The organism is Trinickia sp., assembly GCF_051961175.1.
Taxonomy (GTDB): domain Bacteria; phylum Pseudomonadota; class Gammaproteobacteria; order Burkholderiales; family Burkholderiaceae; genus Trinickia.
In genome coordinates this window covers 1-56,528 of record NZ_JBQCDN010000027.1, presented here as the reverse complement: position 1 = coordinate 56,528, position 56,528 = coordinate 1, and the positions used below count along the sequence as shown (strand labels likewise).

At 63.9% G+C, this 56,528-nt stretch carries 52 protein-coding genes (1 of these 52 running past the window's edge); 28 read left to right on the top strand and 24 right to left on the bottom strand.

The window, feature by feature from the left end:
* The 5 genes from ACTHL0_RS01860 to ACTHL0_RS01840 form a co-directional block, all read right to left on the bottom strand.
* A protein-coding gene (locus tag ACTHL0_RS01860) for a sulfotransferase family protein (RefSeq protein WP_440564877.1) crosses the window boundary here: on the bottom strand, window positions 1-1,099 show its 5' portion. It extends 29 nt beyond the left edge of the window; only the first 1,099 of its 1,128 coding nucleotides appear in the window; it begins with the start codon at window positions 1,097-1,099; its stop codon lies off the left edge, out of view.
* Between the two features lie 49 nt (window positions 1,100-1,148).
* A complete protein-coding gene (locus tag ACTHL0_RS01855) occupies window positions 1,149-2,174 on the bottom strand; it encodes a hypothetical protein (RefSeq protein ID WP_440564885.1) in 1,026 nt (341 codons plus the stop codon).
* 16 nt (window positions 2,175-2,190) lie between these two features.
* Window positions 2,191-2,901 (bottom strand): adenylyl-sulfate kinase, encoded by a 711-nt coding sequence (gene cysC, locus ACTHL0_RS01850; protein ID WP_440564876.1) that lies wholly within the window; start codon window positions 2,899-2,901, stop codon window positions 2,191-2,193.
* 181 nt (window positions 2,902-3,082) lie between these two features.
* Window positions 3,083-4,765 carry a methyl-accepting chemotaxis protein gene (locus tag ACTHL0_RS01845; RefSeq protein WP_440564875.1) on the bottom strand — a complete coding sequence of 561 codons (1,683 nt, stop codon included), beginning with the start codon at window positions 4,763-4,765 and terminating at the stop codon, window positions 3,083-3,085.
* 317 nt (window positions 4,766-5,082) lie between these two features.
* Window positions 5,083-5,250: a hypothetical protein gene (locus tag ACTHL0_RS01840; protein WP_440564873.1), complete on the bottom strand. Its 168-nt coding sequence runs from the start codon at window positions 5,248-5,250 to the stop codon at window positions 5,083-5,085.
* Window positions 5,251-5,787: 537 nt separating this feature from the next.
* Here ACTHL0_RS01840 and sap1 point away from each other — a divergent pair.
* Entirely contained in the window at window positions 5,788-6,132 is a 345-nt protein-coding gene (gene sap1 / locus ACTHL0_RS01835; protein WP_440564872.1) for a surface attachment protein Sap1, read from the top strand.
* Window positions 6,133-6,424: 292 nt separating this feature from the next.
* Window positions 6,425-6,979, top strand: a complete 555-nt coding sequence (locus tag ACTHL0_RS01830; RefSeq protein ID WP_440564871.1) for a YaeQ family protein — start codon at window positions 6,425-6,427, stop codon at window positions 6,977-6,979.
* 176 nt (window positions 6,980-7,155) lie between these two features.
* Here the strand turns inward: ACTHL0_RS01830 and ACTHL0_RS01825 are convergent, their stop codons facing one another.
* Window positions 7,156-7,581: a VOC family protein gene (locus ACTHL0_RS01825; protein WP_440564870.1), complete on the bottom strand. Its 426-nt coding sequence runs from the start codon at window positions 7,579-7,581 to the stop codon at window positions 7,156-7,158.
* Between the two features lie 513 nt (window positions 7,582-8,094).
* On the opposite strand from ACTHL0_RS01825, the gene ada reads away from it, so the two are divergent.
* From ada to ACTHL0_RS01805, 4 genes are all read left to right on the top strand, one after another.
* On the top strand, window positions 8,095-9,219 hold the full coding sequence (ada, locus tag ACTHL0_RS01820) for a bifunctional DNA-binding transcriptional regulator/O6-methylguanine-DNA methyltransferase Ada (RefSeq protein WP_440564868.1): 1,125 nt from the start codon (window positions 8,095-8,097) through the stop codon (window positions 9,217-9,219).
* Entirely contained in the window at window positions 9,216-10,148 is a 933-nt protein-coding gene (locus ACTHL0_RS01815) for a DNA-3-methyladenine glycosylase family protein (protein ID WP_440564867.1), read from the top strand. The genes ada and ACTHL0_RS01815 overlap by 4 nt, the downstream gene beginning before the upstream one ends.
* A gap of 307 nt (window positions 10,149-10,455) precedes the next feature.
* Window positions 10,456-12,072 carry a glutamate--cysteine ligase gene (gshA, locus tag ACTHL0_RS01810; RefSeq protein WP_440564865.1) on the top strand — a complete coding sequence of 539 codons (1,617 nt, stop codon included), beginning with the start codon at window positions 10,456-10,458 and terminating at the stop codon, window positions 12,070-12,072.
* Between the two features lie 104 nt (window positions 12,073-12,176).
* Window positions 12,177-12,626, top strand: a complete 450-nt coding sequence (locus tag ACTHL0_RS01805) for a hypothetical protein (protein ID WP_440564864.1) — start codon at window positions 12,177-12,179, stop codon at window positions 12,624-12,626.
* 35 nt (window positions 12,627-12,661) lie between these two features.
* Here the strand turns inward: ACTHL0_RS01805 and ACTHL0_RS01800 are convergent, their stop codons facing one another.
* A complete protein-coding gene (locus ACTHL0_RS01800; protein ID WP_440564863.1) occupies window positions 12,662-14,224 on the bottom strand; it encodes a DHA2 family efflux MFS transporter permease subunit in 1,563 nt (520 codons plus the stop codon).
* Between the two features lie 261 nt (window positions 14,225-14,485).
* Between ACTHL0_RS01800 and ACTHL0_RS01795 the strand changes: the two genes are divergently transcribed.
* Window positions 14,486-16,033 (top strand): efflux transporter outer membrane subunit, encoded by a 1,548-nt coding sequence (locus tag ACTHL0_RS01795; RefSeq protein ID WP_440564862.1) that lies wholly within the window; start codon window positions 14,486-14,488, stop codon window positions 16,031-16,033.
* Between the two features lie 70 nt (window positions 16,034-16,103).
* Here the strand turns inward: ACTHL0_RS01795 and ACTHL0_RS01790 are convergent, their stop codons facing one another.
* From ACTHL0_RS01790 to gspG, 8 genes are all read right to left on the bottom strand, one after another.
* A complete protein-coding gene (locus ACTHL0_RS01790; RefSeq protein WP_440564860.1) occupies window positions 16,104-16,883 on the bottom strand; it encodes a type II secretion system protein N in 780 nt (259 codons plus the stop codon).
* Between the two features lie 103 nt (window positions 16,884-16,986).
* Window positions 16,987-17,508, bottom strand: coding sequence for a type II secretion system protein GspM (gene gspM / locus ACTHL0_RS01785; protein WP_440564859.1), 522 nt, complete (start codon window positions 17,506-17,508; stop codon window positions 16,987-16,989).
* On the bottom strand, window positions 17,505-18,923 hold the full coding sequence (gspL, locus tag ACTHL0_RS01780) for a type II secretion system protein GspL (RefSeq protein WP_440564858.1): 1,419 nt from the start codon (window positions 18,921-18,923) through the stop codon (window positions 17,505-17,507). The genes gspM and gspL overlap by 4 nt, the downstream gene beginning before the upstream one ends.
* A gap of 30 nt (window positions 18,924-18,953) precedes the next feature.
* Window positions 18,954-20,096 (bottom strand): type II secretion system minor pseudopilin GspK, encoded by a 1,143-nt coding sequence (gspK, locus tag ACTHL0_RS01775; RefSeq protein WP_440564857.1) that lies wholly within the window; start codon window positions 20,094-20,096, stop codon window positions 18,954-18,956.
* A 2-nt stretch (window positions 20,097-20,098) separates the two neighbouring features.
* On the bottom strand, window positions 20,099-20,809 hold the full coding sequence (locus ACTHL0_RS01770) for a PulJ/GspJ family protein (protein ID WP_440564856.1): 711 nt from the start codon (window positions 20,807-20,809) through the stop codon (window positions 20,099-20,101).
* Window positions 20,787-21,182 carry a type II secretion system minor pseudopilin GspI gene (gspI, locus tag ACTHL0_RS01765; RefSeq protein WP_440564855.1) on the bottom strand — a complete coding sequence of 132 codons (396 nt, stop codon included), beginning with the start codon at window positions 21,180-21,182 and terminating at the stop codon, window positions 20,787-20,789. Before gspI ends, ACTHL0_RS01770 begins: the two co-directional genes overlap by 23 nt.
* 1 nt (window position 21,183) lies before the next feature.
* Window positions 21,184-21,687, bottom strand: a complete 504-nt coding sequence (locus ACTHL0_RS01760) for a GspH/FimT family pseudopilin (protein ID WP_440564854.1) — start codon at window positions 21,685-21,687, stop codon at window positions 21,184-21,186.
* Window positions 21,688-21,747: 60 nt separating this feature from the next.
* On the bottom strand, window positions 21,748-22,212 hold the full coding sequence (gspG, locus tag ACTHL0_RS01755) for a type II secretion system major pseudopilin GspG (protein ID WP_440564883.1): 465 nt from the start codon (window positions 22,210-22,212) through the stop codon (window positions 21,748-21,750).
* A gap of 136 nt (window positions 22,213-22,348) precedes the next feature.
* On the opposite strand from gspG, the gene ACTHL0_RS01750 reads away from it, so the two are divergent.
* On the top strand, window positions 22,349-22,762 hold the full coding sequence (locus ACTHL0_RS01750; protein WP_440564853.1) for a hypothetical protein: 414 nt from the start codon (window positions 22,349-22,351) through the stop codon (window positions 22,760-22,762).
* 78 nt (window positions 22,763-22,840) lie between these two features.
* Here ACTHL0_RS01750 and gspF read toward each other — a convergent pair whose 3' ends face one another.
* From gspF to gspD, 3 genes are read right to left on the bottom strand one after another with little or no spacing between them, the layout of a single operon-like run.
* Window positions 22,841-24,058: a type II secretion system inner membrane protein GspF gene (gene gspF / locus ACTHL0_RS01745; RefSeq protein WP_440564852.1), complete on the bottom strand. Its 1,218-nt coding sequence runs from the start codon at window positions 24,056-24,058 to the stop codon at window positions 22,841-22,843.
* Between the two features lie 3 nt (window positions 24,059-24,061).
* The gene (gene gspE, locus ACTHL0_RS01740; RefSeq protein WP_440564882.1) at window positions 24,062-25,525 is read right to left on the bottom strand and encodes a type II secretion system ATPase GspE; all 1,464 of its coding nucleotides are present in this window, start codon (window positions 25,523-25,525) and stop codon (window positions 24,062-24,064) included.
* Between the two features lie 29 nt (window positions 25,526-25,554).
* Entirely contained in the window at window positions 25,555-27,933 is a 2,379-nt protein-coding gene (gene gspD / locus ACTHL0_RS01735; RefSeq protein WP_440564851.1) for a type II secretion system secretin GspD, read from the bottom strand.
* A gap of 451 nt (window positions 27,934-28,384) precedes the next feature.
* On the opposite strand from gspD, the gene ACTHL0_RS01730 reads away from it, so the two are divergent.
* Both ACTHL0_RS01730 and ACTHL0_RS01725 read left to right on the top strand, forming a co-directional pair.
* Complete coding sequence (locus ACTHL0_RS01730) at window positions 28,385-28,831, top strand: lytic transglycosylase domain-containing protein (protein ID WP_440564850.1); 447 nt, start codon at window positions 28,385-28,387, stop codon at window positions 28,829-28,831.
* 136 nt (window positions 28,832-28,967) lie between these two features.
* Window positions 28,968-30,260: a GTP-binding protein gene (locus ACTHL0_RS01725; protein ID WP_440564849.1), complete on the top strand. Its 1,293-nt coding sequence runs from the start codon at window positions 28,968-28,970 to the stop codon at window positions 30,258-30,260.
* 228 nt (window positions 30,261-30,488) lie between these two features.
* On the opposite strand, the gene ACTHL0_RS01720 is transcribed toward ACTHL0_RS01725, so the two are convergent.
* Window positions 30,489-30,767 carry an HU family DNA-binding protein gene (locus tag ACTHL0_RS01720; RefSeq protein WP_074262967.1) on the bottom strand — a complete coding sequence of 93 codons (279 nt, stop codon included), beginning with the start codon at window positions 30,765-30,767 and terminating at the stop codon, window positions 30,489-30,491.
* A gap of 423 nt (window positions 30,768-31,190) precedes the next feature.
* Between ACTHL0_RS01720 and mnmC the strand changes: the two genes are divergently transcribed.
* From mnmC to ACTHL0_RS01695, 5 genes are all read left to right on the top strand, one after another.
* A complete protein-coding gene (gene mnmC / locus ACTHL0_RS01715) occupies window positions 31,191-33,158 on the top strand; it encodes a bifunctional tRNA (5-methylaminomethyl-2-thiouridine)(34)-methyltransferase MnmD/FAD-dependent 5-carboxymethylaminomethyl-2-thiouridine(34) oxidoreductase MnmC (protein ID WP_440564848.1) in 1,968 nt (655 codons plus the stop codon).
* A gap of 953 nt (window positions 33,159-34,111) precedes the next feature.
* On the top strand, window positions 34,112-35,314 hold the full coding sequence (locus ACTHL0_RS01710; RefSeq protein ID WP_440564847.1) for a cation:proton antiporter: 1,203 nt from the start codon (window positions 34,112-34,114) through the stop codon (window positions 35,312-35,314).
* Between the two features lie 41 nt (window positions 35,315-35,355).
* The gene (locus ACTHL0_RS01705; protein WP_440564846.1) at window positions 35,356-36,474 is read left to right on the top strand and encodes a YbdK family carboxylate-amine ligase; all 1,119 of its coding nucleotides are present in this window, start codon (window positions 35,356-35,358) and stop codon (window positions 36,472-36,474) included.
* A 553-nt stretch (window positions 36,475-37,027) separates the two neighbouring features.
* Complete coding sequence (locus tag ACTHL0_RS01700; protein WP_440564845.1) at window positions 37,028-37,675, top strand: MarR family winged helix-turn-helix transcriptional regulator; 648 nt, start codon at window positions 37,028-37,030, stop codon at window positions 37,673-37,675.
* Window positions 37,676-37,965: 290 nt separating this feature from the next.
* Window positions 37,966-38,433 carry an SET domain-containing protein gene (locus ACTHL0_RS01695; protein WP_440564844.1) on the top strand — a complete coding sequence of 156 codons (468 nt, stop codon included), beginning with the start codon at window positions 37,966-37,968 and terminating at the stop codon, window positions 38,431-38,433.
* Between the two features lie 2 nt (window positions 38,434-38,435).
* Here the strand turns inward: ACTHL0_RS01695 and ACTHL0_RS01690 are convergent, their stop codons facing one another.
* Together ACTHL0_RS01690 and ACTHL0_RS01685 are read right to left on the bottom strand one after the other, a co-directional pair.
* Window positions 38,436-39,938 carry a sensor histidine kinase gene (locus ACTHL0_RS01690; protein ID WP_440564843.1) on the bottom strand — a complete coding sequence of 501 codons (1,503 nt, stop codon included), beginning with the start codon at window positions 39,936-39,938 and terminating at the stop codon, window positions 38,436-38,438.
* A gap of 91 nt (window positions 39,939-40,029) precedes the next feature.
* Window positions 40,030-40,716 (bottom strand): response regulator transcription factor, encoded by a 687-nt coding sequence (locus tag ACTHL0_RS01685; protein WP_440564842.1) that lies wholly within the window; start codon window positions 40,714-40,716, stop codon window positions 40,030-40,032.
* Window positions 40,717-40,838: 122 nt separating this feature from the next.
* On the opposite strand from ACTHL0_RS01685, the gene ACTHL0_RS01680 reads away from it, so the two are divergent.
* Window positions 40,839-41,060, top strand: coding sequence for a DUF3717 domain-containing protein (locus ACTHL0_RS01680; RefSeq protein ID WP_440564841.1), 222 nt, complete (start codon window positions 40,839-40,841; stop codon window positions 41,058-41,060).
* Between the two features lie 55 nt (window positions 41,061-41,115).
* Here ACTHL0_RS01680 and ACTHL0_RS01675 read toward each other — a convergent pair whose 3' ends face one another.
* Complete coding sequence (locus ACTHL0_RS01675; RefSeq protein ID WP_440564840.1) at window positions 41,116-41,418, bottom strand: 4a-hydroxytetrahydrobiopterin dehydratase; 303 nt, start codon at window positions 41,416-41,418, stop codon at window positions 41,116-41,118.
* Window positions 41,419-41,597: 179 nt separating this feature from the next.
* Complete coding sequence (gene phhA / locus ACTHL0_RS01670) at window positions 41,598-42,485, bottom strand: phenylalanine 4-monooxygenase (protein ID WP_440564839.1); 888 nt, start codon at window positions 42,483-42,485, stop codon at window positions 41,598-41,600.
* A gap of 137 nt (window positions 42,486-42,622) precedes the next feature.
* Here phhA and ACTHL0_RS01665 point away from each other — a divergent pair, with 137 nt between their 5' ends.
* Window positions 42,623-43,114, top strand: a complete 492-nt coding sequence (locus tag ACTHL0_RS01665) for an Lrp/AsnC family transcriptional regulator (protein WP_440564837.1) — start codon at window positions 42,623-42,625, stop codon at window positions 43,112-43,114.
* Window positions 43,115-43,144: 30 nt separating this feature from the next.
* Here the strand turns inward: ACTHL0_RS01665 and ACTHL0_RS01660 are convergent, their stop codons facing one another.
* Entirely contained in the window at window positions 43,145-43,678 is a 534-nt protein-coding gene (locus ACTHL0_RS01660; protein WP_440564836.1) for a class IV adenylate cyclase, read from the bottom strand.
* A gap of 373 nt (window positions 43,679-44,051) precedes the next feature.
* Between ACTHL0_RS01660 and ACTHL0_RS01655 the strand changes: the two genes are divergently transcribed.
* The 11 genes from ACTHL0_RS01655 (at window position 44,052) to ACTHL0_RS01605 (ending at window position 56,363) form a co-directional block, all read left to right on the top strand.
* On the top strand, window positions 44,052-45,749 hold the full coding sequence (locus ACTHL0_RS01655) for a GMC family oxidoreductase (protein WP_440564835.1): 1,698 nt from the start codon (window positions 44,052-44,054) through the stop codon (window positions 45,747-45,749).
* A 288-nt stretch (window positions 45,750-46,037) separates the two neighbouring features.
* Window positions 46,038-46,817, top strand: a complete 780-nt coding sequence (locus ACTHL0_RS01650; protein WP_440564834.1) for an ABC transporter ATP-binding protein — start codon at window positions 46,038-46,040, stop codon at window positions 46,815-46,817.
* Window positions 46,814-47,581: an ABC transporter ATP-binding protein gene (locus tag ACTHL0_RS01645; protein ID WP_440564833.1), complete on the top strand. Its 768-nt coding sequence runs from the start codon at window positions 46,814-46,816 to the stop codon at window positions 47,579-47,581. Before ACTHL0_RS01650 ends, ACTHL0_RS01645 begins: the two co-directional genes overlap by 4 nt.
* 113 nt (window positions 47,582-47,694) lie before the next feature.
* Window positions 47,695-48,915, top strand: a complete 1,221-nt coding sequence (locus ACTHL0_RS01640) for an ABC transporter substrate-binding protein (RefSeq protein ID WP_440564832.1) — start codon at window positions 47,695-47,697, stop codon at window positions 48,913-48,915.
* An 89-nt stretch (window positions 48,916-49,004) separates the two neighbouring features.
* On the top strand, window positions 49,005-49,889 hold the full coding sequence (locus ACTHL0_RS01635; protein ID WP_440564831.1) for a branched-chain amino acid ABC transporter permease: 885 nt from the start codon (window positions 49,005-49,007) through the stop codon (window positions 49,887-49,889).
* Window positions 49,889-50,860, top strand: a complete 972-nt coding sequence (locus tag ACTHL0_RS01630; protein ID WP_440564830.1) for a branched-chain amino acid ABC transporter permease — start codon at window positions 49,889-49,891, stop codon at window positions 50,858-50,860. The genes ACTHL0_RS01635 and ACTHL0_RS01630 overlap by 1 nt, the downstream gene beginning before the upstream one ends.
* Before the next feature lie 77 nt (window positions 50,861-50,937).
* Window positions 50,938-51,462: a hypothetical protein gene (locus tag ACTHL0_RS01625; protein ID WP_440564829.1), complete on the top strand. Its 525-nt coding sequence runs from the start codon at window positions 50,938-50,940 to the stop codon at window positions 51,460-51,462.
* A gap of 95 nt (window positions 51,463-51,557) precedes the next feature.
* Complete coding sequence (locus ACTHL0_RS01620) at window positions 51,558-52,715, top strand: ABC transporter substrate-binding protein (RefSeq protein WP_440564828.1); 1,158 nt, start codon at window positions 51,558-51,560, stop codon at window positions 52,713-52,715.
* Between the two features lie 43 nt (window positions 52,716-52,758).
* Window positions 52,759-53,814: a branched-chain amino acid ABC transporter permease gene (locus ACTHL0_RS01615; protein WP_440564827.1), complete on the top strand. Its 1,056-nt coding sequence runs from the start codon at window positions 52,759-52,761 to the stop codon at window positions 53,812-53,814.
* 3 nt (window positions 53,815-53,817) lie between these two features.
* On the top strand, window positions 53,818-55,608 hold the full coding sequence (locus tag ACTHL0_RS01610) for a branched-chain amino acid ABC transporter ATP-binding protein/permease (RefSeq protein WP_440564826.1): 1,791 nt from the start codon (window positions 53,818-53,820) through the stop codon (window positions 55,606-55,608).
* Window positions 55,602-56,363, top strand: a complete 762-nt coding sequence (locus tag ACTHL0_RS01605) for an ABC transporter ATP-binding protein (protein ID WP_440564880.1) — start codon at window positions 55,602-55,604, stop codon at window positions 56,361-56,363. The genes ACTHL0_RS01610 and ACTHL0_RS01605 overlap by 7 nt, the downstream gene beginning before the upstream one ends.
* Window positions 56,364-56,528: the final 165 nt, after the last annotated feature.

The window sequence follows — 56,528 nt, the reverse complement described above, 5'->3', positions numbered from 1 at the left end:
GTTCGTCGAGCTTGACGGGCGCTTCGTCGCCTCGCTGCGCTCGCGTGTGCGCACATTGCTCCATGCGCGCGCGCACCGAGGCCAAATATTCGGCGCGATGGCGCCGCAGCGCGAAGTCGCGGAAGTTGGTGCGCTCGAGCGTTTGCCAAGCGTGCGTCCGCGCCTCGTCGGACGTCTGGCGTGCCGCATCGAATGCGGATGCGTCGATCCGCGCCGCCGCGCCGGTCATGCGCTCATAGCCGTAGCGCTGCATATATTCGCTCGTCAACGTCTCGATCACCGAGATCTCGTCCAGCGGCAAAACCTTCTTGTATTTATCGACGTTGGCTGCAATCGGCGCGAAACAGTTCGACGACCACAACGCCGAGCGGCGCGCGATCTGCTGCGCTTCGTCCGAGTGAGAAATGTCGACCATGCCCGGCAAAAACGCGATGCCGAGGAATGCGCACACCGCTTTCAGGACGGACTGCTCATCCGCGACGAAATCTTCATAGCGAATCGTCAGTGTCCGGTCCGGATACTCGGCCAGCACCGCATCGGCCGCGCGATGCGCCTCGAGCCAGGTGTGCGTGTTGAGCAGCGTATCGAACTCGTGAATGATCGCCTTGTTCATCGATGCGATCTGCGCGCGCGGGTCGCGCACGACATTCAGGAACAGCATGTCCGGAAATTGCCGCATGAGCTCGTCGGCGTAATGGACGCTATCGAGCGACTTATCCATGACCACGCGGGCGCCGCGCTGCTCGCCGGCGCGCAGCAGCAATTCCCACACGACGCGATGCACACTGCGCGGCCGATGACGAATCGCTTCGAAAATCTCCACCGGATCGAAGACGATACCCGGCCACTTCACCATGCTGGCCGCCTGCAGTCCGACGATGTCACTCACCAGCCGAAGATACGCGCGATCGTCCTCGAGGTTGCCGTAGAGCGGCAGGATCGGCATGAAGTCCACCACATGCAGGGGATACGGCGAATAGAAGTGGGGATTGAAATTCAATCGCAATCGCAATGCGTGACTGCCGCAGCGCCGCAGGGGAATCATCAACACGGGATGGGGACGGCTGCCTTCCGGCAAGGAAACGGGTTTGACGCTCATGGGGTGACCCTCTCTTCTTACTGCTTTATTAAGGCGTAACGCTGGCTTGTTACTTTTCGCTTCGCGTGAATTCCGATTTCGCACCGGCGACGTGCTCGGCGTCCGGACCATCCGTTTTCACGAAATACGCTGAAAATGCTTCGATGAACTCATCGATCCGCGCCGCCGGCAACGCGTTGATTCCAGCCGCGCCGCGCCGTCCTCCGCCGCTCTCGAAGCGCCGGCATAGGACATCGGCGGGGCACACATCGGGTTGCGCCGAACGCACGCTCACGCAATAGGCGCCATCCGTACGTACACTCAGAACCGCGAACGCCAAGTCGCGCCGCGCATGCGTCAAGCGATTGGCGAGCGTGCCCGAGATGCGCCGCGCCCAAGCTTCGGCGGGCAGCAGATAAACCTCGCCGGCGCGGCACGTGTAATACGGCGCAAGCCTATCGGCGTGCGCCAGGTCTTCGCGATACCCGTGCTCGAGCTGGCGGTAATACGGCGAGGCGGCGATAAACGCCAACGGATCGGCAAACTCATGCAGTGCGAGATAGAGCGCATCGGGTCGGATATGGAGATCGTCGATCGTTTCGCCGTACGCGTTGTAATTGAGCAGGTGCCCGAGTGCCTGCAACGACGCGATCTCGCGCTCGGACCACGCTTCATCGGCGGCCAGCCGATGCGCTGTCGCGTCGAGGTTGTCGCCGAACGCACCGGCGATCGCCCACGGGCGATGACGTCCGCCGAGCGTGCGATCGACAATGACGCTCGTGCACACTTGCGGCGAATCGTCCCATTCGAGTTGCAGCCGCGAATGAGAGAACGCGCGACTGGCGCTGTGATGATCGAAGTAAGCGATGTGGGCGCCGCCATCGAGCAGGCGGGCCAACGCATCGACGTTCGCATCGAGCGATACGTCCAATACCGTGACCTCGATCCCAGGGCCGCGGGGCACCCGGCGCAAAAGGCCGATATCGCGTTTGACGCCTGTGATGAGGTGCGCGTCGCGCGGCTGCGCGAGACGCAGCTGATGCAGTGCGCACAGTCCATCGGCGTCGCCGTTGAACACGTCGTAAGCAGCGGGCATCGCACGCAGAGTGGTGTCACTTGGCACGCGCGTCTCCCTGCCCGGATGCGCTGCGCATCAGATGTGCGAATAGCAGTGCCCCCGCGGCTCCCTTTCGCATAGTCGACGTATCGAGTACCAAGGCCGGTGCCGGCGGCGGTTCATAGGGCGCACTCACGCCCGTGAAATCCGGCAGCTCACCGCATCGCGCCTTCCGATAAAGCCCCTTTGGGTCGCGCGATTCGCACACTTGCAACGACGTACTGACATACACCTCGACGAAGCGCTCTTCGCCGATGATCACGCGCGCCACGGCCCGATCGTCGCACAGCGGAGAAACGAGGGAGGTGACGACCACGAGGCCGACGTCGTTCATCATCCGTGCGACTTCCGCCGTCCGGCGAATGTTTTCGCGCCGGTCTCGTTCCGAAAAGCCGAGATCGCGGCTCAGCCCGCAACGCAAGGCGTCGCCGTCGAGCACCACGCAAGGGCGCCGCTCGAGCCGGAGCCGCTGTTCGAATTCGAACGCGATCGTCGATTTACCCGCGCCGCTCAAGCCCGTGAGCCAAAACGTGGCAGGCGGCGGCCCGAATTGCAATGCGCGCGCGCTGTCGGGCAGCGCGCCGACATGCAGGAAGAGATTGGCGGACGTATTCGGCGCACGCACGTATCGCGCCGGCTCGTCCTCTTGCACGTCAAGCGTGCGCGTACGCTGTTGCGCGCTGCAAACCGGCACCTGATCTTCCATGAACACAACCTCCAACGAATGACGTCGGGTACTTGGGATAGCGCGCACACGCTTACAGCCGGATCCCGTCGGGCGCGCGCAGCCATGTCTGCTGCTGGCGAATCGTTGGAGCGGCCGCGAGGATTCGCATTGAAACGTTTGCGTCGCGAGCCGCTTGCGAATCGCTTGGAATCGCTTCGAATCACGCCGGCTCGTAGGCCAACATCGCACCGGCGGCGCGCTTCGCGAGCCGCGGCGATGACAACGACGGCGACGGCGCGAACCGCGTGCGCATGGCCCCCTCCGATGCCCCCTCACGCAGCTTGAATACGCTGACGGCCTCGACCAGCGTGCTGGCCTGCTCACGCATCGATTCGGCCGCGGCGGCCGCTTCTTCGACGAGCGCGGCGTTTTGCTGCGTGACTTGATCCATCTGCGTGAGCGCCAGGTTGATCTGTTCGATGCCCGTCGCCTGCTCTTCGCTCGCGTTCATGATCTCGCCCATGATCGAGGTGACGCGCTTGACGCTGTCGAGCACCTCTTTCATCGTCGCGCCCGCTTCATCGACGAGACGATTGCCCACCTCGACTTGTTCGACCGAGCCGCCGATCAACGCCTTGATTTCCTTCGCGGCCGTGGCCGAGCGCTGCGCAAGCGAGCGCACTTCGGACGCCACCACCGCGAAGCCGCGGCCTTGCTCGCCGGCCCGCGCCGCCTCGACGGCCGCATTCAACGCAAGGATGTTCGTTTGGAACGCGATGCCGTCGATGACGCCGATGATCTCGAAGATCTTTTGGGATGCCTGATTGATCGCACCCATCGTCTGCACCACCTCGGAGACAACGTCGCCGGCGCGTTGCGAGACGTCCGAAGCCGATGCGGCGAGTTCGTTCGCCTGGCGCGCGTGCTCGGAGTTGCGCTTAACCGTCGCCGTCAGCTCTTCCATCGACGCTGCCGTCTGCTCGAGCGAAGCCGCCTGCTCTTCCGTGCGCGACGATAGATCCAGGTTGCCGCTCGCGATTTGACCCGCGGCCGACGCAATGGCGCCCGTGCTGACATGAACCTGGCTCACGATACCGACGAGGCTTTCGCGCATCGTCTTCATGGCGTGCATGAGGCTGGTGTTGTCGCCGTGCTTCACGACAACGTCGGTCGTCAGATCCCCGGTTGCGACGCGTTCGGCCGCATCGGCCGCATCGGTCGGCTCGCCGCCGAGCTGCGAGATGATGCCGCGAGTGATGAGCAACGCCGAGACGATGCTGACGAGCAACGCGGCCAAGGCCAACCCGATGATGCCGATGCGGCTCGATGCGTACGATGCCTTCGCGTCGACGGTCAGCTGATCGTTCTGCTTGCGCTCCAAATCGCGCAGGCTGCGAACGCAGCCCCACCATTTCGCCTGAATCGGGCGCAACTCGAAACGCAGCAGATGGTAGGCATCGTCGCGCTGGCCCGCCAGCGCGAGTTCCTTGGCCTTGCGCATGAGCGGCAACGCCAAGTCGCCTTGCTGGACGATTTGTTGGAGCAACTGCGTCTCTTCCACGCTGGTGCCCGGAAGCGTGAACATCTTCGCGAGCTTTTCGCGACTCTCGTCATACGCCACGGTTTCCGCGTCGAACCGCTGCGTTTCCGTTTGCACCTGGTCTTGCTGATCGGCTTGCAGGAGGATCAGGTTGCGCAAGGCAAGCGCTCGATTGGAAATGCTGGTGTCGAGCCGGCTGGCCAGCCCCGCCTCGACGGCGTTCACGTCGGTGATATCGACCATCGACGATTCAAGTTCGCCCATCCGCACAAGGGCGAATGCCGTCACTACGACGAGCAGGATCGAAACCAGCGCAAACCCGATTCCGAGGCGGCTCGCCACCTTCATGTGGGAAAAGTTCATCTCTTCGCTACCTCTGGTAAAAGGACGTCTCTGTCGTCCACCGGCGCCAGGGGAAACGCGCACCGGTCACAAGGCCCGTGAACGGCATCTCGGTAGAAAGCCTTAAGTGTTTTGTACGATGAAAACGTTTTTAATGACGAGATAGTTGGAAGTCGATCGAGACCGAATTCTTTTAAGTATGACGAATACTCGGGCCGAACCGGGCACGGTAAAACGGGGCGGTTGCGGCGGATTTGATCGACGTCAACGGTCGTGGAAACGAGGGGCGTGTGCTCTCGTTCCCGGTAGGGGCGGCGGATGTCAGCGGGGGGCGCCCGCTAATGACGATGCAACAAGCTACGCAGCGGATGCCGCCAGTCCAGGCGACGCGGCTCCGAATGGCGCGTTTGGCGCACGTGGTCTTGCCAGAGCTCGTCAGAGAAAAGGAACGCCACGATCAGCAGCGGCAGCACGAGGAACGCACCCAAAATTACTCGCTCGATCACGATGAGTCTCCCGCGCCAATGCAAGGCGTAAGCTCGGAACGTGAGATTTATTCTAAGCGCATGTCGCTGTCCTCGTGCGATCGAACAGGCGTTTTGGTGGGCCCCCCGCGGCAAGCGGCGGCACCCCAGCGGGCCGATCGGTATCTGGCATCTTTTTTGTCCTGTAGCTAAACCCTTATCTCGCGTTTTGCCGACGCGCTTTAAATCGTCTTTATGTGCGCCGCGGCAAAACGCCTTTGGGATTTATTAATCAGCTTAATTCGTTCGAAGACAGCGATCGGACCGTCCGGGCAGCGCCTTACGCCACGTGGCATCGGTGCCTTACGACCCGCCTGCGCGCCCGCCATGCAAGGCCTGCAAATGAGCCAACGAGCATGGCGGGAAGGGGCTGGAAGCGGTGCGACAATCCGTCGCTTTTGCAAACGCACACAAGTTGTGCTTGTGCTTTCGTACGTATGATCTACGCTCAAACACGCGGGTTTTTGATTGCCTTTAAATACATAGCTAACCTACGTAAAAACCCGCATGGAGACGTTTATGAAAAAGCAAGCCGGTATGCTTTTGGTGCTCGTGGGGTTGACCGCCGCGGCCACGCTCGCACAAGCGCAGGACGATGTCCTGAAGCCTCAACAAACTTTCCAATTCAAGGCCAACGCCTACGGCTGCCTGTCGAAGGATAAGCTCGACTCGGCTTATCAGCACGCACAAGCGGGCGAGCAACAAAAGATGCAGGAGTTCTTCTCGGGATTCCAATGCCTCTCGGCACCCGAGCATGCGGACTTCCGTGTCGTGCGGGTCGTGGGCCGGGACATCGAATTCGTGAACGCCGCCAACGATGATACACAGGGCCTTTGGACCCACGCCGAATTCATCAAGCAATAGGGGATAGCGCATAGCGCGATCCGTATCGCGCAGCGCCTCTCTTTGAGGACGGTCGACTCACACTGGGTCGGCCGATCCCGTTTGCACGCGTTCGCGACACGCTCGACTTCGCGTCGGCATTCGCGTTCGGGCGTCCTTTCGCCGGATCACGGCTCGGAGCATTCCGAGCCGTTTGCCATTGGCATGCTCGTTTTTCGCTATCATCACGCGCCGACGGCGGCTGCGCGCATGGCGCGTCCGCCCCTTCCGACACGCGACCGATTCGCGCAAACGACGAGCTTCTTCACGCCGCATGGCCCTCAAATCGACGATCTATAAAGCCGAGCTCCAAATCGCAGATATGGATCGGCATTACTACGGCGATCATTCGCTGACCATCGCACGCCACCCCTCCGAGACCGACGAGCGGATGATGGTGCGCCTCGCCGCCTTCGCCTTCTTCGCGAGCGAACGGCTCGAACTGGCCAAGGGGCTTTCCGATACCGACGAACCCGATCTATGGCAAAAAGACCTGACCGGGGCCATTCAAACGTGGATCGAAGTCGGGCAGCCGGACGAGCGCCGGCTGGCGAAAGCGAGCGGGCGCGCCGATAACGTGCTCGTGATCGCTTATGGGGGGCGTACCTCCCAGATCTGGTGGGACGGCTTGCGCGGGAAGGTCGAGAGGCTGCGCAATGTCGAAGTGTGGTCGCTCGCCGAAGGCGTCGGCGAAGCGCTCGCCAAGCTGGCCGAGCGGACGATGCGCTTGCAGTTCACGGTGCAGGACGGTTCGGCCTGGCTCAGCAGCACGAACGCGGATCCGATCGAATTGCAGTGGGCGGTGCTCAAGGCGCGTGCGGCCGCGTAAGGACGGACATGTGGGGACGGCGGCGATGGCTCCGCCCGATGCGGTCATGCGAATAGTGGCCTGCCTTGTACTGGCGCCACAGCGGCGCCGAGCCCAGACGGTCGAAACGCCATCACAATGTCGTCACAATGTCGTCACAATGCCGTCACAATGCCGTCAACATGCCCCCAATCGCCCTAAAGCGCCGTGACGCGCGCCGATTCAGGGGGCCCCTTCAATTCGATCATATTGCCCTCGGGGTCGAATAGATAAATCGACTGGCCGTAGCCATCGGCACCGTAGCGCCTTCCCTCAGGCCCGATTCGCGCGCCATGCGAGGTCAAATGGGCGATGAGCCGGGGCGGGTCGTACTCCTCGACGCGCAAACACACGTGATCCATGTTGCGGCCGGTGCCTGGCGTGCCGCTGTCTGCCCGATCGATCGACGCTCCCACGGCCAGCAGATCGATCATGGAGCGTCCGGCGCGCAGTTGGGTCAGTCCGATATCGGGCTGCTCCTTTTCCACCGTGCAGCCGAGCGCGTCGCAGTAAAAGCGCGTCAATCGCGCCGGGTCGGCCGCACGGATGACGACGTGATCGATTTCGCGAATCGTCGGCTTCATCGGGACTCTCCTTGTGGGACGGCTCGGGGTGCGCGCGAACGCATCCGCGGCGTGCGTGGATAAGGGCAGGGGAGGGCAGTCGGGAACCACAGGAGGGAGGTGCAACGTACCGGCCGGCGCCCGGATGCCGCTCTGCGCGGGGCCGGGGGCGACCGCCACGGCGCTCATTTCGGCCGACGAAAAAAAAAGCCCGCCTAAGAGGCGGGCTGAATCCATATCAGGAGGAGACATGGAGGAGACAGTTCCAACTATACACACGTCGATGGTGCAATGCAATATCTTTTTTATGACCGAAAATGACGAAGCGTCCCAACTTTTGGTGAAACCGGTGCCAGCCAAGCCGGACTGGGCCCTGACGGCCAGAAGCCACGTTCAGGCAACATTTGGGGACAGATAAAAGGTATCGGTCGGGGCCGAATGAGGACGACCGGGAATGAGACCGCAACATTCCGCGCGCAGGGCTCGGCGGGGACGCATACAGTAGGCATCATGTAGCCAATGCCGAGGAATCTCATGGATACGGACACCGCCTATCACTATCAGACGGATATCGATCGCTGGGACGCCGTGACCCAACGCGACGCCCACGCGGACGGCGCGTTCTATTACGCTGTCGCGACGACGGGCGTCTTTTGCCGCCCCTCGTGCGCTTCGCGCCTGCCCCGTCGCGAGAACGTCGCCTTTTTCGACACGGCCGAGGAGGCGCGGGCGGCGGGCTTTCGTCCTTGCAAGCGCTGCCGCCCGGACGGCTTGCCGCGCGACCTGGCCATCGTGGCGCGCGCCTGCGCAACGCTGGACGCCGATCCGGCCGCCCGCCTGACGCTTGCCCAGTTGAGCGAGGCCGTGCACGTGAGCCCGTTTCATCTGCAACGGTTGTTCAAGCGCATCGTCGGCGTGTCGCCGCGCGAATATCAGGCCGCCCGGCGCGGAGCTGCACTGCGCGACGCCTTGCAGCGCGGCGAAGCGGTGACGCGCGCGGCGCTCGATGCGGGCTTTAACTCGCCATCGCGGCTGTATGACAGCGTGGCCGGGGAGCTCGGCATGGCGCCGTCCGCCTACCGCAAGCAAGGAGAGGGGTTGCGCGTCCATTACGCCTGCGCCCCCACGGCGCTCGGCCAAGTGCTTGTCGCGGCCACCGATCGCGGCATTTGCCGTATCGCATTTGGCGACGACGACGCCGCGCTCGCCGAAGCGCTGCGCCAGGCGTTCATGAAAGCCGATCTCGTCGAAGACGCGACGCGCATCGCGCCATTCGTCGAGCAAATCGATGCCTACCTGCAAGGCCGGCGCGAAACGTTCGATCTGCCGCTCGACGTCAGCACGACGGCATTTCGTCAGCGCGTATGGGACGCCTTGCGGCGGATTCCCTACGGCGAGACCCGCAGCTATACGCAGATCGCCGAAGCGCTCGGCGCGCCGCGGGCCGTGCGCGCCGTCGCGAGCGCCTGCGCTTCGAATCCCGTCGCCCTGGCCATTCCGTGTCATCGGGTCGTGCAAAAGGGCGGTGCGCTGGCCGGCTACCGCTGGGGCCTCACGCGCAAGGCAACCCTGCTCGAGGCGGAAGCGCGGAACAAAGGCGTCGCGCGGGACGGGCATGAGCCCCAACACGCCCCCCACGATATGGACGACGCCGCTTGAGTACGGTACAGGCCACGAGCTTCGAGCTGCCGTTCAAGGCACCCTATGACTGGGCCCGCATCCTGCGGTTCTTCGCCGGCCGCGCGACGCCCGGCGTCGAAGCGGTGGAGCAGGGGTGCTACCGGCGCGCAATCGAATGGGACGGGGCGGCCGGCACGCTCAGCGTCGCCCGCCACCCGCGCAAGCACTGTCTCGTCGCCACGATAGAAGGCGATGCCGGCCGCCATGCCGAAGCCCTCGCGCCGCACGTCGCGACGATGTTCGATGTCGATGCCAACCCGGCTGAGATCGGCGCGCGCCTCGCGCTCGATCCTTGGCTTGCCCCGCTTGTCGAAGCCGCACCGGGCCTGCGCTTACCGGGCGCGTGGTCGGCGTTCGAACTCGTGGTGCGCGCGATCGTCGGGCAGCAGGTGAGCGTCAAAGCCGCCACGACGCTGATCGGCCGGCTCGTGGTGCGTGCGGGCGCGCGCATCGACGATCATCCGCACCCCGGCACCGCTTGGCGCTTCCCGACTCCGGCCGCGCTGGCCAATGCGGATCTGGCGCAGATCGGCATGCCGGGCAAGCGCGTCGCCGCGCTTCAAGGCCTCGCGCGCGCCGTGGCCTCGGGCGCGGTGCCGATCGATGACATCCACGCGGGCCGCATGCCGGCGGCCGCCTTGGCTGACGCGCGCGCGGCGCTGCTTGCATTGCCGGGGATCGGCCCTTGGACAGTCGAATACATCGCGATGCGCGCGTGGCGCGATGTCGATGCCTTTCCCGCCACCGATCTCGTTCTCATGCAAGCGATCGCCGCGCGCGATCCCTCGCTCGAGCGTGCACCGGCCCAGCGGGCGCGCACGCAGCAGTGGCGGCCTTTTCGCGCGTATGCGGCCATGCACCTTTGGAACGAAGTCGCCGATCGCGCAAGCGGCCAGCGCGGCGGGTAGCCTCACCCGCGTGGGCCGCACGCCCGCCGTTCCACCGATCCACTGACAGGTCGGGTACGGCCGCGTCGAGGAAGCCGGTAGGTGTCGCCGTAGGGCGGAGCCGATGACCCGCCGCCCCCGATGCAAAACGCATCCCGCTGAAATCGGGCACGCCGCACGCACCTGTTCCGCCCTCTCGGGATGCCCGCTTTCCCAAGCCCACATTGGCCTCAAGCGAGGTTCGCGGCGCGGTGTTAAAGTGCCCGCTACTCAAAAATCATTGGATCGATGTGCCCGCGAAGTTGGCTGTGGCGCCCGATCGGCATCGATGTCAGATATCCAAACACCATCCAAGTCGGAAGCGTTCGCTCAGCGTTTGTCGGTGTTGACCGCACCGGCTGCGCAGGGCGTACTCGCCCGCAGCTTGCGCGGCATCGAGAAGGAAAGCTTGCGCATTGTCCGCGACGGTTCGCTCGCGATGACGCCGCATCCGCGCGCGCTCGGTTCGGCGCTGACGCATCCCTCGCTGACGACCGACTATTCCGAGGCGCTGCTCGAATTGATCACGCCTGCCGAAGCGACGCCCGAACAGGTCATCGCGCGGCTGGACGAACTGCACCGCCTCGTCTACTCGCAACTGGGCGACGAACGGCTGTGGACCAGCTCGATGCCGGGCCGGCTCCCCCCGGACAACGAGATTCCCATCGCCGAATACGGCACGTCCAATATCGGGCGGCTCAAGCACATCTACCGGCACGGCCTCGCACTGCGGTATGGCCGGACGATGCAGTGCATCGCGGGCATCCACTACAACTTTTCGCTGAGCGAAGAGGCGTGGCGCATGCTGCACGCGCAGCATCCCACGAACGCGAGCGCCATCGATTTTCAATCGGCGTGCTACCTCGCGTTGATCCGCAATTTCCGCCGCACGAGCTGGCTGCTGATGTACCTGTTCGGTGCGTCGCCCGCACTCGACGAGCCGTTCCTGCGCGGGCGCGAGCACGCGCTGGAAAGATTCGACGAAAGCACGCTCTATCGCCCCTATGCGACGAGCCTGCGCATGAGCGACCTCGGCTACTCCAACACCACGGCGCAAGCCGCCCTGCAGCCGAACTACGACACGCTTTCAGGCTATCTGGACGCGCTGGCCCGCGCCGTGAGCGAACCGTATCCGGCGTACGAGGCGATCGGCACGCATCGCGATGGCGGCTGGGTGCAGATCAACACGAATATCCTGCAGATCGAAAACGAGTTCTATTCGACGATCCGACCCAAGCGTGTCACCCATTCCGGCGAGCGTCCGTTGCACGCGCTTGCCGCACGCGGCGTGCAGTACGTCGAGGTGCGCTGTCTCGACATCGATCCGTTCGAGCCGTCCGGGGTCAGCGTGGAAACGGCGCGGTTTCTCGACGCCTATCTGCTCGCTGCCGCTCTGCAGGACAGCCCGGCCCTGCAGCGGCCGGCCTGTAGGGAGGCGAACGCCAATTTTGGCCGCGTCACACTCGAGGGCCGCAAGCCCGGCCTCACGTTGACACGGGAGGGCAAGACCGTCTCGATGCGCGAATGGGCCGACGAACTGCTGGAGCCCATCGAAGCCGCCGCGCGGGCGTTGGACGCGCTGACGGGCGACGACGCCTATGCACGCGCCGTCGCCGCTCAACGTGTGAAGTTGGCGGATCCGGAGGCGACGCCCTCGGCACGCGTGCTGCGCACGATGCGCGAGCGCGGCCAGAGCTTCCTCGCGTTCGGCCTGGCGCAAAGCGAAGCGCACGCCGCCTACTTCCGCGCACGGCCGCTCGACGCCGATGCATTGCGGGCCGCGCGCGAATTGGCCGAACGCTCGCTCGCGGAGCAATCGGAACTCGAACATCGCGACGCGCCCGGTTCCTTCGACGAGTTCGTCAACGACTATCGCGGCTACACGCTCGATCGCTTCAGCGTATAGAAGGGGCCCCTGGCGAAAGACGCACCCGCATCAGCATTCAGCGAACGTCTCCGGACAGGACGCGTCGAACTCTTTAAGCAAGAAGAAAGAGGGAGAGCCTTCGAATGAAAGCGATCGGATCGATCGGAGCGGTACTCGCCTGCGTGTGCGTGACGGGATGGATCGCGGGATGTGCCGCGACGAACCAGGTCAAGCCGGAAACGATGCAGATCGCCACACAGCCGCTCGTGTGCCGCCCCGACCAATGCGCCCTCTGGTGGCAGCGTGCCCGGCAATGGGTAACTGGGCACACGCAATACCCGTTGCAGGCGGATACGAACCAAGCGATCGAGACGGCCGGCCCCGCGGGCGGCAGCGGCGCCCCCGCGTTCCAGGTCACGCTCGCCCGTAACCCCGACGGCTCGTCGACGATCGGCTTCGCCGCGCACTGCGATCGTCCGCTCGCGGGCTGCCGCCCCGATCCCTGGCAGGCAGCCGCCGACTTCAAACAGTTCGTCCGATCGGGCAACGAGCCTGCCCAAAGCATGAATGCGCCTGCGCCGGCGTCGCAGTAGTGGCAGTAAGGCGGCCGCCCGTGCGCCGCGAATCCTCAGTGCGCCATGACGCCACCGGTACCGCGCTTGGGCTTGGTGATCCAGACGAGCACGGCCAGCAGCACGAACGCGGCACATGAAATGCGGAAGAAGTCGTTCGTTGCCATCATGTAGCCCTGCTGCGTGACGAGCGCGTTCAGTTGCGCGCTGACGCTGTCGCCCGTCAATCCGAGCGTGCCGAGCGCATTGCTGTAGCTCGTCGTGCTCTGCGAATACTGGCTGACGGATTCGGCGAGCACCGCATGATGATAGATCGCGTCGTTTTCCCAAAACGTGGTGCTGATTGCCGTGCCGATGGCCCCCGCGAGCGTGCGCAAAAAATTCGAGAGGCCCGATGCGCTCGCGAGCCGTTCGTCGGAAATACTGGAGAGCGTGATCGTCGTCATCGGCACGAAGAAGCACGCCACGCCGATCCCCTGCACGATCCGCGGCAGGATGACATGGCCGAACGGCACGTCCAACGTGAACGTCCCGTTCCAGACGGAGACGATCGCAAACACGGTGAACGCCAGGCTTGCCACCATGCGCAGGTCGAGCCGATGCAGATTGCGGCCGATGATCGGCGACAACACGAGCGCGAGCAAACCCACGGGCGCCGTTGCGAGCCCGGCGAGGCCAGCCGTGTATCCCATGACCGTCTGCAGCCAAAGCGGAAAGATCACGACTGAGCCGAAGAACGCCATGTAGCCGAGAAAGATGATCAAGGCACCGAGCGCGAAGTTGCGATCCTTGAACAACGTCAGGTCGATAACCGGCGTTTTCTCCGTGATTTCCCAGGCGAGCAGGAAAGCGAGGGCGATTGCCGCAATCAGCGCGAGCGCCACGATGAACGTCGAATTGAACCAATCGCGATCCTTGCCGAGATCGAGCATCATCTGCAGACACGACACGCCGACGATAAGCAGCCCCAACCCGACCGCGTCGATCCGCTGCTTCGTGGTCTTCGTTTCGCGTCCGCGCAGCAGAAAGTACGCCGACGCGGCCGAAATGAGACCAATCGGCAAATTGATGTAGAAGATCCAGGGCCAGGTGTAGTTATCGGTGATCCACCCGCCCATCACGGGGCCGAAGATGGGCGCGACGATCACCGTCATCGCCCACAAGCCGAGCGCCAGCCCACGCTTTTCCGGGGGGTAGCTGCGCATCAGGATCGTCTGCGAGAGCGGCACCATCGGCCCCGACACGAGCCCCTGCAGCAGCCGGAATGCAATCAACGACGGGAAGTTCGCGGCCAGCCCACAGAGTGCCGAAGCCATCGTGAACGCGAGGACCGACATCGTGAAGAGCCGCACTTCCCCGACGCGACGCGCGAGCCAACCCGTCAGGGGCACGGCGATCGCCGCCGCCACGGAGTACGAGGAGATGACCCAAGTGCCGTCGCTCGTCGCAACGCCCAGGCTGCCCGAAATCGTCGGTACCGCGACGTTCGCGATCGAGGTATCGAGTACCTCCATGAATGTGCCGAAGGCGAGGCCGACCGTGAGCAGCGCGAGCGTCCCGCCCGTCAGCTGCTTTGGCACGGCCGGTGGGGCGCCCGCAGCAGAAGCCGCATTGGCCATACGCGTTCTCCTTTTTTAACCGTGCGAGCGCATCGACCCAGCGCCCGCGGATTTCCCATTCGGCGCCAATATCGCGACATTTAATTGCCTTGTCAATATTTTTCTATGCAATGATGGTTGTGTCCTGTAAGTGGCGAGGGGGAGCCTCGTGAAACCGAAGAGAGCGCAAGAGACCGCATATGACAGCGGTAACTTGCCGTAACCCTTGCATCCGGCCGCCTGCGTTACCATCGGGCCAAATCCATCGCTACTCACGCCGGCATGCCGCTTCGTCGTCCTTCCCCTCTCGCCGCCGCGCTCGTCTGCGCGGGTGCTGTCGCTTCGCTCGCCGGATGTGCCGTCGGCCCCGACTATCATCGTCCGAGTGCGCCGGCGGCTTCGTCATACAAGGAAACGCCGGCCGGCTGGAAAGTGGCCGAACCGGCGGATCGCGCCGATCGCGGCCCCTGGTGGTCGATCTACGGCGATCCACGGCTCGACGCGCTCATGGAGCAGTTGAATACGTCGAATCAAACGATCGCCCAATACGCGGCTGCCTATCGGCAAGCGCGCGCGCTCGTGGCCGAAGCCCGTGCGGCGTACTTCCCGACGCTCGGGCTTTCGGCCAGCGCATCGCGCGCGGGCCAGCAGTTCTCGCGCAGCGGTACGGCAAGCTCCCTGGGCTCGGGCAACAGCATCGGCAATTCGTTCAACGTGGCGCTCGACGCATCGTGGGAGCCCGACCTTTGGGGCAAGGTGAGCCGCACCGTGGCCGCTCAGAAGGCCGGACAAGAGGGCGCGGCGGCCGATCTCGCGAACGCGCGGCTGTCGGCCCAGGCCACGCTCGCGCAGACGTACTTTCAGCTGCGTGCGCTCGACGCGACGCAACAGCTGTTGAACGACACCGTGAGCGCTTACGCACAGGCGCTCAAACTGACGCAGAATCAATACGCGCAGGGCATCGTCGCGCGCTCGGACGTGATTCAGGCGCAAACTCAGCTGCAGTCGGCGCAAGCAGCCGCCATCGACACCGGCGTGGCGCGCGCACAAGACGAACATGCGATCGCCGTGCTCGTCGGCCAGAGCGCTTCGACGTTCTCGATTCCGCCGATCCCGCTCGACGCCGAGCCGCCGTCCGTACCTGTCGGCGTGCCGTCGGCGCTGCTCGAACGGCGCCCCGACATCGCGGCCGCGGAACGGCGCACCGCCGCAGCCAACGAGCAGATCGGGGTGGCGATTGCCGCCTACTTCCCGTCGCTGACGTTGTCGGCACAAGGCGGCTACCAGAACTCGATCCTGTCCAAGCTCTTTACGTTGCCGTCGCGATTCTGGAGCGTCGGTCCTTCGCTCGCCGCGACGCTGTTCGATGCCGGGCTGCGCCACGCGCAAACCGAAGCGGCCCGCGCCGCCTATGATCAGCAAGCGGCCGTCTACCGGCAAACGGTGCTCGGCGCATTCCAGGAAGTCGAAGACGATCTGGCATCGCAACGGATTCTTGCGCAGGAAGTGGTCGTCCAGCGGCAGGCCGTCGATTCGGCGAAACAGGCGCTGGCGATCGTGACCAACGAGTACAAAGCCGGCACCGTCGCCTACGTGAGCGTGTTGACCGCACAGACGACCGCCTTCACCGCAGAGCAAAAGCTCAGCACCTTGGCCGGTCAAAGGATGGTTTCGTCGGTCGGGCTCGTGAAGGCGCTCGGCGGGGGATGGAACGTCGCGCAGATGGATCGCGAGAACGGCGCGGTGGCGGCGCCGGCCGCTGCCGCTCCGGCGTCATCGGCGGCCGCCCCGCAAGCCGAGGCGGCCGGCACCCGCGTTCGAAGCGAGTGACACCCGCACTACCCGCACGGCACAGGTAAGCGGCCGCACACGAACGCGCGCGGCGATCAGCGGTTGAAGATCAGCGGTTGAAGTCGAGCGCGACGGTCCCGTCGCCGGTCGGGCGGCCCAGCAGGTTGAGCAGCCCCGCCAGGTTGTCGCTGGCCTGGGGTGTGGCGCTCGCTTGCCCATGAAACGAAGTCGAATTGGCGGAGACGGTGCCGTGGCCGTTCAGCATCAGTGAGCCGCCGAGAGTGGACAGATCAATCGTCGACGAATCCCCCTGAGATTGCAGCGCGACGCGATACGAGCCGAGCGGCTTCACGGGTGATACGCGCGAGCTCATGTCGGTCAACGTCATCGTGAGCTGACCGTACGCGCGCGGGCCGAGCAGCCGCCACGGCGTCCAGTTCAGCTGCACCGTGCCTTGCAGATCGAGCGTGTTGAACGGCGCGCCCAATCCTGCGAGCAGCCCCGCCGGCACAGCGATTTCCCCCGATGAAATCGTGGTGGCCCGCGGCGCGGCATTCACATCGATCGGCTCGCGCATGGCCGGCGTCTGCTGCATGCGCATGCGCAGCCGGCCTGTCAGCAGCGGCCAAAACGCCGTATCCCATTGCACGCGCCCGGGCAGCAGCGTACCCGCGCCCGCATTTCTGCCCGCCGTCAGCACGAGCGAGGCCGAGCCATGCCAGAGCGAACCCGACGGCTCCACGAGATTGATGTGGCCTTGGGTCGCTTTAGCGAACTGCGGCGTTATCCAGGCGGCCGGCATCATCGCAAGCAGCACCGCCCCCGACGAGAGCACCGCGATGACGAGCCACGGCAGCACGGCGAGCAAGCGCCGTCCCATCCGGTTCATGCGCAACCTCGCACCTTGCCCGCGACCGGCGCCCAGTTCGTATCCGTGTCGATGTCAGTGTGGGCGCTGATCCTGCTCGATCGATGCATCGTCACCCGCACCGTCATTGCGCGGACCTCGCGGGAGCGGTGGCCGGTTGCAGCGAAACCGTCAGATCGACTTGCCCGTCGTCCTTCAGCGCTGTCGCATGCAGTTCGATGACGCGCACCTTGAATTGCTTGCGCGCCCCGTCGAGCCACATCGTCCACGCGGGGAACGCTGCGTTCTTCGCGTCGATCTGCACGGCGTCGCCCGTCAACCGTATCTGCGTCGTGGCCAAGCCCGCTTGCGTCAGCGATGCCTGCAACGCATCGCGCAACGCACCACCCGTGGGCACGACGCCCTGCGCGGCCGGCGCGAGCGCGCGCGCCTCATCCGCTTGCGCCGTCATCTGCGCGATCTGGCGGTGCATCGCCGGCAGCGTTTCGCGCAGGTGCGCACGGCCTTGCTGGGCCGGCGCCCACAGGACCGAATACGCGATCACGACCGCAAGCACCACGCCGCCCCAGGTCAGCAGCAGCTTTTCCCGCGCGGTGCGCGGCTCCCAAAAGCCGCCCCAGACATCACCGAGTGTGCCGAAATTCATTGAGCGCTCCCATTTCGAATGACCCACTTGCCGGTGGTGTTCGTATCGATGTCGCCGGCAAGCCCGTTCTGCGCGAGCCGCTGACCGAATGCGGCGTCGGGCTTCACATCGGGCTTGAACGTGACGTCGAGACGACGATCGTGATAGTCGAGCGCCGCGATACCGTTGACAGGCACGCCGCCGAGCGAATGCTCGATCCGCGCCGCGAGCGACAGGTAATCGTCCGGCGACATTTCTCCGGCGGCGACGCGCAGATGCTCGAGCTGGGTCGTCATTTGCGACGCCGGATCGAGCACGACGGTCGTCTTCGGGAACGCGTTGAGCAGCAGCTCGGTCATCTGTGCAGTGAGCGTGTCTCGCTCGCGGGCGAGCATCATCCACTGAACGTTGGCGCCGATCACGGCCACGAGCAGCGCCGCGCAGGCCAGTGCGATCGGCAAGCGCAACCGGCGCCGCGTCGCGCGATCGAGCCGCCAGGGGCGCGATTCGAATTCGAACTGGCACAGGTCGAATTGGCACGCCACCGCATGATGCGCGAGCGTCTCGAACGAAAATGGCGCCACGCCGACATGCACGCCATGTGCCGGCATCGCCTCGCCAGCCAGCGTCGGCTCGCCGCCGGGCAATCCCGTCAGCTCGTACGCCGTCACGCTCGCGTCGCCCGCGAGCGCCGAGAGCGTCGTGCCGAGCGCCGACAGCGGCACGGCGAGCCCTTCGCCATGCTCGCCCCGGGCGAGGGCCAGTTCGACGCGCGGCTCGCCCGTATCGAGGAACGCCGGCTCGGGCGTAGCCGCGAGCGCGACGTCGGCCAGGATCGCGGGCGCGGTCTGCGCCACGGTGCCGAGCACGGCGGCAACGAGCGGCGTAGCGGCAGGCGGCGCGGCCTCGAGGCTCGGCTCACCGGCCGCGGCCACCTCCGCTCCGACGGTAGCCGGGGCATCTTCGATCGATGCGCCAACTGGTACCGCCATGACCGGTGCCGGCAGACAGCGCGTGACCGGCACCGCGCGCAGCGCCCGATGGCCGGCCGCGTTGAAGGCTTCGACGATGAACCGGAACCACCCGCGATCGATGACCGCCATCATGCGCTTGCCGTCGGCGAGCGGCTGCGGGTCGAGCGCGATATGACAGGTTTGCGCGTCCTGGATCAGGTAGTCCTCGACGATGTTCGGCAAGGCCTGCTTGAGCCGCGGCCCTTTCAGCGGCGGGAGCTTGGCGGCGAGCATCAGCAGGTCGCGTGCCGCGACGACGAGCACCGTCGTTCTCGCCCGCGGCAGGAAGGCGAGCGCCGCGCGGCCCGCGCGCTCCTTGCGTCCGCTCTTGTCGAGGAGGAGGAACGGCATCTCGGGGAGTTGCCATTCTTGCGACGGCACCGCCGGATCTCGCGGCGGCAGTAAGACGATCAACGTGCTCAAGGCCCGTCCTCTCTTGGTTTTGAATGCGGTTCAAAGCTGATCGCGCACGCGCACGACCCGTGTCGTATGCGTGAGCGGATCGCGATAGACGAGCGTCGTGCGGTCAACCTCCGCCCGCTCGTACTGCACGCGTCCATGCACGAGAAAATAGCTCGTCGTGACGTCCATGGGAATCTGCGTGATGTCGACGCCGGGCGGCAGCGCACCGGTGCCTTGCAACGCGAGTTGCACGTCGGACGTGTTTCGAAAGAATGCGCTCTGGCGCCGCGACACGATGGCCTGCGCGCTCGAGAGCGACATCCCTGGCACCACCGCGGCGATGACTTCGGCGGGCGCCGTATTCATGTTGACGGGCGTTTGCGTCGGCAGCACGGTCACGAACGGACGCAGGCGCGCCACCATCTCGGGGGTGAAGCCGGGCACGTTCAGCAGCGAATCGACGCTCGTGAACTGCAACGGCTCATTATCGATGCTCACGCTGGTTTCATCTTCGAGACCGCCGTTATCCGTGCCGTTACCGCCGGTGGTGTTGCCGGGTTGCGGCGCTTGCGCGGCCGAGCCGAGCCGATTGCCGAGCGGGCTCTGAAACCGGGTGGCCGATTGCATCAGCGACGCACGCATCTGCACCGCCACCGTCTTCGCGAGACCGCCATCGAGGCCGAGCAGCGCAAGCAGGCGGGCGAATGCCGCCGCCTCCGTTTGATCGATCTGCAGCATGCCGGGCGCCGGCACGCCGATCATATTGCGCAGATTGAATCGTGCCTGCGCATCCTCGATCGAGCCGGACAGGTACGTTTGCGCGCCTTCGGCGGCATCCGTCTCATCGGCTTTGCCAAGAAAATCAGAAAGCTTCGTCTTCGCAATCGGCACGGCCCAAATGCCACCCAGATACGTGACGGTGGGCGCAGTATCGGCCTCCGAGCGCAAGATCAGCCGCGTCCAATCCGTCGCGCCGCGCGACACCCACAACGCTTGCGACATCAGCCGCTGATTCTGAATGCGGCGGATCTGCACTTGCTGACGCCAGAGCACCCCCGCGACGAGGATGGCCGAAAGCGTTACGACGAGCAGCGCGCTGATGATGGCCGCACCGCGCTGGCGCCGCACCATCGTACGCCGCCGCGCAACGGCGGATCCCAATCTGAACGGAGCCAATCCCAATCGCACGCGCATCGTCATTCTCCGACGAGGAACATGCGACGAATCGGCACGTGCAGCGACGTGGCACCGATCGACACCTCGAGGCCCGTGACCGCGCGCGGCAACGGCGCCGAACCGAACTGCGGCACCTTGAGGTTGTTGTTGTTGCGGGCGATTTCGTTGCTGACGTCGTCCATCTTCGTCGTCCAGCCGATGTTCGGCACGTACAGGCGTGCGGTGATCTTGCCGACGCCCGAGATCAGCGGCACGGCGCTCCAGTCCCCGCCCGTGCTCGGGCCCTCCAACGTCCGCCGCAATTGACCGACCGTGGCCACCGGCGGCGACGCGTAACGCGTCACGCGCCCATCCTGCACTTGATAGCGCACGACCTGCAAGCGCGGCGCCTCGCCCGTGAGCCCGAACGTGCGCACGATCTGCAGCCCCTCGCCCGTGGCGGCGACGGCCGGCTGGCCCACTTCGTCCTCGGTCGCCGCTTGGCGAGCGTCAACCCGAAGCTGATCGAAGAGTTGAACGAACACGCGCTCGTCTTCCATCGCATTCGAAATCGTCTGCCGGCCGCGCATGATCTGATCGAGCCCACGCCATGACAAAATCGCGATGACCGCCAAAATCGCGATCGCGACCATCAGCTCGATCAGCGTGAAACCGCGCTGGCGCCGGGCGGGGCGTCGGGGACGTTCGGGGCGTGCCGTATGTTTGGGTTTAAAGCGCACGGTTCGTCTCATTGGCGACCACCGTGACGAGATGAGCCAGATTGCCGCTGCGCCCCGGAATCGTCACCGACACCTCGACGCGGCGGAAGATTGGATTCGGGGTAGCCGTCACTTGCTCGACGCACGTGAGCGGCAAATTGCCTTGCGAGCAATCGAACGTCTGGGTCCCGAGTTCGGGCCATTGGCGCATCAAATGCAGTTCGGTCAGCGCATTGTCGGCGCTCCATCCGGCCAACAACCGGCGGTGCAGTTCCGCCTCGTCGTTCGCGAGCATGCCAACCGCGCGCAGCGAAGCCGCGAGTGCGACGGCGATGATCGCGAGTGCAACCAGCACTTCGATCATCGTGAAGCCTCGCTGATGCGGGGTGGGGCGAGCCGAGCGCATATCAACGCACCTCATAGCGGCCGTTGCCGGTACCGACGATCGTCGCCCGTCCAACCGCCGAATAGAGCGTGACAGTCACGGCCTGCCCGATGCTTTCCATCCCAAAAACAAGATGGTCGGGATGCAGATTGGAGCCCGGATAATCGATCGTCACGTCGGTCACGCCGCCCTCCCAATTGCGCTCGCGCAGCAAATCGTCGCGCAGCAGCGGACGCCAGCCGTCCTCGGTACGAATATCGAACCGGTAGCCGCCGGTCACGGGTTGCCACGCGATCGGGCGCGAGCGGACTTGCGCCTCGTCGGACGCGGATTCGAACAGCAGCGCAAGACGCTGCGCCTGCTCGTTCAGATCGGTGCGCGGATTGCGCGTCAGCGATACCGACGCGAGCGACACGAGCAGCCCCGCGATGACGAGCACGACCATCATCTCCAGCAGCGTGAACCCCCGTGCTCGCGATGCATAGCCGCGCGCACGCGGCGAGCCGATACCGCCTTCGTCAGGCATGTGGGCCGGCAACGCTGGAAGGCCAGGGTAAGTCACGCGTTGCACGCGGAATGCACCGCGCTATTGCCACGAACCGACGTCGGCGTCATTGCCTTCGCCGCCCGGCTTGCCATCCGCCCCGTAGCTGAATATATCGATCTCGCCATGCACGCCGGGATTGAGATATTGATAGGGATTGCCCCAGGGGTCGTTCGGCAAGCGTTCGAGATAGCCGCCGTCCTTCCAGTTGTTCGGGATCGGCTCCGTCGTGGGCTTTTCGATGAGCGCGCGCAATCCTTGATCCTGCGTGGGATAGCGCCCGTTATCGAGCCGGTACAGCTTCAGCGCTTGCATCATCGTCCCGATATCTTGTTTTGCCGCGACGCGGCGCGCTTCGTCGGGACGGCTCATGATCTTCGGCACGATCAGCGCGGCGAGAATGCCGAGAATCGCGATCACGACCATGATTTCGATCAGCGTAAAGCCGCGCTGGCGCCGTGCGCGCAAGGCTGCCACTTCGTTACGACGTTGGTTCCACAGTTGCATCATTCGCTACCTCTTTCGATAAATTTCGGACGAAGCGCGACTCGCGCGCTTCGCATTGCGCCGCCGATTGTAATGGGGCAGCCCGTCAGGGTTCGTGAACCTCGCAAAGCCGGGAATAGCCCTTACAATGACACGCATGAATACACTTCAAATCCGCCTACTGTCGTTCGCGCTGTTCGCGGCTTTTTGCGCGACGCTCGCCTATTGGATCGTCGTGCTCACCGCGCATCCCGCGCCGCCGCCGCCCGCGGCTGCCGTCGCGCAGAGCGTATCCGTCGAAGACGCCGCGGCGCTGTTCGGCGGCAAGCTCACGCGCGAGGTCAATCGCAACATCAAGCTCGTCGGCATTCTCGCGCTGCGCGAAGGCGCCGCGGCGATCGTCGGCGTGGGCGATGAACCGGCCCGGGCCCTGTCGCTGGGCAGCAAGATCACCGATGGCACGACGCTTGCCGAAGTGCACGCTCGCTCGATCATCATCGATCGCAACGGCGTGCGCTCGGAAGTGCCGCTCGCGCCGAACGCCGGCGGCCCGACCATCTACGTGCGCTGAACCACCCGGCATCGCCCGGCATTCGAGGGGGTCCGGCCGCGCCGGCCGCCCTCCCGTCCGCCAATCCGCCAATCCGCACTACTGCACCATATTGTTCAAATCGATGATCGGCAGCATCACGGCCAGCACGATCACGAGCACCACCCCGCCCATCGCCAAAATCAGCAGTGGCTCGAGCAAACTCGTCAGGAACATCGTGCGTCGTTCGAGTTCGCTCGCTTCGCCGTCCGATGCGCGGTCGAGCATCGTCGTCACATCGCCCGTCGCCTCGCCGGAGCGAATCAAGTGCACGAGCACAGGCGGAAACGTCTTCGTATTGCCGAGCGCCCGCGAGAGCGACGTCCCCTCGCGCACCCGCACGATCGCATCGTCGACGTTGCCGCGCATCGCCCGGTTGTTCAGCGTTTCGCCAGCGGCCTGCAGCGCGCGCAGGATCGGCACGCCCGCCGCGGTCAGAATCGCGAGCGTACTCGCGAAGCGCACGGTGTTGTAGCCGCGCACGAGCTTGCCGAGCAGCGGCGCAGTGAGCAGCCATCGGTCGAATGAGAGCCGCGGTCCCGCCTGCGACAAAATCGCACGTGTGGCATACACGGCCACGGCCACCGCTATCAGCACGGCCCACCACCAGTGCCGGACGAACCCCGACAGCGCCATCATCATCACCGTGAGAACGGGCAGCTGTTGCTTTGTCGTCGCGAAGACGTTCACGACCTGCGGCACCACGTAGCTGAGCAGGAACGTCACGATGCCGAACGCGATCAACGTCACGATGGCGGGGTAGGTGAACGCCAGCACGATCTTCTGCGAGAGCGCATTACGCTGCTCGATGTAATCGGCCAAACGCGAAAGCACGAGGCCGAGCTTACCCGTGTGTTCACCAGCGGCAACCAGCGCCCGGTAAATATCGGGGAAATCGCGCGGATGCTGCGCGAGCGCATTGGCCAGTGAATGGCCGCCAAGCACTTCGGCGCGGATCGACGCGACGAGTTCTCGAATGTAGTCGCGCTCGGCCTGATCGGTCAGTACAGCAAGCGCTTCGTCGAGCGGCAGCCCTGCCGTCAGCAAGCTGGCGAGCTGGCGCGTGAGAATCGCTTGCTCGCGCGTCGACAGCTTGCGGCCGAGCGCGAGACGCCTCGTTCGTTCGCCGCGCGCCGCGCTGGCCGCCGGCTCCACCACGAGGGGCGTCAGCCCCTGCGTGCGCAATTGCGCGCGAGCCGAACGCGCGCTGTCCGCGTCGAGCACACCCTTTTGCGCGTGCCCTGCCGTGTCGATCGCTTCGAAGCGAAAGGCCGGCATAGGCTACACCCCGCCCGTCACGCGAATCACCTCTTCCAGCGAGGTCAGCCCGCTGTTGAGCCAACGCTCGGCGTCCTCGCGCAGTGTGCGCATGCCTTGCGCGCGCCCCGCAGCGAGGATTTCGGCATCCGCCGCGTTATGGTGGATCATCCCTCGGATCGTCTCGTCGATGGTCAAGAGCTCATACACGCCGCGCCGTCCCGAATAGCCCGATCGCGCGCACTTGTCGCAGCCCACGGGGTGCCATTGCGAATGGCCGTCTTCGACACGTTCTTCCTTGCATACCGGACACAAGCGCCGCACGAGCCGCTGCGCGAGCACGCCCAGCAACGAAGACGCGAGCAGGTACGGTTCGACGCCCATGTCGGTCAGCCGCGTCACGGCCGAGGCCGCATCGTTCGTGTGCAGCGTCGCCAGCACCAAGTGGCCCGTCAGCGACGCCTGCACCGCGATCTGTGCCGTTTCCAAATCGCGGATTTCGCCGATCATGATGATGTCCGGATCCTGGCGCAGGATCGAACGCAGCGCGCGGGCGAACGACATCCCGATCCGCTCGTTGACCTGGGTCTGACCGATGCCGGGCAAGTCGTATTCGATCGGGTCTTCCACCGTCATGATGTTCGTCGTCGCCGTCTCCAGGCGCGAAAGCGACGCGTACAGCGTGGTGGTCTTGCCCGAACCGGTCGGCCCCGTCACGAGCACGATGCCGTGCGGCCGCGAGATCAATTTGTCGAACTGCACCAGCGTATCGGGCCCCATGCCCAGCGCCTCGAGGTTCAGATGCTGCGCATCTTTTTCGAGCAGACGCAGCACCGCGCGCTCGCCGTGGCCCGTCGGCAGCGTCGACACGCGCACGTCCACCGCGCGCCCGCCCACGCGCAGCGTGATCCGGCCGTCCTGCGGCAAGCGTTTTTCGGCGATATCGAGCTGCGCCATGATCTTGATCCGCGAGATCAGGGCGCCGTGCAGCGCCTTCTTCGGCCGCACGACGTCGCGCAAGGTGCCATCCACACGGAAACGCACGACCGACGCGTTCTCGAACGGCTCGATGTGAATATCCGATGCATGTTCGCGCGCCGCCTGTGTGAGCAGCGCGTTGATCATCCGGATGATCGGCGCATCGTCCTCCGATTCGAGCAGATCCTCGACTTCGGGGATGTCTTGCATCAGCCGGGACAGATCGACTTCGCCTTCGACTTCCCCCACCACCTGGGCCGCGCTGCCGTCGTTGCGTTCGTAAGCCTGGTTGATCGCCTGCGAGAGTTCCTCGGCAGGCAGGCGCAGGGCGGTCAACGCGCCGAAATTGCGCGCGACTTCGGCGAGCGCCGCGGGGTTCGTGCGATCGCTGATCCACACTTCGATGCCTTCCGCACGTTGGTGAGCAACGAGGATCTGCCCATTGCGCGCGAAGACATAGGGCACGAGCCTGGCCGCGAGCGGCGAGGGCGCCTGGCGTTCGCCCGGCATGCCTTCGTTGGAAGAAGCGAGGACGTCGCTCACTGCGTCGCTCCCGGCGTGGCGGTTTGCGGTTGTTGCGGCGCGGACGGCGGCGGCAGGGCCTGCGGCTGCGCCGGCGACGATTGCAGCGGCACGGCCTGCGTCTGCACGCCCGGTTGCTGCTGAGGCAGCGCTTGCGGGGACGGCCGTACCGGCTCGTGCGTCATCTGCCTCAGGTCGAACAAGTTCGCTGCCGGCGACGCGCCCTGGCTGGGGCCGACCGGGATCGGGGGCACGACCGGGAAGTCCTTGTCGCGCATCACGTTGTTGTCCGAACGATAGCCGTTCGTCAGGCCCTGTACATAGTCATAGCGATTCTGCGTGATCTGCTGCGCGGTATCGCTGTCGCTGATGATCACCGGACGCAGGAACACCATCAAGTTGGTTTTCTGGCGCTGTTTGGTTTCCGAGCGGAACAACTGGCCAATCCAAGGGATATCGCCCAGCAACGGCACCTTGCTGTTCGACACTTGGTAGTTGTCCTGCATCAAGCCACCGAGCACGATGATCTCGCCGTTGTCGGCGAGGACCGTCGATTGGATCGAGCGGATGTTGAACGTCGGGCCCTGTGAATTCGCCGTCGTCGCCACCGTGCTGCCGACAACGGACGAATCTTCAGTATAGAGCTGGAGTTTCAGGATGCCGCCGGCGGTGATCTGCGGCTTCACATGCAGCGTCAGGCCGACGTCCCGGCGATCGTACGTGTTGAACGCCGTACCCGGCGTGGCCGTCGACAGGTTCGCATACGAGCCTGTCGGAATCGGCACATTCTGCCCGACGACGATCTTCGCTTCCTGGTTGTCGAGCGTGATCAGGTTTGGCGTCGACAGCACGTTCGCGTCGCTGACGCCGGCGAAGTACTCGAGCAATCCGCCGAGGCCCTGCACGCCGAACATGTTGTGCAGCCACCCGATGTTCAGGCCCTGGGTGAGCGTGTTGGGCAGCGATGCGGCACCGGTTGCACCGCCCGCGGCCAAACCCGCTGCCACCCCGAGTATGTTGGAGCTGGTCGTGTTGCCAGCGTTGCTCGACAGGTTGGCGCCGGCCAGCAGGTTGCCGCTCGCAACTTGCCATTGGATCCCGAGATTGCCGGCGCGCGTCGAGTTCAGCTCCACCACCAGCGCTTCGATATAGACCTGCGCGCGACGCGCGTCCAGTTGATCGATGACCGAGCGCAAATTGCGATAGACCGGATCCGAGGCGGTGATGACGAGCGAGTTCGTCGCCGCATCGGCCTGGATCATGCCGCCAGGTTGGTTTTCGTCGCTGTTCTCTCCCTGCTTGTCGCCGAGAAATCCGTCATTGCTGCCACCCTGACTGCCGCCCAGCCCACCGCTGCTCGAGCCCGACATCGAACTGCCGCCGCCGAGCGAGCTGCTGCTGCCATACGAAGACGGCAGCGGCGGGGTCCCGCTCGTGCCGGTGGAAGTGGAACTGCCGCTGGCATTGCCTTGGCTGAACGAACTCGCGTTGTTCGACTCCGCGCTGCTGCTCGCGCCGCCGCCCTTGCCGAGCATGCCGCGCAGCGTTTTCGCGAGCTGCACCGCGTTCGCGTTGCGCAAGTGCACCACGTGCATGTTGCCGGGCTGCGAGCTCGGCGCATCGAGCTGCGCGACGAGCTTCCTCGCCGCGTCCAGACGCGCTCTGTTCGAGGCGCGCAGCATCAGCGAATTCGTACGCGAATCGGCCATGACGGACACCTTCAGCGTGGCGTCGGTACTGCCGATCGAGCCCGGATCGAGCAGCTTCGATAGTTGCGGCTCGATATCGAGCGCATTCGCGTTCTTCAACGGCACGACGACGATCTGCTGGCCGGCTGCGTTATCGACGCCCGCGATGATCGCTGCGATTCGACGCACGTTATCGGCGTAATCGGTCACGACGAGCGTGTTATTGGCCGGATAGGCAGCGATCGTGTTGTTCGGCGAGATGAGCGGCCGCAGCACGGGGAGCAGATTGTTGGCCGATTCGTGGTGCAGTTCGAATACCTGCGTGATGACCTGATCGCCGCGCGCCTGCGGGGTGTTGCCGACGAACGTGGGCGTGCCTTGCAGCTTCGCGTCGGCTTCGGGCAGCACCTTCAGGATGCCGTGATCCTGAACGAGCGCGAACCCTTGCATGCGCAACGCCGATTCAAGCGTCTTCAGCGCTTGCTCCTCGGGCACCGGGTTTTCCGAAACCAGGTTCAACTGACCTTTGACGCGCGGATCGACGATGATGGTTTTGTTCGTCGCGGCGCCGATCGCTTTGGCCACCTGGTCGATGTCGGCATTCACGAAGTTCAAGGTAACTTCGGCGTGCGCGGCTTGTGCGGTCATAAACCCGGCCATCAGGAGCGCGGTAGCGATGCGACGCAGTGCCATACGATTTCTTGTCATGGAAGATAGGTTCAATGCGAAAGTGCCTGCCTCGGCGGTAGCGCTGTGCCCACACCGTTCGGCCCGCGTCGGTATAAGTGTCGGATGTTCGCCCCGCCTCTCAAGAAAACGAACATTAGCAGTTTTTTGTGTCTGAATAATCACGAAGCCCTGAGTACGGCTTCGCTTTTACGTCAGAAAGTTCTCAATTGTCTGTGGTGCGGCCGCTGTTCGACAAGCCTCGGCACGGTCAGTACGCCATTTATCGCCTATTGTCCGGTGTTGCCCGCCAAGGGCTCGGCAATCTCGGACGGGTTGCCGCGGCAGCCACGCGGCACCCGGTATGATACGGGCGATCATTTCGACTGAATCGAAAGGCAAACCCGGGTTTTCCCCAGCTGCCCTCGTATGCTCTACCCTGGCCGGGGCGAGCAGCGCCGCAAATAAAACGTACGGAGTCGAAGGCATTCGAATGATGAAACGGACAGTTCCGATCCTGGCGATTTGGCTCGCGGCGTTCGCGTCGGCGAACGCGCGCGCCGACTGCTACGACGAAGCAGCCCGCTACCAGAAGGTCAATCCGCTCATCTTGCGTGCGATCGCCTGGCAGGAGTCGCACAACCGTCCCGACGCCCTGCACAAGAACGCAAACGGCTCGACCGATTTCGGGCTCATGCAGATCAACTCGATTCACCTGCCCACATTGGCCCGCTACGGCATCTCGACCGACACGCTGATGGAGCCCTGCAAGAGCGTCTATATCGCGGCCTGGCATCTGCGGCAAAAGATGAACAAGTACGGCAACAGCTGGGCCGCGGTGGGCGCTTACCACTCCGAAACGCCTTCACTGCGCGATCATTACGCTCGTCAAATCATGGGCATCCTCTCGCAGTGGAAGTTGCTGCAGGCACAGCGCTGACATCCGTGCGGTCCACGCCGAAACCCTGGCCGAGGGCCTGAGCCGGGGGTGGGGGTCCGGCGTTTGGTGCACAATGCACCCTACGCCCTTTATGCGGCGGCGCTTCGCGCCATCGCCCCATCCAAAGTCGACTGCAATGAATCATTCGCCTGTGCCCGTCACCGTGCTCTCCGGCTTCCTCGGCGCGGGCAAGACCACGCTGCTCAACCATATTCTCGCGAACCGCGCCGGCCTGCGCGTCGCCGTCATCGTCAACGATCTCGCGGCCGTCAACATCGATGCGGCGCTCGTGAAGGATGCCGCTACGCTCTCGCGCGTCGAGGAGCGGCTTGTCGAACTCTCGAACGGCTGCATCTGCTGCACGCTGCGCGACGATCTACTGGCGGAAATCAGCCGGCTCGCGGGCGAAGGCCGCTTCGATGCGATCCTGATCGAATCGACCGGTATCGCCGAACCGATGCCGATCGCCGAAACCGTCGCCTTCACCGACGACGAAGGCCGCACGCTGGCCGACGTCGCCCGGCTCGATACGATGGTGACGGTCGTCGACGCTTTCAATTTCCTGCGCGACTACGCGTCGGCCGACGCCTTGGCCGAGCGCGGCCTGGCCGCGAGCGAAGACGATGACCGGACGATCGTCGAGCTGCTGATCGAGCAGATCGAATTTTGCGACGTGCTCGTCCTGAACAAAGCCGACCTCGTCGACGCGCAGGCGCTTGAACGGCTCGAACGCATCCTGGCGCGCCTCAATCCGCGGGCGGTTCAGGTGGTGAGCCGGTTCGGCGCCGTGCCGCTTTCCGAAGTGATCGATACCAAACGGTTCGATTTCGAAGCGGCGGCGAGCGCACCGGGGTGGCTCGCATCGCTCGAGCATGAGCACGAACATGGCGATGATCACGATCATGCTGGCCATTCGCACGTGAGCGAAGCGGACCAATACGGCATCGGCAGCTTCGTTTATCGTGCGCGCAGGCCGTTCCACCCTGAACGGCTATGGGCGCTGCTGCACGAGCAATGGCAAGGCGTGCTGCGTAGCAAAGGATTTTTCTGGCTCGCCACACGCAACGATGCGGCAGGGACCCTCTCCCAGGCCGGTGGGGTGTGCCGCCACGGCCCAGCCGGCATGTGGTGGGCCGCGCAGCCGCGCGACGAATGGCCGGAAGACGATGAGCTGGCAGCGGAAATCGCGGCCGATTGGTACGGTGCGCCCGATGATGCGACGATCGGCGACCGCCGCCAGGAACTTGTCCTGATCGGCGTCGGGCTCGATGCCGGGCATTGGCGCGCAAAGCTCGACGCCTGCCTGTTGACCGATGACGAATACGCCCTCGGTCCGCAAGGCTGGGCCCGGCTTACGGATCCCTTTCCGGCATGGGATCTCGACGCCGACGATCACGAAGGCGACGAAGAAGGCCAGATCGTCCACTGAAGCCGCTTCAGCGAATCCCCTGCGGCGCAACGGTCCGAGGCCGTCCTCGCGCGCAACGCGCCAAGCGCTGCATGGGAGCGGAGTAAGGCGCTCTGCGTCGGGCGTCAGTAGGGGCTGAAGCACTCACCGCAGCCGACAGCTGAAGCGCCAGCACTGAGCAAAAAAAAACCCGCCACGGGGCGGGTGTCGACAAAGCGTCAAGCCGGGCCGCAGTGGGCCTCAAAGGGCTTAGCGCTTGTTGACGGCATCCTTGAACGCCTTGCCAGCCGTGAACTTGACGGTCTTGGCGGCCGGGATCTTGATGGTCTCGCCCGTCTTGGGGTTGCGGCCCGTGCGCGCAGCGCGCTTGCCCGAACCGAAGCTGCCGAAGCCGATGAGCTGCACCGCGTCGCCCTTGGACACTGCCTTCTTGATCACTTCCAGCAGCGTGTCGAGCGTTTCGCCGGTTTGAGCCTTGCTGGCGCCCGTCTGTCCTGCGACGGCGTCGATCAGTTCCTGTTTGTTCATTAACGTTCCTCTTTATCAGATTGAAGTGATACGGACAGCGCAAACGCGCCGAATTATACGTACGCAAGCTGTGCCGTCGAGTCGCTATGGCGAAGCGTGCGCCGCTCGGTCGCGCTGAACCCCTGGCGGTACGCCCTTGCGGCGCTTGCTATGATAGCTCAGCGCAAACCCAATAACGGCAAGGCTCTCAAAGAATTTAGCGCGGGGGAGCCTTGTCGGCGCTGGGTTTGAGCATTGTCATACCCGCGAACCCCTGCTGCCAAGGGGCTCGCGAGGTTGCGCGGGCAGGTCGTTGGATTTTGCCAACGCTCGCAAAGCCCCGCCCGGCGCGGGTTTGCGACCAATCGATACGTCCAGGCGCCGATCGGTTAGGGTTGGTCCTTACGTCCGCGCCACGTCCGTCCCACAGTTTTCATCTTGCCGATGACATCGAAGCTGATTCCCGCCATCCTGGCGTTCCGCGATGACGGTACGCCGTTTTCCCCCGTCTACGGCGACATCTACCACAGCGCCGCCGGCGCTTTCGCCCAGGCCGAACACGTTTTCCTGAACGGAAACGGCTTGCCGGAGCGCTGGCGCGCGCGCCGCTTATTCACGATCGTCGAAACCGGCTTTGGCCTGGGGGGCAACTTCCTGGCGACCTGGGCGGCCTGGCGCGCAGATCCAAACCGCTGCGAACGGCTCGCCTATGTCTCCGTCGAAAAGCATCCTTTCAGCGCCCGCGACCTGCAGGCCGTGCACGCGCGCGCGGTTGCGGATGCAACGGTTGCCGCGCTGGCCGATCAACTGGTGCAGGCGTGGCCGATGTTGACGCCGGGGCTGCATCGTCTGGAATTCGATAGCGGCCGCGTGACGCTCACGATCGCTTTCGGCGATGCAGTCGATCTGCTGCCGAAGCTTTGGCTGCGCGCCGACGCGTTCTATCTCGACGGGTTTTCCCCAGCCAGGAATCCCGATCTGTGGTCTCTTCCCGTCTTCAAGGCATTGGCTCGCTTGGCCGCCGACGGCGCGACGCTCGCGACCTACACCTGCGCCGGCGACGTGCGGCGAGGCCTGACCGAAGCCGGCTTCGAATGCGCCAAAGTAGAAGGGTTCGCGGGCAAGCGTGCGATGCTCGTCGGCCGGTTCGCGCCGCGTTGGCGCGTGCGGCGCCATGAGCCGCCACTGCCGTTCGCGGCGGGCGAACGCCATGCGATCGTGATCGGCGCAGGTTTGGCCGGCTGCTCGCTGGCGGAACGGCTGACCGTGCGCGGCTGGCGCGTCACCTTCGTCGAACGGCACGCCCGCCCGGGCTGCGAAGCCTCAGGCAATCCGGCCGGCGTGTTCCACCCGCTGCTGTCGCGCGACGACAGCGTGGCTTCGCAAATCACACGAGCCGGCTTTCTCTATGCGCTCGCACGCTGGCAATCGCTGGAGCGCAGCGGCAGCGGCTTCGCGCGCAGCGGACAAGGGCTGCTGCAGATCGCCGACGATGAGGCCGAGGAGCGGGCGCTGTCCGACGCCATTGAATCGCTCGGCTATCCCAGCGAACTCGTGCGTGCGCTGTCGCACGCCGATGCGCAGGCGCTCGCCGGCGCATCGGTCGCGCGCGGCGGCTGGTTTTATCCTCGCGGCGGCTCGCTCGATCCGGCTGCGCTTTGCGCCGCCCTCTGCGCGGCAGGCGGCGATGCGATCGCCTGGCGTTCGGGCGTCCAGGCCGACCGTATCGAGCGCGACGGCGACGTTTGGGCCGTTCTGGACGCACACAACGAAATCCTCGCCCGCGCGCCCGTCGTGATTTTCGCGAATGCGCGCGATGCCGCGCGCCTGGCCGGCCTCAGATACGCGCCCATCCGTACCGTCCGTGGCCAATTGACGCGCTTGCCGCCCGGCATCGCGTCGGCTCCGCACCTGCCGCTGATCGGCGAGGGCTATGCGATTCCGTTGGCCGACGGCTTATTGACCGGCGCCACCTATGACATCGACGACATCGGAGATGACTTGCGCACCGAGAGTCACGCGGAAAATCTGAAAAGGCTCGCCGGCTTGCTTCCGGATGTTGGCCGGATCCACGCGCCGGATCCAGCCTCGCTCGAGGGGCGTGTCGCCTTCCGGTGCGTGACGAGCGATCGCCTGCCGATGATCGGGGCGCTGGCCGACGAACATGCAAGCGAAGATCAGGCCGCTTCGCTGCGCGGTGCGTGGCCGCTCGATCTCCCTCGCACCTCGGGTCTATACGGCAGCTTCGCATTCGGCTCGCGCGGCCTGGTTTGGGCATCGCTCGGCGCCGAGCTCGTCGCATCGCAACTCGAAGGCGAGCCGTGGCCGATCGAGCGCGATCTGGCGGAAGCGATCGATCCCGCGCGATATCTGTTGCGTGCATTGCGTCAGGGCGCGCTGGAGCGAGGGTAGGGCGCGCGGCCAGCCCTACCTGCGATTCCAGCATCCCAGCAATCCCAGCAATCCCAGCAATCCCAGCAATCCCGGCTCGCCGGCCAATCGGCCACACTTCCCGCCTATTCCGCCAGCTTATCCACCGGGACATGTGGATAAGCCGGTGAAACTCCGGTGAAATTCGTGTGCGCGCGATGTGGACGTAAACGGGACAACTTGGCCTGTTGTCGAAATCACGCAAAAGTTATTCGGCGCAACCCAGGCTCCCCGCACACGCTACACAGGGGTTATGCATCCGCCAACGCGTTGATCCGATTAGGTAAACACGGGTTTTGCACAGATTTGATGCCCCTTTGTTAACTTCTACTACGTATACATACGTAAACAAGTAAACCCTAACCCCGAGCGCACGGCTCACGGTCCGCGCTGTCCAAGCACGGCGACTGGAACGGGCTGACCCGTCACCCCGTTTTTTGGGCTGCACGAACCCAGGCGGTGGTGCCAAACGCACCAAATCGCAAGCAGAAATCGGCCATTTTTTCTTCGTGATGTTCAATTGCATGTCGTTTGTACCGAGATAAACGCAAATCGATGAGCGATCGTGTGTGTTGAGGGCGAGCTATGGCACAATCCGTGTTCCTCTTGCACCTGTTGCATGGCGGCGCATCGCGGATGCGCTGCGCCAATGGGGCGATCCGGGGTGTCGGGCTTATCTTGGCCGGCCGCCCGCGTCGCCGCACCTTGGTCCTCGCGCCGGGCACGCGCCGCGCTCTGCCTGAGCGCCCGGCGTCGCGCATCGAAGCCGGCGCGTTTCGTCGTCGCCACGTTCGGCCACAGCCGAGCCGTCGGCAATCACTATTTCCGTCCGGGTAGCGGCACATCGCCGCAAGACCGGGCCAGCAAGCCACGAGAACGAGCCACATGCGGGCGTAAAGCCTTGCGCGGCCTATCCGTAAAGGAGCAGCTATCAGATGAAATCGGCGTTTTCCTTCCTTCCGCACTGGCCGTTCGTGCCGGACGCAGTCTTTTGGGCGGGGCTGGCCTTGCTCGTCGCCGGCCTGCTCGGCGAGCTGTGCTATCGCGCCTGGCGTTTGCCGCGCGTCTCCGGCTATGCCGTGATCGGTCTGATGGCGGGGGCATCCGGCTTCGGCGCCATCGACGCCGGCTCGGGCGGCTCCCTGCGGCTGTTGCTCGACGTGGCGCTGGGGCTGCTCCTGTTCGAGCTCGGCGGCCGCCTGGATCTGCGCTGGATTCGCCGCAACCCCTGGCTCGTGGCGTCGAGCCTGGCCGAAGCAACGCTCACGTTCGTCCTCGTATTGCTCGCGCTCTTGTTCGCGCACGTCGGCGGCGCCATGGCAACCGTGATCGCCGCCATCGCGATGTCGACTTCACCGGCCATGGTCATCCAGCTCAAGACCGAACTGCGCGCCGAAGGACAAGTCACGCAACGTCTGCTGACGCTGACGGCGCTCAACAGCATGTATGCGGTCGTCATCGAAAAAATCGCCTCGGGCTGGCTGCACCAGGAGGTCTACGGCAACGTGTTCGCCACGATCGTGCAGCCGCTGTACCTGCTCGTCGGCTCGCTCGTGCTGGCTTACCTGCTCGCCAAAGCCTGCATGTTCTTCTATCGATCGATGCAGGTTCAGGACGAGCATTCGTTCGTCGCGCTGTTCGGCCTCGTGCTGTTGGCGATCGCAATCGCCCACTTGTTCAATCTATCGACGATCCTGAGCCTGCTGGCCGCCGGCATCATCGTGAAGAATCTCGAGGCGAAGCCTCAGCTGTGGCCGGAGCACTTCGGTACCGCGGGCTGGCTGCTGACGGTCATTCTGTTCGTGCTCACGTTGACCGCCTTCGAATGGCACGACATCGCGCTTGGCGGTCTCGCGGCGGTGTTGCTCATCGTGGCGCGTTTCATCGCCAAGCTCGTCGGCGTGCTCGCCTTCGCGAAACCCAGCGGCATCGGCTGGAAGCAAGGCGTCGCACTCGGGCTGTCGCTGTCGCCGATGTCGGCGCTCGCATATTTGCTTGTCGACGACACCTACGCCCTCTATCCGAACTTCGATCCGACGCTGCGCGCCGTCGTCATGTGTTCGATTGTCGTTCTGCAAATCGTCGGGCCCTGGCTCGTCTATCGATCGCTCGCGCTCGTCGGCGAGCGCCGCGCTTGAAAGCCATCCGCAAGCCCTGATCGGCCCAGAAGGAAAACACTATGGCACTTGAACCGTTCGTCAATTCCAAACCATTCACGTTCGGCGTCGAACTGGAGATCCAGGTCGTCAATACGCACGATTACGATTTGACGAAGGCCGCTTCGGATCTCATGCGGCTCGTCAAAGATCAGAAAATCCCCGGCAACATCACGCCCGAAATCACCGAGAGCATGATCGAGCTATCGACGGGTATCTGCCATTCGCACGAGGAAGCGCTCGCGCAGCTGCGGTCGTTGCGCGACACGCTCGTATCGGCTGCCGATCAGCTCAACGTTGGCCTGGCGGGGGGCGGTACGCACGCGTTTCAGCAGTGGAGCGAGCGGCAGATCTTCGATGCACCGCGTTTTCAGTATCTCTCCGAGCTCTACGGTTATCTGGCCAAGCAGTTCACCGTTTTCGGTCAGCACGTGCACATCGGCTGTCCCGACCCCGACAGCGCGCTTTTCCTGCTGCATGCGATGTCGCGATTCATTCCGCATTTCATCGCGCTGTCGGCGTCGTCGCCGTACGTGCAAGGCGTCGATACGGGCTTTCACTCGGCTCGCCTGAATTCTGTGTTTGCCTTCCCGTTATCGGGGCGTGCGCCGTTTGTGCTGACGTGGGAGGGCTTCGAAGAATACTTTTCGAAGATGGTGGCGACGGGCGTCGTCAACAGCATGAAAGATTTCTACTGGGACATCCGGCCCAAGCCCGGTTTCGGCACGATCGAAGTGCGGGTGATGGACACGCCGCTGTCGGTCGATCGCGCGGCGGCCATCGCCTGCTACATCCAGACGCTCGCGCGGCACCTGCTCGTCGATAAGCCGTTCGTGCCGAAGGAGGACGACTACCTCGTCTACACGTTCAACCGGTTCGAAGCCTGCCGCTTCGGGCTGGGCGGTACGTGCATCAATCCGCAGACGGGCACGCGGCGGCCGATATTCGAGGATATCCTCGAAACGCTTCGTGTGATCGAACCGCATGCGGATGCGCTCCATTCGTCAGCCGCATTGCGCGAAATCGCCAACATCGCTCAGGGGCAAGTAAACGATGCGACATGGCTGCGCGGTATCGTCGCAAAAGAGAAGTCGTTGCACGAAGCGGTTCGTCAACAGTGCTTGCGATGGCGGGGGTTTTAGTCTTTTACGTTTACAACGTATACATATGTAGTAGTAGTTAACAAGGGGGCGGGGTGTCTGTGGAGAACTCGATTTTCCTCTGACGCTTCAAGCACCTGCGTAAACGATAACCACGTGGCTCTCGAGTGCGGAACTGACATGAGGTTGGGGCAACTCAAGGGGCATTTCAATTTGCCCCGACTTATCCAGAAATCGCGCACAACCGGCTCGACTCGTTATACAAGACTTATCCACAACGTCAGCTGAATAACTTAGCTGTACTATTTTTCTCCGTCGCTTAAAATGGCGCGTCTGCTGGACAAGCGTCATGCCCATGACGCAGCATCGGTGTAAAACCCATGCGCTCTTGCGAGCTGCTCACCCTCGCTCCGGGAGCCAAGTCCAGGTGCGCTCCTGCGGGCGGGGCGCTTCTGGGCTTCTGAAATAGTAAAATCGGCATGCTCAAGCGAGGCGTGCCGTCCGACGGGGCTGCCGGGCGCCGCAAGGCAAGGCGCGAGCAGGCAACCGAATCAGCAGCGGCATGCTGTCAATGGCGAAATAGCGAACAAAGACTATGAGCGAAGGTGTATACGGAGAGCAGGCGACCGGGCGCGTGACCCACAGCTTGCTACGTTTGAGCACGGCAATGCGCTCTCAAGCCTGGGAATGGGCTGAGAGTGCAGGGCTCACGCCTACGCAGGGTGAGATCCTGGTGCTGCTGATGCAACGCAAGGGTCCGCTGCGGCTCGGCGAGATCGCTCGCGAGACGGCGCTGACGGCTGCCACCACGAGCGATGCCGTGAGCACGCTCGAAACGAAGGGGCTCATCGAAAAGCGCCGCACGACAGAAGACGGCCGGGCGCTGGCCGTCAAACTGACCGCGCGCGGCCGCACGGCCGCCAAGCGTGCGCAGCAGTGGCCGGATTTTCTGACGGAAGCGATCGGTACCCTGCGCAATGAAGAACAGGCCGTCTTCTATCGCACGATGATCAAGATGATTCGCCAATTGGAAGTGCAAGGCGACATCCCCGCGCATCGCATGTGCGTGACATGCCGATTTTTTGAAGTCAGCAAGAGTCCGAAGAAGTCGGCTCATCGCTGCTCGGCGCTCAATCTGGCGCTCGGCGATGCCGAGCTGCGTCTTGATTGTCCCGTTCATGAAGAGGCCGATTCGCTGGCCCAAAAGAAGATCTGGAAGATCTTCGCGCAAAACGCTGGCTGAACGGTTCGGTCCGCTGCTCAAGGCCCACGCGGCCTGCGCGTGTGCAGCCACGCGGCGCGTATCGCGTACCGGTCTCGAACCAGCCGCAAGCAATCGCGCAAAGAACGCACGGATTCGTTCGGACGACGTTGAACGAAGCAGCCGTCCGCGTGTACGATTGGCGCTTTGTGACGTTTGCGGCGTCACAGCCTTCTCGCGGCGTCCCTTGGGCGCCGCGTTTTCCATCCCGCGCGGCAACGCACGCGCGTTCCCTGTGTATATCGACCCTGAGGCATTCTGAGGATTTATCGATGAGTTCACGCAAGTTGGTCGTGCGCCAGTCCGGCGTGCATGGCAAAGGCGTATTTGCCGCCGTGCCGCTCAAGGAGGGTGAGCGTCTGCTGGAGTACAAGGGTGAGCGCATCTCGTGGAAGGAAGCGTTGCGGCGGCATCCGCACAATCCCGCCGAGCCGAATCACACGTTTTACTTCGCGCTTGAAGATGGCCGCGTGATCGACGGAAAGGTGAATGGCAACAGCGCGCGCTGGATCAACCATTCGTGCGCGCCGAATTGCGAAGCGGAAGAAGTCGACGGCCGCGTTTTCATCCACGCGCTGCGAGACATTCCGGCCGAAGAAGAGCTGTTTTACGACTACGGTCTCGTGATCGACGCGCGTCAAACCAAGAAGCTCAAAGACGAATACGCCTGCCGATGCGGCGCACGCAAATGCCGCGGCACGATGCTCGCACCGAAACGCGGCAAGAACGGTAAGGGCTGAAGTTAAAGGCCGCCGGGCGGTGCCTGCGCGGTAGCGGGCGCCGTTTGTCCCGCATCCGGTGCAGCCTGTCCAGGTATCGCGAGCGGCATCCGTAACACGAAACGGGCCCCGCCACCGCTCGCGTCCTCATAGCGCACGCTGCCGCCATGCAGATTCATGATGTCGTGCACGATCGCCAGGCCCAATCCGGCGCCGGCTTCGACGCTTGCGTCGGCCGTATCCAGACGGTCGCCGCGAAAGAACCGTTTGAACAAATCGGCCTGCAAGCCAGGGGCGACCCCGGCACCGTTATCTTCGACGGCAATTTCCGCGAATCGGCCGCCGTCTTCGTCGATCGTTTCCGCAACGGTCACGGTGACGTTCGCCCCGCTGAGCCGGGCCGACGGCAGGTATTTGAGGGCGTTGTCGAGCAGGTTCGCGATGACTTCACGCAGCAGCACCGGGTTGCCTCGCACGACGAGCGGCTCGTCGTTCGTAGGCCGGTCCAGGCGCTGAAAACCGAGATCGACATGCGCAGCGAGCGCGCGCGGCACCCATTCCGCACCGGTCTCGAAGGCCAGTCCCGCGATGTCGAGCTCGGCAAAGCGAGCCGTCTGGGCGCCGGGCTCGGCCCGTGCGAGCGAAAGCAGTTGATTCGATAGCCGCACCGCGCGATCGGCTGCGGCGCGCAGCTCGTGCACTGCCGCGAGCGTCTGCTGTTCGTCGCGTGCATTCGCGGCCTGTTCGGCGTGCAGTTTCACGGCGGTGAGCGGCGTGCGCAGCTGATGGGCCGCGTCGGCGATGAACTTGCGCTGAGCGTCCACAGCTGTTTTCAGCCGCACGAGCAGTGCGTTCATCGCACTCGTCAGCGGCTTGATTTCCATCGGCACATACGTTTCGTCTACAGGCTCGAGCGACGTATGCGTTTGCCGGTTCAGTGAATCGGCGAGCACCGTCAACGGATTGAGCTCCTGATTGACGACACGCCAAACGATACCCCACCCCGCGAACAGCAACAGCAGCAGCGGCATCATGATCGCGACGAGAAATTCGGCCGCGATGCGGTAGCGGTGCCGCAGCGGCTGCGCGACTTCGACGACAATCGGACTGCCGGTGGCTTGCAGCACGCGCACTTGAGCGACACGTACATGCATGCCTTCGAATTGCGCGTCGAAGACGTAGGCCGCCCGCTGCTCGCGCACGCGCGTGCCGAACAGCGGCAGCTGGCTTTCCCCTGCGATCTCGTGCTCGCCGTCGCTGATGCGGTAAATCAACTGGTCGCTCGGATCGGAAAACATTGCATGAGCGAGCGGCGGCACCGTCGAACGCGCTTTGGGCCCGGCGATCTGGATTTGCTTCGAAATGGCTGTCGCCAAATCCGCCAACGAGCGGTCGATGACGTGCTGCGTGTATTGCCAGGCCAGCCAATAAGCGATGAGACCGCTCATCAGAGCGAGAAGAGACAGCGGCGCGGCGAGCCGCCGCAGAAGCGAGCGGCGCAAGCTGGTCGCGGCGGCATGCGGCATGGCGAGGGATCGTAAGGGGAACGAGAAGGGCGTATGCCGCCCCGGCGATGCGTAGGGGCGCGAGCGCGACCGGCTGCTCGCGCCGCTCACGTCACGATGCCTGGCGGATTTCCTGCAGCAGGTAACCGAACCCGCGCACAGTCACGATTTCGACGCGGCAGTTTTCGAGCTTTTTGCGCACACGATGCACGTAGACTTCGATGGCGGTGTCGCCCAGATCGCCGCCGAAGTGAGTCAGGTGGTCCTGCAACTGCGCTTTGCTCACGACGCGGCCATGGCGCAGCAACAGCATCTCCAGCACGGCGAATTCGCGCGGCGACAGTTCCAGCGCTTTGTCGTCGTTGAAGATACGGCGATCGACGCCCGACAGACGGACGCCGCCGAGCGAAACCTCCGGCCGCGGAACATCGCTGTGCGGGCCGCTGCGGCGCATGACGGCGCGGATGCGCGCTTCGAGTTCCGCGGGCTCGAACGGCTTGAGCATGTAATCGTCGGCGCCGGCATTGAGCCCTTGCACGCGATCGTTCAGTTCGTCGCGCGCCGTCAGCACGATCACGGGCGTATGACGGTTGGACTGCCGAAAGCGCGAGAGCAGCGTCATGCCGTCGATGCCGGGCAAGCCGAGATCCAGGATGACGAGTTCATGGCGGTTTTGCGTGAGGGCTTGCTCAGCAAAGATGCCGTCGTGAACCATGTCGACGGTGAACCCGGCTTGTTCGAGGCTGCTTTGAATGCCGCGCGCGATGGGGCGGTCGTCTTCGATCAGAAGGAGTCGCATGGAATTCGCTCAAGTACAATGGATGACGCATTTCTAGCACGCCGACCGGCGATGCCTCCGCCACACAGCAAAGCGTGCCGCCGCAAAGAAAAGCTCCGGCGCTTACTCGAACGATCACGAACATGTCCGAGATTACGATCAACGAACTGGAAGCCGCGATCAATTTTTGGCGCGCCCGTTCGCCCTCCAGCGGCGATGAGCTCAGCTTGTGCAAGGAGGCTAGTGCACTGTCCAAGCCGTATGCGCTGATGATTGTACAGCGTCAGGCCACCCTATCGTCAGACCGGCTCGACGCGACCGCCCGCGATGCGTGGGAAATCTACGTACAGGCCGAGCACCGGTAGTGCCCAAGAACCGAGGTGAACGGCCGGCCCGTGACAATCGGCCGCCGCACCGGCCTCAACCGCGCATGCTTTTCGCGGCACCTTCGATGAATTCGGCCAGCGCGATGTCCCGCTCGGTGACTCCTTGCGCATCGTGCGTGGTCAGCGTGATGTCGACCGTGTGATAAACGTTGAACCATTCCGGGTGATGGTTCATCTCCTGTGCCTTGATGGCCACGCGCGTCATGAAGCCGAACGCTTCGTTGAAATCGGCGAATTTGAATTGCCGATGGATGGCGTCGCGCCCTGCGACGGCTTGCCAGCCATTCAACCTGGAAAGCTGCGTCGCGCGTTCCTCCGAAGTGAGTTTGTGGATCATGGCGCTCCTCCTTATATGGGCCATGGGGCAGGGGATCGACCCGATTGCCGCCGCGCGAATTGCGCGGCCGACCCATGACGATCCGGCCATTTTTTCACAATTGCGACGATGACGCAGTGCCGTCGCCGCCAGCGGCGCCGCGGATGGTGCGCTTATTCTCATTCACGACTGCTTGGCGTTCAGACATCGCCCTCGCTCGCCCATCCTTTGCCGCTGCCGCGTGTCATGACTGTGTCGGCCGGCAATACGTCGCCGGCGCCGAACACAGGTGCGCCCGCCAATTCGCCGACAAGCGCACTCAAGTCGGTGCGCGCGATGTCGAACAGTTGCCCGAAATCATCGATAACGAAGTACGTCTTTTGGAACGTGTCGATTCGGTAGCGCGTGCGCAAGACGCGCTCGAGCGAAAAGCCGATGCGGTTCGGGCTGTCGCTGTGTTGGCTGTACAGCGTTTCGCTCTTGCTGGAAACGATGCCCGCCCCATAGATGCGCACGCCGTTCGGGCTCGCAGCGTCGCGCATGAGACCGAATTCGACGGTGTACCAATAGAGCCGCGCGAACAAGGGTAGCGCTTGCGGATCGCCGGCAAACGCAAGGGCGGTCTGGCCGTACGCCTGCATGTAGTCGGCGAAGACCGGCTCGATCAACAGCGGGACATGACCGAACAGATCGTGAAAGCAGTCGGGCTCTTGCAAGTAATCGAGCTGATCCGGCCTGCGCATCCACCATGTCACAGGAAAGCGGCGATTGGCCAAATGCTCGAAGAAGACGCGATCGGGCACGAGCCCGGGCACGGCTACGATCTCGAAGCCCGTGGCGGCGCGCAGCTGACGATTCAGTGCGGAGAACGACGGGACACGGTTCGCCGGCAGTTCCAGTCTGGCGAGCCCTGCGAGGAATGCGTCGCATACACGGCCTTCGAGCAGGGCAGCCTGACGGGCATACAAATGCGCCCAAACGGCATGATCGACATCGCTGTAACGGTCCAGCGGCTGGTCGATCGTGAAATCGTCCCGTGTGACGAGGCCCGCATCGAATTGCGCTTTTAGTTTGGCAGTGGCGGACATGACGAGTACCTGCATCGATGGTTCATTGGATGCAAGTCTAGTGCAGGCTTGACGCGCAATGGGCGCAAATACTGTGTGAATAACGGTATATATGCGATAATCACGCATACAAATGCGGCGGAATGCGGGAAAAATTCATGTTAGAACTCGACCACTTCGATTTGGCTTTGCTCGAGGTGCTGCAGCGCTTCGGGCGCGCCACCCATCAGCAGCTTGGCGAACGCGTGCCGCTCTCGCCGTCGCAGATCGGCCGGCGCCTGCAACGGCTCGAATCGGTGGGCGTCATCGATGGCTACCGGGTGGTGCTCCGGCCCGAAAAACTCGGGCTCGGCGTGACGGCGTTCACGAGCCTGAAACTCAAACATCACGGCGATTCCATCGTCGAGCAGTTTCAGCAGCAAATCGACGTGCTGCCTGAAGTGCTCGAGTGTCACGCCGTGGTGGGCGATGCCGATTACCTTCTGCGTATCGTCGCCCCGGATCTGAACGCGTTGTCTTCGTTCGTCATGAAAAAACTGATGCGCGTGCCGGGGGTCGACAGCGTTCGCTCGAACATCGTGCTGACAACGTTCAAGCGCAACGGCCCGCTGCCGCTCGGCCATCTATCGCCGGGGGCGGCGGCCGTTTGAAGGCGCTTGGCCGCTTCGGGGCGCGCCCCTTCAGGCCGCGCGGCCTCCCAGGCCGTCGTTGAGCAGATCGACATAGGCCACGGCCACGAGATCGGCCTGCGAGACGCCGAGCTTGGAGAACAGCGTATGCGCTTCCGCCTCGCCTTCCTCCTCGTCGTCATCGGGGGCGAGCACGACTTCGAGTTCGACGAAATCGCCCAGCCCATCCACGCGATCCAAATGAATGCGCGTGCGTCCCGCGAGGTAGACGTGACGCTCCTTGGTCACGATGCCGCGGGTGGTGAGCGCCGTGGCGAGCAGCGCATGCATCGCATCCGGATTCGTGACGGGGCTGCGCGTGTAGTACGACGCCTTCGGCCCGTCCCGATCGTCGCGTTGGTAGAAGATCAGCTCCGAGGGCGTGCCGTCGTCGAATTGGCGTAGCTTCAGACGGCCGCGCGGCACGTCATAGAAAAAGTCCTGTTGGCGAAAAATCAGCGGCGCTTCGCCGGAGAGCGCGGCTGCGCGCTCCCGCAGTTCGTCGAACGCGCGGGCGCGGGCTTTCAGTTCAATGTTGCGTGCCATGTCGAGCTCCTGTCGAAACGTAGATGAGACGAGGGGGGGCGGCCAACCGAGCAAGCACGGCCGGCCCGGCGAGCCGATGGACCGCGATGTCAGTCGCGTCGTACAGCTTGCCGGCACAGGACAACGGAATGCACAAACCGGGAAAAAACGCGCCCGCGGGAAGGGGCGGGGCGTTTAACGACGAATCTATCAAAAAGCGGCAGCGCGTGTCGGCCAAGATGGCGACCGGCCGCATCGCTCATCTGCCGGCGCGGCGTGTCATGGTGCAACGCCGTTTGCCTACGAGGGTATATCCGCATGAGTCCGCATGAGTTGCTTCGGGCATCCGGCTGGACTACGCTTGCTTGCAACTCGATGTCCGGCGGTGTGCCCCATGATGAGCGAAACGATTGTCGAAGGCGAGTTCGATTATGTGATCGTCGGTGCCGGCACGGCCGGCTGCGTGCTGGCGAATCGGCTCAGCCAGGACGCCGATGTCAGCGTTCTGCTGATCGAGGCGGGCGGCAAGGACGACTATCGCTGGATCCATGTGCCCGTCGGCTACCTCTACTGCATCGGCAACCCGCGCACCGATTGGCGCTATCGCACGGGTGAGGAAGCCGGGCTCGGCGGCCGTTCGCTGGCCTATCCGCGCGGGCGTGTGCTGGGCGGCAGCTCGTCGATCAACGGCATGATCTATATGCGCGGGCAGCGCGAGGATTACGACGAATGGGCGCGCGTGTCGGGCGATTCCGGATGGTCGTGGGATGCCGTGCTGCCCATCTTCAAGCGCAGCGAGGATCACCACGGCGGAGCCGATGCGTGGCATGGCGTGGGGGGGCCCTGGCGCGTCGAACGGCAGCGCCTGAAATGGCAGGTGCTCGAAGCGTTCCGGGAGGCGGCGCAACAATCGGGGATCCCCGCCACCGACGATTTCAATCGGGGCGATAACAGCGGCGTGGGCTACTTCGACGTCAATCAGAAGCGTGGGGTACGCTGGAACGCATCGAAGGCGTTCCTGCGGCCCGCGCTCGAGCGTCCGAATCTGACCGTCGTTACCGGCGCGCAGGTGCGCCGTCTGACGTTCGATGGCAAGCGTTGCACGGGCGTGACCTATCGCGGCGGCGCTTCCGGCATGCGCGAGTTCGTTGCGACAGCACGCGCTGAAGTCGTGCTGGCCGCGGGCGCTGTCAATTCGCCGCAACTGCTCGAGCTGTCGGGCGTCGGCAACGGGGCGCGACTACAGCGGCTCGGCATCGATGTCGTGCACGATCTGCGCGGCGTGGGCGAGAACCTGCAGGACCATCTGCAATTGCGGATGGCGTATCGGGTGCGCGGCGTGCGTACGCTCAATACGATGACGGCGCACTGGTGGGGCAAGCTGCTGATCGGCATGCAATATGCGTTGTGGCGCAGCGGTCCAATGTCGATGGCGCCTTCACAGTTGGGCGCGTTTGCGAAGTCTGCCGACAACGATGCTTCGATCACCCGCCCCGACATCGAATACCACGTGCAGCCGCTATCGCTCGACCGCTTCGGCGAACCGCTGCATCGCTTCAATGCATTCACGGCATCGGCATGTCATTTGCGTCCGACTTCGCGCGGCAGCATTCATATCGAATCGCCCGATCCGTTCGCGCCGCCGGCAATCGCGCCGAACTACCTGTCGACCGATTACGATCGCCACGTGGCCGCCAATGCGCTGCGGCTGACGCGACGCATTGTGCAAGCGCCCGCGTTCGCGCGCTACGCACCGGAGGAGATCTTGCCCGGGCCACAGTTCCAAACCGAAGAAGAGCTCATGCAGGCGGCGGGTGCCGTCGGCACGACGATCTTCCATCCTGTCGGGACATGCCGGATGGGTTGCGCCGACGATCCCGGCGCGGTGGTCGATGCGCGCTTGCGCGTGCTCGGTGTGATGGGGCTGCGGGTGGTGGATGCCTCCGTGATGCCGACCATCACCTCGGGCAACACGAACTCGCCGACGTTGATGATCGCCGAGCGTGCCAGCGACATGATTCGCGCCGATCGTCGTGCGCGCGCTTCGTCGGCGAGCAATGCCACACCTGCTGCGATCACGTCGGCTTCGTGACCGTTACCTTTCGAAACCGGGCCGGGCGGCCTCAAGGGCAGCATCCAATTCGGTTGCTCACGCAATCAAGCACGAATAAGCACTAGTGCAAATCCCTATGATTGCGCTGCATCATTGGCGCGACAATGCGCGATGCCGCATGGGGCGGGGCCGACCTCTCCGCGTTGATGCACCATGCCAAAAACGGCGGGCGTCCCGATTACCATGGGCGCATCGTCCTGGGATGCAACGCGCGCGACAAGCGCGCGCCACCTGCAGTGCTTCGCCTGACTTCGCATGGAAGGGGACATGATTCTCGGCGACACGATTTTGGAAACGCGCGGGCTGACCAAGGAGTTCAAGGGCTTCACGGCCGTGAACGGCGTGAACCTGCGCGTGCGCCGCGGTTCGATCCATGCGCTGATCGGCCCGAACGGCGCAGGCAAGACGACGTGTTTCAATTTGCTGACGAAGTTTCTCGAGCCGAGCGCCGGGCAGATCGTCTTCAACAATGTCGATATCACACGCGAGCGTCCCGCTCAGATCGCACGGCGCGGCATCATCCGCTCGTTTCAGATTTCAGCCGTTTTTCCGCATTTGACCGTCCTTCAAAACGTGCGGATCGGGCTGCAGCGCGCACTGGGTACGGCTTATCACTTCTGGCGCAGCGAACGCACGCTGCATCGGCTCGACGATCGCGCTCGCGAATTGCTGGAGCAGGTGGGCCTGACCGATTTCGCCAATACGGTCACGGTCGAACTGTCGTACGGCCGCAAGCGCGCACTCGAAATCGCCACGACGCTCGCGATGGAGCCGGAACTGATGCTGCTCGACGAACCGACGCAAGGCATGGGCCACGAAGATGTCGACCGGGTCACCGCGTTGATCAAGAAGGTGTCGGCGGGGCGCACGATTCTGATGGTCGAGCACAACATGAATGTGATCGCGGGCATCTCCGATACGATCACCGTCCTGCAACGGGGCGAAGTGCTCGCGGAAGGCAGCTATGCCGAAGTATCGAAGAATCCGCTCGTGATGCAAGCCTATATGGGCAGTGCCGACGCGGCATTGACGGGGGCGCATGGATGAACCACACGGAGCGGGAAAGCATCGCGGTGAGCGGCAATGAGCAAGCGCTGGACAGCGCGCCGGCCGCATTGACGATCTCGGGCCTGCAAGCGTGGTACGGCGAATCGCACATCCTGCACGGCGTCGACTTGAGCGTGCGGCGTGGGGAAGTCGTGACCTTGCTGGGCCGCAACGGCGCAGGGCGCACGACGACGCTGCGCGCGATCATGGGCCTCACGGGCCGGCGGACAGGTTCGGTGCGCATCGGCGAGAAAGAGACGATCCATATGGCGACTCACAAGATCGCGCATTGCGGGGTGGGCTATTGCCCCGAAGAGCGCGCGATCTTCTCGAGCCTGTCGTGCGAGGAGAATCTGCTGTTGCCGCCGATGGTGGGCGCGAGCAGCCACGCGATGTCGCTCGACGAAATCTACGAGATGTTCCCGAACCTGAAAGAGCGCCGGATGAGCCAGGGTACGCGGCTCTCGGGCGGCGAGCAGCAGATGCTGGCCGTTGCGCGGATCTTGCGCACGGGCGCGAACCTGCTCTTGCTCGACGAAATTTCCGAAGGGCTCGCCCCTGTCATCGTTCAAACATTGGCGCGCATGATTCTGGCGCTCAAATCGCGCGGCTACACGATCGTGATGGTCGAGCAGAACTTCCGGTTCGCGGCGCCGCTGGCCGATCGCTTCTACGTCATGGAGCACGGCTGCATCGTCGAACATTTTGTCGCCAGCGAACTCGAAAGCAAGATGCCGGTGCTGCACGATCTGCTGGGCGTCTGACGCCGGGCAGGATGGATTCAGGCGCGTCGTGTTTCGAGCGCGCCGCACCCGATGCATCGGATGCATGATAAGGGCAGTTGCACGCACAACCATAAGCGAAGAAGGAGATACCAATGAGAACCCCGTTGCTCGCAAGCGCTGTTCGCACTCTCGCAGTCACCGGCACGGCGCTCGCCGCCGCGCTGGCCGCCCAGCATGCGGTCGCCGCCGGCAATCAAGTCACGATGGGCTTCATCACCGATATGTCGGGCCTGTATGCCGATATCGACGGCAAGGGCGGTGCGACCGCGATCCAGATGGCCATCGACGATTTCGGCGGCAAGGTGAACGGCATGCCGATCAAGCTGATCACGCAGGACCACCAGAACAAGGCCGACATCGCCGCCTCCACCGCCCGCAAATGGATCGACACCGAAGGTCTCGACATGCTGATCGGCGGGACGAACTCGGCGACGGGTCTCGCCATGAACGACGTGATCAAGGAGAAGAAGCGGCCGTACTTCTCGATCGGCGCGGGCACCGATGCGCTCACGAACAAGCAATGCACGCCCTACACGATCCACTACGCCTATGACACGACGGCGCTGGCACGCGGCACGGGTTCGGCGATCGTCAAGCAAGGGTTCAAGAACTGGTATTTCCTGACGGCCGACTACGCCTTCGGCAAATCGCTCGAACAGAACACGGCGAAGGTGGTCGAGGCGAACGGCGGCAAGGTGCTCGGTAATGCGCTGCACCCGTTGTCGGCGTCGGATTTCTCGTCATTCCTGCTGCAGGCCCAATCGTCGAAGGCGCAAGTGCTTGGCCTGGCCAACGCGGGCGGCGACACGGTGAACTCGCTGAAGGCGGCCAAGGAATTCGGCATTACAAAGACGATGAAGATCGCCGCGCTGCTGATGTTCCTCGACGATGTGCACAGCGTGGGCCTGCCGACTGCGCAGGGCTTGCTGCTGACCGACAGCTGGTACTGGGATCAAAACGCCAAATCGCGCGAGTGGGCGCAGAAGTACTTCAAGAAGACGGGCAAGATGCCCTCGAGCTTGCAAGCGGCCGATTATTCCGCGGCGATGGATTATCTGAACGCTGTGAAGGCTGTCGGTTCGACCGATCCCGACAAGGTGATGGCGCAGCTTCACAAGCAGCCGGTCGACGACTTCTACGCAAAGGGCTCGGTGCGGCCCGATGGCGTGATGCTGCACGACATGTATCTGTTCCAGGTGAAGACGCCGGAAGAATCGAAGAAGCCGTGGGACTACTACACGCTGAAGGCGACGATTCCGGGCGATCAAGCGTTCGGCACTAAGGCCGAAACGCAGTGCGATCTGTGGAAGTAGTAACAAGCCTTCGCGGCGCGCATACGTGATACGCACGTGATGCGCGCCGCCCGATCGCGCGCGTCTATTTTTCTTTGACGGCAGGTTCGATGGATATCTTCGGCATTCCGTTGCAGGCCATGCTGGGCCAGCTCTTGCTCGGGCTCGTGAACGGTTCGTTCTACGCGATCCTGAGCCTCGGGCTGGCCGTGATCTTCGGCATGCTCAACGTCATCAACTTCGCGCACGGCGCGTTGTTCATGCTCGGCGCCATGCTCGCGTGGATGGGCCTCTCTTATTTCGGCGTGCCGTACTGGGCGATGCTCGTGTTGGCGCCGCTCATCGTCGGGTTGTTCGGCGTCGTCATCGAACGCTCGATGCTGCGCTGGCTTTATCGCCTCGATCACCTTTACGGGCTGTTGCTGACGTTCGGGCTCACGCTTGTCGTCGAAGGCGTGTTCCGCTCCATCTACGGTTCTTCAGGACAGCCGTACGACGTCCCTGAAGCCCTTGCCGGTGCGACGAACCTCGGCTTCATGTATCTGCCGAACTATCGGGCGTGGGTCGTACTCGCGTCGCTCGTGGTGTGCTTCGCCACCTGGTTTGTGATCGAGAAGACGCGGCTCGGCGCTTATCTGCGGGCCGGTACCGAGAACCCGAAGATCGTCGAAGCGTTCGGCGTGAACGTGCCCTTGATGATCACGCTGACCTACGGCTTTGGCGTTGCGCTCGCCGCGTTTGCGGGCGTGCTGGCCGCGCCCGTGATTCAGGTGTCGCCGCTGATGGGACAGCCGATGATCATCACCGTGTTCGCCGTCGTCGTGATCGGGGGCATGGGTTCGATCATGGGATCGATCCTGACCGGCTTGCTGCTCGGCGTCGTGGAAGGCTTCACACGCGTGTTCTATCCCCAGGCGTCGGCCACCGTCGTCTTCGTCATCATGGCGCTCGTCTTGCTCGTGCGCCCGGCGGGCCTCTTCGGCAAGGAGCGGTGATGCAAAGAAAAGTGCTGTACGCCCTGCTGCTCGTGGGGCTTCTCGTCGCACCGTGGCTCGGCGCGTATCCCGTGTTCGTCATGAAGGTGCTGTGCTTCGCGCTCTTCGCAGCCGCGTTCAACCTGCTGATCGGGTACACGGGGCTGCTCTCGTTCGGCCATGCAATGTTCCTCGCCACGGCGGGCTACATGACGGGCTATGGGATCCAGACGGTGGGGCTGACGCCCGAGCTCGGCGTGCTGGCCGGCACGGCGGCCGCCACCTTGCTTGGGCTCGTCGCCGGTTTTTTTGCGATTCGGCGGCAGGGCATCTACTTCGCCATGGTCACGCTGGCGCTCGCGCAGCTGGTCTACTTCATCTATCTGCAAGCCCCGTTCACGGGCGGCGAAGATGGGCTGCAAGGCGTGACCCGCGGTAAGTTGTTCGGACTCCTTAGCTTATCGTCGGACTTGACGCTCTACTACGTCCTGCTCGCCGCCATGGTGCTCGCGTTCCTGCTGATCGTGCGCATCGTCCATTCACCGTTTGGACAAGTACTGACGGCGATTCGCGAGAACGAGCCGCGTGCGGTTTCGCTCGGCTATGACACCGATCGCTTCAAGCTGCTCGCGTTCGTGCTGTCGGCGGGCATTGCGGGCTTCGCCGGATCGCTGAAGGTGCTCGTGCTCGGCTTCGAGACGCTCGGCGATGCCTATTGGACGATGTCGGGGCTCGTGATCCTAATGACGCTCGTGGGCGGCATGGGCACGCTGTTCGGGCCGCTCGTCGGGGCGGCGCTCGTGGTGACGCTCGAAGATCGTCTCGGCGATATCGGTGCCGCGCTGGCCTCGCTGACGCATGTCGATTGGTTCAATACGCTCGGCGATTCGACGACGATCGTGATCGGCATCGTCTTCATTGCGTGTGTGCTCGCGTTCAGGCGTGGAATCGTCGGCGAGATCGTCGCCCGGGTGAGGCCGCTGCGCGGGTGAGCATGGCGGATACGGGGTACTTGCGTTGCGGCGCGCCATTTGTCTGGCGCGTTCCTTCTGCACGAACGTGGGGCGGCGTGAGCCCCGGCGCGGCGCGCTCCGGCGGCGCTGCTGCACGGGGCAGCATGGGCGCGCGCCACGAAACGAGGCGCGATTGCGCGATTTGCGTGCTGCTGTGCACCACTAGGGAAAGTGCTAGGTTGTGGGAGAAGACGGGGTTGTTTAATCTTCGTCTCAGTTCTGATGCACCGAATTTGCAGGTGGAGAACGAGGAGACAATCGAGGCACTCAGTGCCCGTACGAAAGCGCTGTTGGATAGCATCCAACAGCGCTTTTTATTTGCGCGATCCATTTGCGCATTCGTCCGTCTCATTGTGTTCGTGGGCTTCGCCCCCGCCGTACCGCCCCTCCGGTTCGCACGCCTTCCTTTTGTTCGCGAAACGGCCGCACAGCAGCCGGGCTCGCCCTTCCGCATTGTTCCCTTCTCATTGTCTTTTGGCCGCTCAAGCCGCGCGTTCGCTGCTCGTGAGGGCATGATCGGCTACGATCCATCGGGGCGCGTTCGCGGGAGGCATGACAGCGCGCGGCAGCCACTCGAATGACTTTCCGAAGATAACCGATTCAATAACCGATTGGAGCCGGCCGATGAGCCGGCAATGACAACGCGCTTTCTCGCGCAAGCCTCAGGAGATCAGCAATGACGATGAAGCAATGGGTACGTGGCACGCTGGCCGTGGCGATGGTGTGCGGGGCGACGGCCGCCTCCGCGCAGGTGAAGATCGGTGTCGTGCTGTCGACAACGGGGCCGGCCGCTTCGCTCGGCATTCCCGAGAAAAATACCGTGGCACTGTTGCCGAAAGAAATCGGCGGCAAGACGGTGCAGTACATCATCCTCGATGACGCCACCGATACCGGCAAAGCCGTGCAGGACGTGCACAAGCTGATCGATGAAGACCATGTCGACGCGATCGTCGGTTCCACCGTCACGCCGAACTCCCTGGCGATGCTCGATCCGGTTTCGGCCGCCAAGACGCCGATGATTTCACTGGCCGCGTCCGCGAAGATCGTCGAGCCGATGGACGACAAGCGCAAGTGGGCGTTCAAGACGCCGCAAAACGACAGCCTGATGGCCAACGCGATCGCCGACTACATGGCCAAGCATGGCGTGAAAACGGTCGGTTTCATCGGTTTTGCGGATGCCTACGGCGAGAGCTGGAACACCGAGTTCGCGAAAGCGGCCGCCAACGATCATTTGAAGGTCGTGGCGAGCGAGAAATTCAACCGGACGGACGCTTCGGTCACGGGCCAGGTGCTGCGCGTGATGAGCGCGAATCCGGACGCGGTGCTCATCGCGGGCTCAGGTACTCCGGCAGCCTTGCCCGCCAAGGAGCTCAAGCAACGCGGCTATAAGGGCAAGGTCTATCAGACGCACGGCGTGGCCAACAACGACTTCCTGCGCGTCTGCGGCAAGGATTGCGAGGGCGAAATCCTGCCGGCCGGCCCGGTGCTCGTGGCCGATCAGCTGCCGGGCAGCAATCCGGTGCGGCAGTCGTCGCTCGCTTATAAGAACGCGTATGAGAAAGCCTACGGCCCGGGGACGGTGGTGACGTTCGGCGGCCACGCCTGGGATGCGGGGCAAATGCTTCAGCGGGCGATTCCCGAAGCGCTCGCCAAGGCTCAGCCGGGCACCGAGGCATTCCGCGCGGCGCTGCGCGATGCGCTTGAAAACATCAAGGAACTGCCGATTTCGCAAGGGATCATGAACACGTCTGCGGCGAACCATAACGGGCTCGATCAACGCGCGCGCGTCATGGTGGAGGTGGTCGACGGCAAGTGGAAGCTGCTGAACGACTGATTTCCCTCGATTCGTAGCGGCGTAGGTACAGGACTCAAACAGTATGGATTTATCGATTGCGGCGATCCTCGCGCAAGACGGGATCACGACCGGGGCGATCTACGCGCTGCTTGCACTGGCGCTCGTGCTCGTGTTTTCCGTCACGCGTGTCATCTTCATCCCGCAAGGGGAATTCGTTTCGTATGGGGCGCTGACGCTGGCGATGCTGCAAGCGCAGAAGTTTCCGGCCACGGCCATCTTGCTGCCGGTGCTCGGCGCCGCCTGTTTCGTGATCGAGGCGGCGGGCCTCGTGCGGCACGCGGAGCGCCGGCGGCATGCGCCGCGCGCACTGGCGACGCTCGCCAGCCGCTATCTGCTGGGCCCGATCGCCATCTACGCGATTACACAGCATGTATACGCGATGACGCTGCCGATGGCCGTGCAGATCGTGTTGACCCTGGCGATCGTCGTGCCGATGGGGCCGTTCGTCTACCGCTTGGCTTATGAGCCGCTGGCGGAGGCGACCACGCTGCTGCTGCTGATCGTAGCCGTAGCCGTGCACTTCGCGATGGTCGGCTTGGGGCTGCTCATGTTCGGCGCCGAAGGTTCGCGTACGACGGCGTTCTCCGACGGTTCGTTGACCCTCGGCGGGGTGTCGATTTCGGGTCAGAGCGTATGGGTGGTGGCGACGGCGCTCGTTCTTATCGTCGCGCTCTACTTGTTTTTCGATCGCTCGATCTCGGGCAAGGCGCTGCGGGCGACGTCGGTCAATCGGCTCGGCGCGCGGCTTGTCGGTATCGGGACGACGCAAGCGGGGCGGCTCGCGTTCACGTTGGCTGCCGGGCTGGGCGTGCTGTGCGGCATCCTCGTCGCTCCGTTGACGACGATCTACTACGACTCGGGTTTCCTCATCGGCCTGAAGGGGTTTGTCGGCGCGATCATCGGCGGGCTCGTCAGCTATCCGCTGGCGGCAGCCGGCTCGATCCTCGTCGGGCTGCTCGAATCGTATTCGTCGTTCTGGGCGAGCGCCTACAAGGAGGTGATCGTCTTCACGCTCATCATCCCGGTGCTGCTCTGGCGCAGTTTGGCCACGGTGCACGTCGAAGAAGAACAGGAGTGAGCGATGAAGCGCGTGTTTTCTACGGTCAAACCGTTCTGGGCGTTTCTCGTCGTCCTCTTCGCCTTGCCTGTGCTACCCCATCCGCTGCACGTGCCCGAGTACTGGATCACGCTGCTCAACTACATCGGGCTGTATTCGATCGTGGCGCTCGGGCTGGTGCTGCTGACAGGCGTCGGCGGCATGACCAGCTTCGGGCAGGCGGCGTTTGTCGGCGTCGGCGCCTATGCGACTGCCTATCTGACGACGCAGTTCGGCATCTCGGCCTGGATCGCGTTGTTTGTCGGGATCGCGCTGACAGCGGTCGTTGCGCTCGTCATCGGCGCTGTCACTATGCGCTTGTCAGGGCATTTCCTGCCGCTCGGCACGATCGCCTGGGGGCTGTCGCTGTATTACCTGTTCGGCAACCTTGATGCCCTCGGCAAGTACGACGGCATCAACGGCATTCCGGCGTTGAACGTGCTCGGTGCGTCGCTCGGATCGGGGCGGAGCATCTACTACCTGATTTGGGTGGTTGTGCTCGCTTCCGTCGTTTCGATTCAGAACTTACTTAATAGCCGGCCAGGCAGGGCGATCCGCGCCTTGCGGGGCGCCGGTGTGATGGCCGAGGCGATGGGCGTCCACACGGGATGGATGCGCGTCATCATTTTCGTGTATGCGGCCGTGTTGGCGGCCATTTCGGGCTTTCTCTACGCCCATTTGCAGGGCGCCGTGAATCCTACGCCGTTCGGCCTGAACCATGGCATCGAGTATTTGTTCATGGCGGTGGTCGGTGGCGTCGCCCATGTCTGGGGTGCGATTCTGGGTGCGGCGATCCTCACCATCGTTCAGGACTACCTGCAGTCGCTGCTGCCGAAGCTGCTCGGGCAAAGCGGCAACTTCGAAATCATCGTGTTCGGCGTGTTGATGGTCGTCCTGCTGCAATACGCGCGGCAGGGCGTATGGCCGTTCGTCGCGCGGTGGTTTCCGCGCGGCCCGGGGGCCCGGGCGCCCGATCGGGCCGAACCTTTGCCGCGGCGGAGCAGGCCGACGGCAGGCGAGCCATTGCTCGTCGTCAATCGTGCGCGCAAGGAATTCGGCGGGCTCGTGGCCGTCAACGACGTCAGCTTCGAAGTCGAGGCGGGGCAGATCGTCGGGCTGATCGGCCCGAACGGTGCCGGAAAGTCGACGACGTTCAACCTCGTCACCGGCGTATTGCAGGCGACGCGTGGTGAGATCCATTTCCGTGGCGAGCGTATCGATGCGCTCAGTTCACGTGAAATCGCCCGGCGCGGGATTGGCCGCACGTTCCAGCACGTCAAGCTGCTGCCGACGATGACGGTGCTCGAGAACGTCGCGATCGGCGCGCATCTGCGCGGCTCGAGCGGTGTCTGGCGCAGCGTGGCGCGGCTCAATGCGCACGAGGAAGGGCGTCTGCTGTTCGAGGCGGCCGAGCAGATTCGACGGGTCGGCCTGGAGGCGCATATGGACGACGAAGCCGGAAGCCTGCCGCTCGGTCAGCAGCGCATCCTGGAAATCGCGCGGGCGCTATGCTGCGATCCGACGCTATTGCTTCTTGACGAGCCCGCTGCCGGGCTGCGGTATCGAGAAAAACAGCAGCTTGCCGAGCTGCTGCGCAAGTTGAAGGCGGAGGGTATGAGCGTGCTGCTCGTCGAACACGACATGGATTTCGTCATGAATCTCGCCGATCGTCTCGTCGTCATGGAATTCGGGACGCGTATCGCACATGGATTGCCGGAAGACGTGCAGAACGATCCGGCGGTGGTCGAAGCCTATCTCGGCGGGGTGGAATATTGAACGAAACGACGACCACGCCGATTTTGTCCGTTTCGGGACTGTCGGTGCGATATGGGAAGGTGGAAGCGCTTCACGATGTTTCGATCGATGTCCGGCCAGGACAGATCGTCAGCGTGATCGGCCCGAACGGTGCCGGCAAATCGACGCTGCTGAACGCGATCATGGGTGCGCTGCCGGTTAGCGGACACGCGGCCGGGGCGGTGCGCTACCGCGGGGAGGAAGTCGGGGCGTTGCCCGTGGAAAAGCGCGTGGAGCGGGGGATGTGCCTGGTGCCGGAAAAGCGCGAGCTATTCAGCACGATGTCCGTCGAGGACAACCTCGTGCTCGGCGCTTATCGCCGCAAACGTGCAGGGGAACGCGACTTTCTCGATCAACTCGAGCCTGTGTTCGAGCGGTTTCCTCGGCTGAAGGAGCGGCGCAAGCAGGCAGCGGGAACACTGTCGGGCGGCGAGCGGCAAATGCTCGCGCTGGGCCGCGCACTGATGGGCAAGCCCGATCTGCTGATGCTCGATGAACCGAGCCTTGGGCTTGCTCCGCTTATCGTTAAGGAAATCTTCCACATCATCAGCGCACTGCGCACGACCGGTGTGGCGACGTTGCTGATCGAGCAAAATGCACGGGCGGCGCTGCAAGTTTCCGACTACGGCTACGTACTGGAAACTGGCGAACTCGCCCTGGAAGGGGCGGCGGATTCGTTGGCCAGTAACCCTCGCGTCATTGAAACGTATCTGGGTTTGGCGAAGAAGTCGGCGTAGCACGGGGTTGGGGCACCTTCGCTGCGAGCGTGTCCCAATTGTCTGCCCAGTCTGATGTTCCACGTGAAACATCGTCTCGCTTTCCACGCCCGCTGGAAGTCCCCCGGGGCGACAGGCGATTTTGAGTGCATCGGTACGTGCATGCCGGAACCTAGGCCCGTTCCC

Coding starts and splice junctions, on each gene's coding strand:
- ACTHL0_RS01855 (WP_440564885.1), bottom strand. CDS start 2,174: ATGCCCGCTGCTTACGACGTGTTCAACGGCGACGCCGATGGACTGTGC.
- cysC (WP_440564876.1), bottom strand. CDS start 2,901: ATGGAAGATCAGGTGCCGGTTTGCAGCGCGCAACAGCGTACGCGCACG.
- ACTHL0_RS01845 (WP_440564875.1), bottom strand. CDS start 4,765: ATGAACTTTTCCCACATGAAGGTGGCGAGCCGCCTCGGAATCGGGTTT.
- sap1 (WP_440564872.1), top strand. CDS start 5,788: ATGAAAAAGCAAGCCGGTATGCTTTTGGTGCTCGTGGGGTTGACCGCC.
- ACTHL0_RS01830 (WP_440564871.1), top strand. CDS start 6,425: ATGGCCCTCAAATCGACGATCTATAAAGCCGAGCTCCAAATCGCAGAT.
- ACTHL0_RS01825 (WP_440564870.1), bottom strand. CDS start 7,581: ATGAAGCCGACGATTCGCGAAATCGATCACGTCGTCATCCGTGCGGCC.
- ada (WP_440564868.1), top strand. CDS start 8,095: ATGGATACGGACACCGCCTATCACTATCAGACGGATATCGATCGCTGG.
- gshA (WP_440564865.1), top strand. CDS start 10,456: ATGTCAGATATCCAAACACCATCCAAGTCGGAAGCGTTCGCTCAGCGT.
- ACTHL0_RS01805 (WP_440564864.1), top strand. CDS start 12,177: ATGAAAGCGATCGGATCGATCGGAGCGGTACTCGCCTGCGTGTGCGTG.
- ACTHL0_RS01800 (WP_440564863.1), bottom strand. CDS start 14,224: ATGGCCAATGCGGCTTCTGCTGCGGGCGCCCCACCGGCCGTGCCAAAG.
- ACTHL0_RS01795 (WP_440564862.1), top strand. CDS start 14,486: ATGCCGCTTCGTCGTCCTTCCCCTCTCGCCGCCGCGCTCGTCTGCGCG.
- ACTHL0_RS01790 (WP_440564860.1), bottom strand. CDS start 16,883: ATGAACCGGATGGGACGGCGCTTGCTCGCCGTGCTGCCGTGGCTCGTC.
- gspM (WP_440564859.1), bottom strand. CDS start 17,508: ATGAATTTCGGCACACTCGGTGATGTCTGGGGCGGCTTTTGGGAGCCG.
- gspK (WP_440564857.1), bottom strand. CDS start 20,096: ATGCGCGTGCGATTGGGATTGGCTCCGTTCAGATTGGGATCCGCCGTT.
- ACTHL0_RS01770 (WP_440564856.1), bottom strand. CDS start 20,809: ATGAGACGAACCGTGCGCTTTAAACCCAAACATACGGCACGCCCCGAA.
- gspI (WP_440564855.1), bottom strand. CDS start 21,182: ATGCGCTCGGCTCGCCCCACCCCGCATCAGCGAGGCTTCACGATGATC.
- ACTHL0_RS01760 (WP_440564854.1), bottom strand. CDS start 21,687: ATGCCTGACGAAGGCGGTATCGGCTCGCCGCGTGCGCGCGGCTATGCA.
- gspG (WP_440564883.1), bottom strand. CDS start 22,212: ATGCAACTGTGGAACCAACGTCGTAACGAAGTGGCAGCCTTGCGCGCA.
- ACTHL0_RS01750 (WP_440564853.1), top strand. CDS start 22,349: ATGAATACACTTCAAATCCGCCTACTGTCGTTCGCGCTGTTCGCGGCT.
- gspF (WP_440564852.1), bottom strand. CDS start 24,058: ATGCCGGCCTTTCGCTTCGAAGCGATCGACACGGCAGGGCACGCGCAA.
- gspE (WP_440564882.1), bottom strand. CDS start 25,525: ATGCCGGGCGAACGCCAGGCGCCCTCGCCGCTCGCGGCCAGGCTCGTG.
- gspD (WP_440564851.1), bottom strand. CDS start 27,933: ATGACAAGAAATCGTATGGCACTGCGTCGCATCGCTACCGCGCTCCTG.
- ACTHL0_RS01730 (WP_440564850.1), top strand. CDS start 28,385: ATGATGAAACGGACAGTTCCGATCCTGGCGATTTGGCTCGCGGCGTTC.
- ACTHL0_RS01725 (WP_440564849.1), top strand. CDS start 28,968: ATGAATCATTCGCCTGTGCCCGTCACCGTGCTCTCCGGCTTCCTCGGC.
- ACTHL0_RS01720 (WP_074262967.1), bottom strand. CDS start 30,767: ATGAACAAACAGGAACTGATCGACGCCGTCGCAGGACAGACGGGCGCC.
- mnmC (WP_440564848.1), top strand. CDS start 31,191: ATGACATCGAAGCTGATTCCCGCCATCCTGGCGTTCCGCGATGACGGT.
- ACTHL0_RS01710 (WP_440564847.1), top strand. CDS start 34,112: ATGAAATCGGCGTTTTCCTTCCTTCCGCACTGGCCGTTCGTGCCGGAC.
- ACTHL0_RS01705 (WP_440564846.1), top strand. CDS start 35,356: ATGGCACTTGAACCGTTCGTCAATTCCAAACCATTCACGTTCGGCGTC.
- ACTHL0_RS01700 (WP_440564845.1), top strand. CDS start 37,028: ATGAGCGAAGGTGTATACGGAGAGCAGGCGACCGGGCGCGTGACCCAC.
- ACTHL0_RS01695 (WP_440564844.1), top strand. CDS start 37,966: ATGAGTTCACGCAAGTTGGTCGTGCGCCAGTCCGGCGTGCATGGCAAA.
- ACTHL0_RS01690 (WP_440564843.1), bottom strand. CDS start 39,938: ATGCCGCATGCCGCCGCGACCAGCTTGCGCCGCTCGCTTCTGCGGCGG.
- ACTHL0_RS01685 (WP_440564842.1), bottom strand. CDS start 40,716: ATGCGACTCCTTCTGATCGAAGACGACCGCCCCATCGCGCGCGGCATT.
- ACTHL0_RS01680 (WP_440564841.1), top strand. CDS start 40,839: ATGTCCGAGATTACGATCAACGAACTGGAAGCCGCGATCAATTTTTGG.
- ACTHL0_RS01675 (WP_440564840.1), bottom strand. CDS start 41,418: ATGATCCACAAACTCACTTCGGAGGAACGCGCGACGCAGCTTTCCAGG.
- phhA (WP_440564839.1), bottom strand. CDS start 42,485: ATGTCCGCCACTGCCAAACTAAAAGCGCAATTCGATGCGGGCCTCGTC.
- ACTHL0_RS01665 (WP_440564837.1), top strand. CDS start 42,623: ATGTTAGAACTCGACCACTTCGATTTGGCTTTGCTCGAGGTGCTGCAG.
- ACTHL0_RS01660 (WP_440564836.1), bottom strand. CDS start 43,678: ATGGCACGCAACATTGAACTGAAAGCCCGCGCCCGCGCGTTCGACGAA.
- ACTHL0_RS01655 (WP_440564835.1), top strand. CDS start 44,052: ATGATGAGCGAAACGATTGTCGAAGGCGAGTTCGATTATGTGATCGTC.
- ACTHL0_RS01650 (WP_440564834.1), top strand. CDS start 46,038: ATGATTCTCGGCGACACGATTTTGGAAACGCGCGGGCTGACCAAGGAG.
- ACTHL0_RS01645 (WP_440564833.1), top strand. CDS start 46,814: ATGAACCACACGGAGCGGGAAAGCATCGCGGTGAGCGGCAATGAGCAA.
- ACTHL0_RS01640 (WP_440564832.1), top strand. CDS start 47,695: ATGAGAACCCCGTTGCTCGCAAGCGCTGTTCGCACTCTCGCAGTCACC.
- ACTHL0_RS01635 (WP_440564831.1), top strand. CDS start 49,005: ATGGATATCTTCGGCATTCCGTTGCAGGCCATGCTGGGCCAGCTCTTG.
- ACTHL0_RS01630 (WP_440564830.1), top strand. CDS start 49,889: ATGCAAAGAAAAGTGCTGTACGCCCTGCTGCTCGTGGGGCTTCTCGTC.
- ACTHL0_RS01620 (WP_440564828.1), top strand. CDS start 51,558: ATGACGATGAAGCAATGGGTACGTGGCACGCTGGCCGTGGCGATGGTG.
- ACTHL0_RS01615 (WP_440564827.1), top strand. CDS start 52,759: ATGGATTTATCGATTGCGGCGATCCTCGCGCAAGACGGGATCACGACC.
- ACTHL0_RS01610 (WP_440564826.1), top strand. CDS start 53,818: ATGAAGCGCGTGTTTTCTACGGTCAAACCGTTCTGGGCGTTTCTCGTC.